51 protein-coding genes (1 of these 51 running past the window's edge) are annotated in these 57,671 nt (G+C 69.9%); 15 read left to right on the top strand and 36 right to left on the bottom strand.

The window, feature by feature from the left end; translation table 11 throughout:
* The 4 genes from Aut01nite_RS23795 to Aut01nite_RS23780 form a co-directional block, all read right to left on the bottom strand.
* Positions 1-101 carry the 5' portion of a UCP033725 family protein gene (locus tag Aut01nite_RS23795; RefSeq protein ID WP_043522758.1) on the bottom strand. It extends 265 nt beyond the left edge of the window, so only the first 101 of its 366 coding nucleotides appear in the window; its start codon is at positions 99-101; its stop codon lies beyond the left edge, outside the window.
* Complete coding sequence (locus tag Aut01nite_RS45140) at positions 101-4,186, bottom strand: SseB family protein (RefSeq protein ID WP_507762683.1); 4,086 nt, start codon at positions 4,184-4,186, stop codon at positions 101-103. The genes Aut01nite_RS23795 and Aut01nite_RS45140 overlap by 1 nt, the downstream gene beginning before the upstream one ends.
* Positions 4,187-4,461: 275 nt before the next feature.
* On the bottom strand, positions 4,462-4,755 hold the full coding sequence (locus tag Aut01nite_RS23785; protein ID WP_043522760.1) for a WXG100 family type VII secretion target: 294 nt from the start codon (positions 4,753-4,755) through the stop codon (positions 4,462-4,464).
* 17 nt (positions 4,756-4,772) lie between these two features.
* Positions 4,773-5,093 carry a WXG100 family type VII secretion target gene (locus tag Aut01nite_RS23780; protein ID WP_043522889.1) on the bottom strand — a complete coding sequence of 107 codons (321 nt, stop codon included), beginning with the start codon at positions 5,091-5,093 and terminating at the stop codon, positions 4,773-4,775.
* Positions 5,094-5,374: 281 nt separating this feature from the next.
* Between Aut01nite_RS23780 and Aut01nite_RS23775 the strand changes: the two genes are divergently transcribed.
* The 3 genes from Aut01nite_RS23775 to rarD all read left to right on the top strand — a co-directional run bounded on the left by Aut01nite_RS23775 (position 5,375) and on the right by rarD (position 8,641).
* Positions 5,375-7,144: a type VII secretion protein EccE gene (locus Aut01nite_RS23775; RefSeq protein WP_152628493.1), complete on the top strand. Its 1,770-nt coding sequence runs from the start codon at positions 5,375-5,377 to the stop codon at positions 7,142-7,144.
* 90 nt (positions 7,145-7,234) lie between these two features.
* Positions 7,235-7,612 (top strand): phage holin family protein, encoded by a 378-nt coding sequence (locus Aut01nite_RS23770; protein WP_043522762.1) that lies wholly within the window; start codon positions 7,235-7,237, stop codon positions 7,610-7,612.
* A 96-nt stretch (positions 7,613-7,708) separates the two neighbouring features.
* On the top strand, positions 7,709-8,641 hold the full coding sequence (rarD, locus tag Aut01nite_RS23765) for an EamA family transporter RarD (protein WP_043522764.1): 933 nt from the start codon (positions 7,709-7,711) through the stop codon (positions 8,639-8,641).
* 5 nt (positions 8,642-8,646) lie between these two features.
* Here rarD and Aut01nite_RS23760 read toward each other — a convergent pair whose 3' ends face one another.
* The 21 genes from Aut01nite_RS23760 to mqnC all read right to left on the bottom strand — a co-directional run bounded on the left by Aut01nite_RS23760 (position 8,647) and on the right by mqnC (position 32,128).
* Positions 8,647-9,300, bottom strand: coding sequence for an anti-sigma factor family protein (locus Aut01nite_RS23760; protein WP_043522766.1), 654 nt, complete (start codon positions 9,298-9,300; stop codon positions 8,647-8,649).
* A 127-nt stretch (positions 9,301-9,427) separates the two neighbouring features.
* Positions 9,428-10,222: an IclR family transcriptional regulator gene (locus Aut01nite_RS23755; protein WP_043522768.1), complete on the bottom strand. Its 795-nt coding sequence runs from the start codon at positions 10,220-10,222 to the stop codon at positions 9,428-9,430.
* A gap of 348 nt (positions 10,223-10,570) precedes the next feature.
* Entirely contained in the window at positions 10,571-11,599 is a 1,029-nt protein-coding gene (locus tag Aut01nite_RS23750) for a polyprenyl synthetase family protein (RefSeq protein WP_052163248.1), read from the bottom strand.
* Between the two features lie 263 nt (positions 11,600-11,862).
* Complete coding sequence (nuoN, locus tag Aut01nite_RS23745; protein WP_043522770.1) at positions 11,863-13,395, bottom strand: NADH-quinone oxidoreductase subunit NuoN; 1,533 nt, start codon at positions 13,393-13,395, stop codon at positions 11,863-11,865.
* A 2-nt stretch (positions 13,396-13,397) separates the two neighbouring features.
* Positions 13,398-14,939 (bottom strand): NADH-quinone oxidoreductase subunit M, encoded by a 1,542-nt coding sequence (locus Aut01nite_RS23740; protein WP_043522773.1) that lies wholly within the window; start codon positions 14,937-14,939, stop codon positions 13,398-13,400.
* Positions 14,936-16,861 carry an NADH-quinone oxidoreductase subunit L gene (gene nuoL / locus Aut01nite_RS23735; protein ID WP_052163233.1) on the bottom strand — a complete coding sequence of 642 codons (1,926 nt, stop codon included), beginning with the start codon at positions 16,859-16,861 and terminating at the stop codon, positions 14,936-14,938. The genes Aut01nite_RS23740 and nuoL overlap by 4 nt, the downstream gene beginning before the upstream one ends.
* An 11-nt stretch (positions 16,862-16,872) precedes the next feature.
* A complete protein-coding gene (gene nuoK, locus Aut01nite_RS23730; RefSeq protein ID WP_043522775.1) occupies positions 16,873-17,172 on the bottom strand; it encodes an NADH-quinone oxidoreductase subunit NuoK in 300 nt (99 codons plus the stop codon).
* Positions 17,169-17,912, bottom strand: a complete 744-nt coding sequence (locus tag Aut01nite_RS23725; protein WP_043522776.1) for an NADH-quinone oxidoreductase subunit J — start codon at positions 17,910-17,912, stop codon at positions 17,169-17,171. The genes nuoK and Aut01nite_RS23725 overlap by 4 nt, the downstream gene beginning before the upstream one ends.
* On the bottom strand, positions 17,909-18,541 hold the full coding sequence (gene nuoI, locus Aut01nite_RS23720) for an NADH-quinone oxidoreductase subunit NuoI (RefSeq protein ID WP_043522778.1): 633 nt from the start codon (positions 18,539-18,541) through the stop codon (positions 17,909-17,911). The genes Aut01nite_RS23725 and nuoI overlap by 4 nt, the downstream gene beginning before the upstream one ends.
* Before the next feature lies 1 nt (position 18,542).
* Positions 18,543-19,904 (bottom strand): NADH-quinone oxidoreductase subunit NuoH, encoded by a 1,362-nt coding sequence (gene nuoH, locus Aut01nite_RS23715; protein ID WP_152628503.1) that lies wholly within the window; start codon positions 19,902-19,904, stop codon positions 18,543-18,545.
* Positions 19,905-19,915: 11 nt separating this feature from the next.
* The gene (locus tag Aut01nite_RS23710) at positions 19,916-22,411 is read right to left on the bottom strand and encodes an NADH-quinone oxidoreductase subunit G (protein WP_043522782.1); all 2,496 of its coding nucleotides are present in this window, start codon (positions 22,409-22,411) and stop codon (positions 19,916-19,918) included.
* A 58-nt stretch (positions 22,412-22,469) separates the two neighbouring features.
* On the bottom strand, positions 22,470-23,786 hold the full coding sequence (gene nuoF, locus Aut01nite_RS23705) for an NADH-quinone oxidoreductase subunit NuoF (RefSeq protein WP_043522783.1): 1,317 nt from the start codon (positions 23,784-23,786) through the stop codon (positions 22,470-22,472).
* Complete coding sequence (gene nuoE, locus Aut01nite_RS23700; RefSeq protein WP_043522785.1) at positions 23,783-24,997, bottom strand: NADH-quinone oxidoreductase subunit NuoE; 1,215 nt, start codon at positions 24,995-24,997, stop codon at positions 23,783-23,785. Before nuoE ends, nuoF begins: the two co-directional genes overlap by 4 nt.
* Entirely contained in the window at positions 24,994-26,319 is a 1,326-nt protein-coding gene (locus tag Aut01nite_RS23695) for an NADH-quinone oxidoreductase subunit D (RefSeq protein WP_043522787.1), read from the bottom strand. Before Aut01nite_RS23695 ends, nuoE begins: the two co-directional genes overlap by 4 nt.
* Entirely contained in the window at positions 26,316-27,023 is a 708-nt protein-coding gene (locus tag Aut01nite_RS23690; RefSeq protein WP_043522789.1) for an NADH-quinone oxidoreductase subunit C, read from the bottom strand. The genes Aut01nite_RS23695 and Aut01nite_RS23690 overlap by 4 nt, the downstream gene beginning before the upstream one ends.
* Positions 27,020-27,691, bottom strand: coding sequence for a NuoB/complex I 20 kDa subunit family protein (locus Aut01nite_RS23685; protein ID WP_043522791.1), 672 nt, complete (start codon positions 27,689-27,691; stop codon positions 27,020-27,022). Before Aut01nite_RS23685 ends, Aut01nite_RS23690 begins: the two co-directional genes overlap by 4 nt.
* A gap of 6 nt (positions 27,692-27,697) precedes the next feature.
* A complete protein-coding gene (locus Aut01nite_RS23680; RefSeq protein ID WP_425551447.1) occupies positions 27,698-28,063 on the bottom strand; it encodes an NADH-quinone oxidoreductase subunit A in 366 nt (121 codons plus the stop codon).
* 93 nt (positions 28,064-28,156) lie between these two features.
* Positions 28,157-29,449 carry a geranylgeranyl reductase family protein gene (locus Aut01nite_RS23675; RefSeq protein WP_043522793.1) on the bottom strand — a complete coding sequence of 431 codons (1,293 nt, stop codon included), beginning with the start codon at positions 29,447-29,449 and terminating at the stop codon, positions 28,157-28,159.
* Between the two features lie 119 nt (positions 29,450-29,568).
* Positions 29,569-29,838 carry a hypothetical protein gene (locus Aut01nite_RS23670; RefSeq protein ID WP_043522795.1) on the bottom strand — a complete coding sequence of 90 codons (270 nt, stop codon included), beginning with the start codon at positions 29,836-29,838 and terminating at the stop codon, positions 29,569-29,571.
* A gap of 49 nt (positions 29,839-29,887) precedes the next feature.
* Positions 29,888-30,583, bottom strand: coding sequence for a demethylmenaquinone methyltransferase (locus tag Aut01nite_RS23665; protein WP_043522796.1), 696 nt, complete (start codon positions 30,581-30,583; stop codon positions 29,888-29,890).
* Between the two features lie 306 nt (positions 30,584-30,889).
* On the bottom strand, positions 30,890-32,128 hold the full coding sequence (gene mqnC, locus Aut01nite_RS23660) for a cyclic dehypoxanthinyl futalosine synthase (protein ID WP_043522798.1): 1,239 nt from the start codon (positions 32,126-32,128) through the stop codon (positions 30,890-30,892).
* A gap of 102 nt (positions 32,129-32,230) precedes the next feature.
* On the opposite strand from mqnC, the gene Aut01nite_RS23655 reads away from it, so the two are divergent.
* The 3 genes from Aut01nite_RS23655 (at position 32,231) to Aut01nite_RS23645 (ending at position 37,138) form a co-directional block, all read left to right on the top strand.
* Positions 32,231-35,203 (top strand): DEAD/DEAH box helicase, encoded by a 2,973-nt coding sequence (locus Aut01nite_RS23655; protein WP_043522800.1) that lies wholly within the window; start codon positions 32,231-32,233, stop codon positions 35,201-35,203.
* 1 nt (position 35,204) lies between these two features.
* Positions 35,205-36,020: an SWIM zinc finger family protein gene (locus Aut01nite_RS23650; RefSeq protein WP_043522801.1), complete on the top strand. Its 816-nt coding sequence runs from the start codon at positions 35,205-35,207 to the stop codon at positions 36,018-36,020.
* Between the two features lie 146 nt (positions 36,021-36,166).
* The gene (locus Aut01nite_RS23645; protein WP_043522803.1) at positions 36,167-37,138 is read left to right on the top strand and encodes an aldo/keto reductase; all 972 of its coding nucleotides are present in this window, start codon (positions 36,167-36,169) and stop codon (positions 37,136-37,138) included.
* Here the strand turns inward: Aut01nite_RS23645 and Aut01nite_RS23640 are convergent.
* Complete coding sequence (locus tag Aut01nite_RS23640) at positions 37,122-38,645, bottom strand: COG1361 family protein (RefSeq protein WP_043522804.1); 1,524 nt, start codon at positions 38,643-38,645, stop codon at positions 37,122-37,124. The genes Aut01nite_RS23645 and Aut01nite_RS23640 overlap by 17 nt on opposite strands.
* 62 nt (positions 38,646-38,707) lie before the next feature.
* Entirely contained in the window at positions 38,708-39,559 is an 852-nt protein-coding gene (locus Aut01nite_RS23635; RefSeq protein ID WP_043522805.1) for a menaquinone biosynthetic enzyme MqnA/MqnD family protein, read from the bottom strand.
* 197 nt (positions 39,560-39,756) lie between these two features.
* Between Aut01nite_RS23635 and Aut01nite_RS23630 the strand changes: the two genes are divergently transcribed.
* Both Aut01nite_RS23630 and Aut01nite_RS23625 read left to right on the top strand, forming a co-directional pair.
* Positions 39,757-41,763, top strand: a complete 2,007-nt coding sequence (locus Aut01nite_RS23630) for a HelD family protein (protein WP_043522806.1) — start codon at positions 39,757-39,759, stop codon at positions 41,761-41,763.
* Positions 41,763-42,638, top strand: coding sequence for an LLM class flavin-dependent oxidoreductase (locus Aut01nite_RS23625; RefSeq protein WP_043522807.1), 876 nt, complete (start codon positions 41,763-41,765; stop codon positions 42,636-42,638). The genes Aut01nite_RS23630 and Aut01nite_RS23625 overlap by 1 nt, the downstream gene beginning before the upstream one ends.
* Here the strand turns inward: Aut01nite_RS23625 and Aut01nite_RS23620 are convergent.
* Positions 42,619-44,163: a hypothetical protein gene (locus Aut01nite_RS23620; protein ID WP_043522809.1), complete on the bottom strand. Its 1,545-nt coding sequence runs from the start codon at positions 44,161-44,163 to the stop codon at positions 42,619-42,621. The genes Aut01nite_RS23625 and Aut01nite_RS23620 overlap by 20 nt on opposite strands.
* 296 nt (positions 44,164-44,459) lie before the next feature.
* On the bottom strand, positions 44,460-45,158 hold the full coding sequence (locus Aut01nite_RS23615; protein ID WP_236642531.1) for an SDR family NAD(P)-dependent oxidoreductase: 699 nt from the start codon (positions 45,156-45,158) through the stop codon (positions 44,460-44,462).
* Positions 45,159-45,390: 232 nt separating this feature from the next.
* On the opposite strand from Aut01nite_RS23615, the gene Aut01nite_RS23610 reads away from it, so the two are divergent.
* The 6 genes from Aut01nite_RS23610 (at position 45,391) to Aut01nite_RS23585 (ending at position 49,819) form a co-directional block, all read left to right on the top strand.
* A complete protein-coding gene (locus Aut01nite_RS23610) occupies positions 45,391-46,209 on the top strand; it encodes a PASTA domain-containing protein (RefSeq protein ID WP_152628494.1) in 819 nt (272 codons plus the stop codon).
* A gap of 93 nt (positions 46,210-46,302) precedes the next feature.
* The gene (locus Aut01nite_RS23605) at positions 46,303-46,935 is read left to right on the top strand and encodes a hypothetical protein (protein WP_052163235.1); all 633 of its coding nucleotides are present in this window, start codon (positions 46,303-46,305) and stop codon (positions 46,933-46,935) included.
* Entirely contained in the window at positions 46,920-47,297 is a 378-nt protein-coding gene (locus Aut01nite_RS23600; protein WP_236642532.1) for a winged helix-turn-helix domain-containing protein, read from the top strand. The genes Aut01nite_RS23605 and Aut01nite_RS23600 overlap by 16 nt, the downstream gene beginning before the upstream one ends.
* 47 nt (positions 47,298-47,344) lie before the next feature.
* Complete coding sequence (locus Aut01nite_RS23595; protein ID WP_043522811.1) at positions 47,345-48,268, top strand: ABC transporter ATP-binding protein; 924 nt, start codon at positions 47,345-47,347, stop codon at positions 48,266-48,268.
* The gene (locus tag Aut01nite_RS23590; RefSeq protein ID WP_043522812.1) at positions 48,265-49,005 is read left to right on the top strand and encodes an ABC transporter permease; all 741 of its coding nucleotides are present in this window, start codon (positions 48,265-48,267) and stop codon (positions 49,003-49,005) included. The genes Aut01nite_RS23595 and Aut01nite_RS23590 overlap by 4 nt, the downstream gene beginning before the upstream one ends.
* Positions 49,006-49,057: 52 nt before the next feature.
* Positions 49,058-49,819, top strand: a complete 762-nt coding sequence (locus tag Aut01nite_RS23585) for a VOC family protein (RefSeq protein WP_043522813.1) — start codon at positions 49,058-49,060, stop codon at positions 49,817-49,819.
* Between the two features lie 29 nt (positions 49,820-49,848).
* On the opposite strand, the gene fliQ is transcribed toward Aut01nite_RS23585, so the two are convergent.
* From fliQ to mqnE, 7 genes are all read right to left on the bottom strand, one after another.
* Positions 49,849-50,118, bottom strand: a complete 270-nt coding sequence (gene fliQ / locus Aut01nite_RS23580; protein WP_043522814.1) for a flagellar biosynthesis protein FliQ — start codon at positions 50,116-50,118, stop codon at positions 49,849-49,851.
* A 77-nt stretch (positions 50,119-50,195) separates the two neighbouring features.
* The gene (locus Aut01nite_RS23575; RefSeq protein WP_043522815.1) at positions 50,196-50,966 is read right to left on the bottom strand and encodes an ABC transporter ATP-binding protein; all 771 of its coding nucleotides are present in this window, start codon (positions 50,964-50,966) and stop codon (positions 50,196-50,198) included.
* The gene (locus Aut01nite_RS23570; protein ID WP_043522816.1) at positions 50,963-52,018 is read right to left on the bottom strand and encodes a FecCD family ABC transporter permease; all 1,056 of its coding nucleotides are present in this window, start codon (positions 52,016-52,018) and stop codon (positions 50,963-50,965) included. Before Aut01nite_RS23570 ends, Aut01nite_RS23575 begins: the two co-directional genes overlap by 4 nt.
* The gene (locus tag Aut01nite_RS23565) at positions 52,015-52,941 is read right to left on the bottom strand and encodes an ABC transporter substrate-binding protein (RefSeq protein ID WP_043522817.1); all 927 of its coding nucleotides are present in this window, start codon (positions 52,939-52,941) and stop codon (positions 52,015-52,017) included. Before Aut01nite_RS23565 ends, Aut01nite_RS23570 begins: the two co-directional genes overlap by 4 nt.
* Positions 52,942-53,197: 256 nt before the next feature.
* The gene (locus Aut01nite_RS23560) at positions 53,198-53,515 is read right to left on the bottom strand and encodes a DUF4229 domain-containing protein (RefSeq protein ID WP_043522818.1); all 318 of its coding nucleotides are present in this window, start codon (positions 53,513-53,515) and stop codon (positions 53,198-53,200) included.
* Positions 53,516-53,527: 12 nt separating this feature from the next.
* Entirely contained in the window at positions 53,528-53,938 is a 411-nt protein-coding gene (locus Aut01nite_RS23555; RefSeq protein ID WP_043522819.1) for a hypothetical protein, read from the bottom strand.
* A 20-nt stretch (positions 53,939-53,958) separates the two neighbouring features.
* Positions 53,959-55,128: an aminofutalosine synthase MqnE gene (gene mqnE / locus Aut01nite_RS23550; protein ID WP_043522820.1), complete on the bottom strand. Its 1,170-nt coding sequence runs from the start codon at positions 55,126-55,128 to the stop codon at positions 53,959-53,961.
* A 326-nt stretch (positions 55,129-55,454) separates the two neighbouring features.
* Between mqnE and Aut01nite_RS23545 the strand changes: the two genes are divergently transcribed.
* The gene (locus tag Aut01nite_RS23545) at positions 55,455-57,035 is read left to right on the top strand and encodes a C40 family peptidase (RefSeq protein WP_236642533.1); all 1,581 of its coding nucleotides are present in this window, start codon (positions 55,455-55,457) and stop codon (positions 57,033-57,035) included.
* The last annotated feature ends 636 nt before the right edge of the window (positions 57,036-57,671 follow it).

The raw sequence follows: 57,671 nt of genomic DNA, 5'->3' as shown, positions 1-57,671 counted from the left end.
CCGTCCTCCGGCGAACCGGAATAGATCCGCACCCGGTCACCGTCCGGAGCCGCGTCGTACTCCCGGCCCTGCCAGGTGACCACGTAGCCGTCACGCATCACTACTCACCTACCCGACGCCACAGCGGGCCGTCCGCGTCGAAGATCGCCATCATCCGCTCGTTGCCGTCCGAGTCGATGCTCCAGAGCTGCGCGCCGTGCGGCAGCCGGACACTGTCCACCTTGAACTCGGCGATCACGTCCCGGCCCTCACCCGGCGCGAAACCGTTGCCCCGGAACGGCGGGCGCTCGATCACCCAGCCGTCCATCGCACGGAGAGCCTGCTCGTTCTGCCCGCCGTAGGGAATCCGGTACAGACTCGGCCGGTACGCCGGCCAGCGCAGCACGAACGCCTCCTTGGCGTCCGACTGGAACGGCGACGACTCGTAGTACAGCCCGAGAGCGCCGAACAACTCGGCCGGGGTACGCAGGTGCTCCACCTCGGAAGCCCGGTGCACGAAGCCGGCGACCCGGTCGTACCCCCGTTCCAAGTAGTAGTCGACCTGTTCCGCGGAGACCGTCTTCTGCATGACGGTGGCCTGCTGCGCCTCGTCACTGGCCGGCTCCGGAGCGGGCACCGGGGCCGCCTCCAACTCGGCCACCGGACCGTCGGCGGGCTCCGCGCCCAGACCGGCCTCGGTCGCCCAGTTCGCCAGAGCGATTATCTGCGCACCCGGGTACTTCGCGCCGACCGGCGTGCCCGGGTTCACCGCGAACGACCAGGCCGGGTCGGGCCAGTTCCGGATCAACTCGTAGAACCGGACCGCGACCGTACGCGTCGGCTCACCGAAGTGCTCGGAAAGCCGGTCCTTGCTGGTGAAGACGATCAGGAAACGCTCGCCGCCCACCTCCTCCGGCAAGAACGCGAAACCGGACTCGCCCGGCGCGCTCCCCGGCCGGGAGTGACTGGCGACCGGCACCAAAACCTGCGCCAGCAGCAACGTCGACAGGAACACGTCGGTGTCGCCGGCGTCCGCGGCATCCTGCAGTTCCCGCTCGACATCGTTGGCCGGCACGAAATCCACCGCTGACGAGCCACGTGAACCGGTCGCCGAACCGGTCGCCGACCCCGAAACGCCCAGGTTGGTCGCGACCGCCGACGGGGTGTACCCGCTGGGAGCGACAGGCAACGCCTGCGTCGCGAAAGCCGGACCGGAATACGACTGGGCGGCATAGGCGGAAGCCGGACTGCCCTGTGGGGGAAGCCCGTACGCCGCGCCGCCGACAGGCGGCGCCGGCGGGCTGTAGGCCTGCGGAGCCGCGCCGGCAGCCTCCACATGACCCGGCGCGGCGGAACCGTAGCCCGGCCCCGACGAGCCCGACCCCGACGAGTAGGCGGAACCCGTGCGGCCGGCGCCGGGCGCACCCGGGATCACCGGCGGAAGCAGGTTGGTCTTCGTGGTGGCGGCGGGGTGTTCCTCGGGATCGGTACGCGGTGTGATCGACGGCGCCGGCCCGGAAGGCCCGAACCGGTCAGCGGCCGACGACTGGCCCGAAGACCCGATCCGGTCGCCTGCGGGCGGCTGCCCCGAAGACCCGAAGCGGTCGCCCGCGGGCGGCTGGCCCGGACGGTCGGCGGCCGGTGGGGCCGCTCGCTCCCATGCGGGAGCGGCAGGGTCGGCCGTCGGGGGCCGGTTGGCACCGAGCGCCTGCGCGGCGGCGGCCATCGAAGCCGGGCGCTCGGAAGGCGGGGTGACCTGACGACGCGGCAGAGCTCCACCGGGCCCACCCGACGGACCCGAAGCCGCCGGAGAGGTCGGCTGCTGCCCACTGGAACCGGCGCCGAAGCCCGCTCCGGACCGCGGATCCACCCCTGAACCCGCACCAGCGGGCGAACCGAACGCTGACCCGGAACCCGCACCAGCAGGCGAACCGAACGCTGACCCGGAACCCGCACCAGCAGGCGAACCGAACGCCTGATCAGACCCGGCGCCGGCCGGGGAACCAGCAGCAGGGCCGGAAACGGCGCTCGTGGGCGATCCGAAGGCCGGGCCGGGAGGCCCGTCCGGGCGGGGACCGGACGGCGAGCCGAAGCCGGTCGGGGAACCCGGGCCCTGACCGAACTGAGAACCGGCTCCGGGCGGCGAGCCGGGCTCCTGCCCGGAAGGCGAAGGACCGGAAGGCGAAGGACCGGCAGGCGAGCCGAATGCGGCCGCCGCGCCCGATCCAGCCGGTGCGGGCGATCCCGGACCGGCAGGAGGCGCGCCCGGGCCTGTCGACGGCGAGCCGGGCGTGGGGGAAGCAGGCCGGATGGCCGGGCCGGGCGGCGGAGGGGTGGCACCCGCCTTAGCGCCAACCGGGACGAATCCGGCCATACTGGTCATCGGCCCGCCGCCGGTCGACTGACCGGGCTGCCGCCGCGGCAGTGCACCTCCCCGAGCGGAACCCACGGGCGGGGCGCCGGCAGACAACGGGTTCGCGGGCGGGGCGCCGGCAGACAACGGGTTCGCGGGCGGGGCGCCGGCGGGCAGCGGGTTGGCCCGCGGGTTGACGCCCAGAGGAGCGGCGGGTCCGGCGCCGGCGGGAAGCGCGCTGGTCGGCGCAACCCCCGAGGCACCCAGCGGTGGCATGCCGGGCGGCGGAGCGCTCGCTGAAGCGGTCCGGGCCTGCTCGGCTCGTTGATTCACGACCCAGTTCGGGTCGACCGCGGCCTCGGCCGGATCGTACGGCGCGACGTGCTCGGGCACCGGGGGCGTGTTCGCCATCGGGGTCCGGACAGGCAGGGGCGCTTTCAGGTCCTGTAGTGGCCCGCGCGGGTCCTCCTCCGGCCGGAACGGCATCCCGGGCTTGTCCCACCCGGGAGTGGCCATCCCTGAACCGGTGGCACCCCGGCCGGGCGCCGGAGCACCGGACGCCGGAATGCCGGACGCCGGAATCCCCGACGCGGGGATCGCGGAGGCAGGCGCCGACCCCGGAACGCCCGACACCGGCACGGATCTCGCAGCCCCGGGTGCGGGGAAGCCGGAAGCACCCGTCCCAGCACCGGAAGCGGGGTAACCAGAAGCGACCCCAGCACCAGGCGCGGGGAAACCGGAAGCGGCCCCAGCCCCGGACGTGGGGAAGCCAGCCGGAGCCCCAGCACGGGACGCCGGGAAACCAGACGGGGCCCCAGCACCGGACGCCGGGAAAGCCGAAGAACCGGTCCCGGCTCCAGGCGAGGGAAAGCCCGAAGCAGGCAATCCAGAAGCGGGGATCCCGGACGCCGGAGCACCCGATGCCGGGATGCCGGAAAGCGGTGCGAGGCCCGGCGGGCTCTGCGGTGCGGTCGGCGGGACGGCCGGTGGCTGATACGGAGCCGGCGCCGTCGACGAACCGGGGCTCCGCACCGGAAGGCCACTCGGCGTGGTCCCGCTCGGCGTCCGGATCGGCAGCCCGCCCGGTCCGATCGGAGGCTGGCCTCCGGGCCGGGGCCCGGCGAAGCCCTCCGGCTCGGCCACGGAACCCATCGACGAAGCCGTCGCGCCCACCGGCGGAATCGGAGCCACCGCGGGAGCCACCGGCGGAACAGCACCGGCAGGCGGCGCAGCAGCGGCGGATAGCGGCGGAACAGCACCGGAGACAGGTGAGGGAACGGCACCGGAAGAATGGGACGGAACAGCACCGGGAGAAGCCGGTGGCGCTGCCGCGGCGGCCGCGGGTGACGGGACCGCCGCAGGCCGGCTCGAACCGGCCGGGGCCGGGTCGTAGGTCGGCCCGCCTACCGCGCCCTCACTGCCGGACCGGCTCGCCGCCAGCGCGGCCGCACCGAGCTCCTGGATCTTCGAGGTGCCGTGCGCCTCGCGTCCGGGACCGCGGGTGGGCAGCCGCAGATCGCCGCGGGCGAGCTGGGCGACGAACCAGGCCGGCAGGTAGCCCTCGATCGGCAGGCCCGGATTGACCGCGAGCCACCATTCGAGGTTGGGCCAGGTGTTGGCGAGCTCGGAATACGGCACGCGCCGCGCCGAGCCCGTGTAGTCAGCGAGACAGGCTCGCAGTGCGGCGTTCGACGTGAACGCCAGCACGTGGGTGCGACCACCGGTGCTCCAGGTGCCCCAGCCCATCGGCGCGAGGCCGGCGAGCACGTCCGCGGAGACCGGTAACAGAAGGTCGACACCGGCGAGAATGCGGAAGTAGGACTCCTGGTCGTCGGTGCGCAACGCGTCGCGCATCGCAACCTCGGCGTCCGTAGCCGGTTCCCACTCGGACACGTCCACCTCTCCCCACGCGTGTCAACGAGCCAACTCAACGCGTATAACCTACAAGGTCAGGCCACAATCACAATGGGCGGCGGCGTGCTGACAGCCGGGAAGCGCTGCCGACACGCTCAACGCAAGATCACCGAGGCCCCGCGGGCATGCACCGATCGCTTGGAGCGATCATCCAATAACCGATGGTAGCCGCGGGAACCGGTGTGGCCATTACGCGAATGGGCGACCCGTGGGGATCACTGGAACCGGTTGGTCGCCGCCCGCTCGGTGTTGGCGTAGTCCTCTTGGGAGTCCAGGACCGCGCCCTGGATCTTCCGCAGGATGATCTCCAGGTCCTTGGACGCCTTCGTCCACCGGTCCTGCCGCTCCGCGTAGGCCTGCTTGGCCGCACCGGACCAGGTCTCGCTCAGCTGAGCGCCCTTGCTCTCGAGCTCGTCGAGGTCGGCGCGCATCTTCGAGAGCGCCCTCTCGATGTCGGCGCCGGCCTGACCGAGAGCGGCGAAATTGACGAGCAGAACACCGTCGTTCATTGAGGTCCTCCGTTAACTCAGAGCGGAAGGGTGAAGGTGCCGCCGGTCTGGGCGACCCGCGCCGCGGCGTCGCTGTCGGTGGCGTCGTAGCTGGCGCCGGACGTGCGAATCCCCTCGGCGGTCTCGGAGAGCGCGTCGTTCAGGCTCTTGAGGTCGGCCGCGTACTGCTGCTTGACCTCGTCGAAAGCCCTGGCGCCCATGCCCTTCCACGCGCCGCTGAGCATCGACAGCTCGGACATCAGCGTGCTCAGCATGCTCTGCAGGCTGCCGTTGACCTCATCGAACCTCGCGGCCGTGCTCGCCATCATGGCGGATTGAGCTTCAGTGGGCTGCGACATGAACATCACCCCTCTCGTTAAGGATCGACATGGACCCGTGTCTCATCGACATGGGCCACTAGGCTAGCCGCTCACGATCAGGCGCACTGCCCGTCCTCGATCGGCATAGGCCACGACGTTAGCCGCCTGACGCGAACCGCGTCTGCCCCCGCCCCCAAACCTGTGGATAACCCCGCAGTCCGGCGTCCGCCCTGTGGACAGCCCCCAGGGCGGACGCTCGCTGTCCTACGATGGGCCGCGCATCACCGTGAATTGATCCCGGGCAACCGAAGGGCAGGGTCGTGAGCACCGAAGTCGCGGTCCCCATGGCCGACTCGCTGATCCGCCCACGCCGGGCCGGCCGCCTGCTCGGCATCCGGGCGGAGCAGATCGTCGCCACCCAGGTCGCGGCGGTCCTGGTGCTGGCCGGCCTGGCTCTCGGCGGGATCGCCCTGATCCCGGCGGTCGCCGGCGCGGTCGCCCTGCTGACCCTGACCTGGCTGCGCCTGCGGGGCCGGTGGGCGTTCCAGTGGCTGGGCGTCCTGGCCCGGTTCTCCGGCCGGCGGCGGGCGGCGTCCATCGACGATCCCGCCGCGCTGCTCACCTATGCGGCGCCACGGGTCCGCGCGACGACGCTGGATCTGCCCGGCGGTCCGGCCGTGGCACTCGCCGACGACGCGGGCCTCACCGTGCTGGTCGAGCTGGGCGATCCGGCCGACGAGTCCTCGACGATCCCGTCGTTCGCGGCGCTGCTGCAGGCCACCGGGCGCGACCACACACCCGGCGGCGATCAGCCCCGATTCCGCACCCAGCTCGTGCTGAGCGCCGTCTCCGCCCCGTCCTCCCAGGCCGGCGCCAGCCGGGCCCAAGGCTCCTATCGCACCCTCGTCGAGGGCAACTCCCTCGGTCATCTCCGTGCCGTGCTCGCGCTGCGGGTCTTCCGCACCGGCGGCTGGTCGGAGGAGGAGCTGCGCCGCAGCCTCGCCGGGATGACCCGCCGGCTGACCCGCCGGCTCGGCGCGGCCCAGGTTCGACCGCTGGGCGAGGTCGCGGCGCTGCGGGCGATCGCCGACCTGGCCAACTCGGACGAGTCGGGCACCGCCGCCGCGTGCCGGGAGAGCTGGTCCGGGGTGCGCCTCGGCGGTCTGGTCCAGGCGACGTTCCGGTGCCAGCCGGCAGCCGGAGCCGAGCTGCCGGCCCACCTGGTGACCCGCATCCTGCATCTGCCGACGGCGGCGACCACGTTGTCGATGTCCTCGACCGCTCTCTTCATCCGTCTCGCCGCCGAGGAGGCCACCGAGCTCGAGTCGGCGGCCCGCGCGCTGCGCGGTCTGCTCTCCGCCGAACGGATCCGGGTGCGCCGCTGGGACGGCGCGCATCTGCCGGGTCTGGCCGCGACGCTGCCGCTGGGCGGCGCCGGCGAGGACGGCGGGGCGGAGTTCAGCGTCCCGGCACTGCCGATCAGCCCGTCCGGCCTGATGATCGGCCGCAATCAGAGCGGTGGGGCGGTGTTGCTCCGGTTGTTCCGGCCGGAGCCGACCCGGGCATTGCTCGTCGGCGGCCTGCAGGGGGCGCAGATGGTGGCGTTCCGGTCGATGGCGGTCGGAGCACGGGTGCAGGTCCGCACGACCCGGCCACAGGCGTGGGAGCCGTTCGTCCGCGGCGCGGCCGTTCCCGGAGAGTCGATCACGGTGCTGCCACCCGGCCGTCCGTTCGACGCACCCGCCGGCTCGGTGCGGCACCCGATCCTGACGATCCTGGACACCGGCACCACGCCGGCCGGCCCGGAGGACCGGGAAACGGGCTGGCGGACCACTCTCGTGGTGCGTGACGATTTCGGCCCAGCCGACGTCCCGCACGCCACCGAGGCCGACGTGGTGGTGCTGCAGCGGCTGCGCCCCGAGGAGGCCACCCTGCTCGGCAACACGCTGAGCCTCGGTGAGACGGCGACATACTTTCCTCGGATGCGCACCGACATGGTCGCGGTGATCAACCGGCGGGCGGTCCGCTGGGCGGTGTGGTCGCAGACCCCGATCGAGCAGAGCCTGATCGGCGAGCCACAGCGCGGGTGACGCGCGGGATTCTTAAGCTCGGCATAGATCTCGGAAAGATCGCGGGGTGTCGTCCCCGCTGGTGGACAGGCCGTGGCACGATCGCGTGCCATGGGAATCCTCATCCGGCTGGTGATCACCGCCGTTTCGCTGTGGATCGCGACGCTGGTGATCGACGGCATCGAACTGAACGCCGCTTCCACCGGTGGCGAGATCGGCACGCTCCTCGCCGTCGCGGTGATCTTCGGATTGGTCAACGCGGTTCTGCGGCCGATCATCAAGACCATCGGTTGTGGCCTCTACGTGCTGACCCTCGGTCTGGTGGCGATCCTGGTCAACGGTCTGCTGCTGCTCCTCACCAGCTGGATCGCCGAGAAGCTCGACCTCGGCTTCCACGTCGACGGCGTCCTGGCCGCGGTTCTCGGCGCACTGCTCGTGGGCGTGGTGAGCTGGCTGCTGAACGCGCTGGTGCCGGACGGCGACGACTGATCCCAGCGGGGAGACGGGGCCGCGACCAGCGGATTGGCCTCGTGACCTGGTTCATATGCAAGGACCGCTCATCCCCCCTGGCCTTACCGTGGGGGGATGAGCGACGAGCGGCGTGGGTATCTGTACGGCCTTGCTGCGTACACGATGTGGGGTTTCTTCCCGATCTACTTCAAGCTGCTCCAGCCGTCCCCGCCTCTGGAGATCCTGGCGCACCGGGTGGTCTGGTCGGTCGTCTTCGTCGCCCTGCTGCTGACCGCGATGCGCAACTGGCGGTTCCTGGGCCCGCTACTGCGTGACCGCCGGCGGCTCGGCGGGATCACTGTGGCCGCCGTGCTGATCGCGGTCAACTGGGGCACGTACATCTATGCGGTGAATTCGTCCCGCGTGGTGGAGACCGCCCTCGGCTATTTCATCACCCCGCTGGTCGTGGTCCTGCTGGGTGTGACCGTGCTGCGGGAGCGTCTGCGCGGCCTGCAGTGGGCGGCTGTCGGGATCGGCACGCTGGCGGTGGCGATCCTGGCTGTCGATTACGGGCATCTGCCGTACGTCGCTCTCGTTCTGGCCGCCTCGTTCGGCTGCTACAGCCTGATCAAGAAGCGGATGTCGCTGCCGCCGGCGGAAGGCTTGTTCGTCGAGTCGGCCGTGCTCACTCTGCCCGCGCTGGCGTTCCTGGCGTGGTTGACGCTGTCCGGTGGCGCGGAGTTCGGGCAGGTCTCGGTGACGCACACGATTCTGATGGTGTTCGCCGGTGTGCTGACCGCGACTCCGCTGTTGTTGTTCGCGGGCGCGGCGAACCGGGTGCCGCTGGTCGGTTTGGGCGTGTTGCAGTACGTCGCGCCGATCCTGCAGCTCGCCTGCGGTGTGTTGCTCTATCACGAGCCGATGCCGCCGGCCCGGATCGCCGGTTTCGGTCTGGTCTGGCTGGCGCTGGTGGTCTTCACCGTGGATGGGATCCGTAGTGCCCGCGCGACAGCCCGGAGCCGGGCGTCGGCCGCCGAGATGTCAGCGACCGCCCTGACGACCCGCTGAGCGGGTCAGTGGGGCGGGTCGTAGGCGAGCATGACCTTGCCGTCGTACCGGACCAGCTCGAGCCGGGTCAGGTTTCCCTGGGCGAGGTGGGTGGCGGCCGGCATCGAGAATTCCGCGCCGGGCTGCGCCAGCCAGGAGCCGAGTTGTTCGGTCTTCTCGTCCGGCCCGTACGCGATGAGCCGGAACGTGTACGGCTTGGCGGTACTGCTGTATTCGCAGTGCATTTCGACCCGGCTGCCGGCTTCGGTGCTGGTGATCCGCACCGTGGCCGCGATCGGTGACCCGTCCTCGACCGCTGTCATGGCGACCGCCGGCCCGGGCGGCGGTGTGGTGGGATTCTCCTGTCCGAGCCCCCAGACGACGATGCCACCGCCGATCGCGAGCACCAGAACGGCCGCGAGCGCGGTGCTGAGCACCCGGACTGGCAGGGCTCGTACCGGTTTGTGGACAGCAGGCGGGGGCATGTAGGCCGGGTCGAGCAGTCTCTCGAACTCACCGGTGTCGAGCCGGTCCAGCATGTGCGGTATCTGGGCCAGGTCGGCCACTGCCTCCCGGCAGAACGAGCAGGTCGCCAGGTGGCGTTCGTACGCGGCCCGCTCGTTCGGCGACAGCGCGCCGAGGACGTAGGCGGCGTCGTCGTGCCCGTCCTCGCATCGCATCCCTACCGCCTCCCACCGGGTCGACCTTCCCGGTTGGAGGTACGCGGCATCGGGCGGGAAGGTTCAACGGACCCTTAAACCCCCACCTCAGGCCGTGGCGGCCCGATTCCGGAGAGCTATCGCCCGGTCAGGCGGTTGCGGACTCGCCTCCGGACAGGGCTTCGGCCACGTTCCGCGCGGCGGCGGTGAGCTTCGCCCGGACCACCCGTGCCGAGGTCAGCATCTCCGCGGCGGGCATCGAGCAGGCGAGGACGAGCCGGCGTTCCATGTCGCGGTCGGCGACCACGACGACCGCGGCGGATGCCAGGCCCTGCCGGAACTGTCCCATCTCGATCTGCATGCCGCGCCGCTCACCGGCGGCCAGGTCGGCTTCCAGGGCTTCGGGTGTGGTGAGGGTCGCCGGGGTGAACGCCCGCATCCCGTAGTCGCGCAGGTACCGCGACCGCTGGTCGGGCGTGAGGGTAGCCAGCAGCGCCTTGCCGAGCGCGGTGGCGTGCCCGCCCTCGTCGAAGCCGGGTGCCACGTCGTCCATGAACGGCGAGCGGGCGCCTTCCGCGGATGCGGTGACCGCTATCCGGCCGCCGACGAAACGGCCCAGGTAGTGGCTGTATCCACTGTCGACGGCGGCTCGGCGCAGAGCTTCACCGACGGCGGGCGGCCCGCGGAAAGCGGAGACGAGTTCGCGATATCGATCGGCGATCTCGAGCCCGACGATGTAGGTGCCGTCCTCGCGGCGGATCACATAGCCTTCGTACGCCAGCGTGCGCACCAGGTGATACGTCGTGGCGACGGTCAATTCGCACCGTCGCGCGATCTGTTTGACGGTGAGTCCACGCGGGGCCCGCCCTACCGACTCCAGTACGCGCAGGGCACGCGACACGCTCCGGATGAGATCTGACGGCTCCGCTAGGGGGTCACGCACAGCTACCTCCGAGGCCCAGGGACTTACACCATATGAAGAAACGTGCGTCGACGGAATGCCAAACACGTGTGGATCACGGTCGATTTACACAGCGCGTGTGATCGATAGAACTGTGCGCATCAGGGAAGGTCACGAATGGCGGAATACGCCGACCTTTGAACAATTCGACGGCAAGCCGCTGACCAGGGACGACGGTGAACAGGAAGGTAAGTTCCCGTTAACACGCCGGTCACTGTTTCGATATTCGTCTTCCTGACGGTTTCTCCGACCGGAGAGCCGTATCGACACAGAAAACCGCCACCGGCGTCCACAGTGGGTGTCCGGTGGCGGTCCGAGTAAGAAGAGGGGTCAGCCAGTCCGGTCGGCGATGAAGTCGCAGAGTGACTCCATCGCCCGCTTCGCTGGCCCGTCCGGCAGCGGCGCCAGCCGGGCCCGCGCCTCCTCGGCATAACCGCGGACCGTCTCCCGGGCACGTTTCATCGCCGCCGACTCGCGCAGCAGCGTCAGCGCCTCGGCGTGCAGTGCGTCGTCGGTGAGCGGACCGGCCGACAGCAGCTCCCGCAACCGGACCGCGGACGCGTCGATGTCGTCATCGGCCAGCGCGTAGAGCATCGGCAGGGTGGGGATGCCCTCCCGCAGGTCGGTGCCGGGCGTCTTGCCCGACTGCACCGACTCGCTGGCGATGTCGAGCAGGTCGTCGGAGAGCTGGAAGACGATGCCGATGGTCTCGCCATAACCGGCGAGCGCCTCCACGATCTCCGGCCGCGCGCCGGAGAAGAGGCCGCCGAAACGAGCCGAGGTGGCGAACAGGGAAGCCGTCTTCTCCGTGATGACGCGCAGATGATGCTCGATCGGGTCGGTGCCGCGCGGCCCGACCGTCTCGGCGATCTGCCCGTGCACCAGGCGCGCGAACGTCTGCGCCTGGAGATGCACCGCCTCGGTCCCGAGCGTGGCGGCCAGATCGGCGGCCTGGGCGAAGAGGTAGTCACCGACCAGGATGGCCACCGAGTTGCCCCACCGCGCGTTCGCGCTGGACGCGCCCCGGCGCACGGCTGCCTCGTCCATGACGTCGTCGTGGTAGAGCGTCGCCAGGTGGGTCAGCTCGACCACGTTGGCCGCATCGACGATCTTGGGTGAGGACGGGTCACCGAACTGCGCCCCCAGCGCGACGAGCAATGGCCGGGTCCGCTTGCCGCCGGCGTCGGCGAGATGGCGCGCGGCCTCCGCCACCAGCGGGTCGGCGCTGGAGACATGGTCGCGCAGGGCAGTCTCCACAGCGGCCAGCGTCGCCGACACCGACTCGTCCAACGCGGGATCGACGTCGAGGCCCAGCGATGACAGCGCCAGCTCGCGCCTGGCGGAATCACCCGCAGTCATGTCACCGGTGCTCACCACACATTCACCTTGCCATACGGGTGTGACGGTTTCTGTCCCAGGGTGGCACGCGACAAGATCAGAAACCCGACAGCGGTGGTACGACCCACGACGGCCCCCGTGGCCACCGCCGGAGGCAGCAGCGACACCGGGTATCCGGCCCCGCTACGGGCCGAATCCGTTGGTCGCGGCTACCCCGGGGCCTTCGGCTCAACGGCAGGAGCCCCGGCGCGCGGCCGGGGCTCCTGGGTGATCATCTCGGATGATCAGCGGACGAACTGGGCCGCGTCCCGGGTGAGTTCGAGCAGCGGGTCCGGGGCGACGCCGAGCGCCAGGGTGACGAGCACGCCGAGTCCCAGCACCGCCGAGGTGAGGTAACCGGGGATGGAGACCGCGGGGGTCGTCTCGCCCGGCTCGGACAGCCACATCAGCACCACGACCCGCAGGTACGGGAAGGCCAGCAGCATGCTGGTGATCACCCCGAAGATGACGAGCCAGGTCTGCCCGCCCTCGATCGCCGCTCCGAAGACCGCGAACTTGCTCATGAAGCCGCTGGTCACCGGGATGCCGGCGAAGGCGAGCAGGATGAAGGTGAAGACCCCGGCCAGCAGCGGGCTCTTCCGGCCGATGCCGGCCCACCGGGACAGGTGGGTGGCCTCGCCGTCGGCGTCGCGCACCAGGCTGATCACGGCGAACGCGGCGAGCACCGAGAACCCGTACGCCACCAGATAGAACATCGTGCTGCTCAGGCCCTCCTCGTTGAGCGCGAGCACACCCACCAGGAGGTAGCCCGCGTTCGCGATGGACGAGTAGGCCAGCAGCCGCTTCAGGTCGGTCTGGGTGACCGCCAGGACCGCGCCGACGAACATGGTGAGCACCGCGATGACCCCGAGGATCGGCTGGAAGTCCCAGCGCACCCCCTCGAACGCGACGTACAGCACCCGCAGCAGGGCCCCGAACGCGGCGACCTTGGTGCAGGCCGCCATGAACGCGGTGACGGGCGTGGGAGCGCCCTGGTAGACGTCCGGCGTCCAGACGTGGAACGGCGCCAGCGCGGCCTTGAAGAGCAGGCCGATGGTGAGCAGCCCGAGGCCGGCGTAGAGCAGCACCGAGCTGCGCTGCGGGTTGGCGACCGCCTCGTGCACCACGTCGAGCTGGATCCCACCGGAGAAGCCGTAGATGAAGGCCACTCCGAACAGGAAGAACGCCGAGGCGTACGAGCCGAGCAGGAAGTACTTGAGCGCGGCCTCCTGGCTGAGCAGCCGCCGCCTGCGGGCGAGCGCGCACAGCAGGTACAGCGGCAGCGAGAAGACCTCCAGGGCCACGAACATGGTGAGCAGGTCGTTGGCCGAGACGAACAGCAGCATGCCACCGAGCGCGAAGCTGGTCAGCGGGTACACCTCGGTGGCGCCCGGCTGGCCGCCGGCCTGCTGGACGTCCTTCTGGGAGCCGACCGTGACCGCGGCCTGCGAGACGAACGCGCCGCCCCGCTCGATCGTGCGCTCCCCGATCAACAGCAGCGACACCCCGCCGAGCACCAGGATCGCGCCCTGCAGGAACAGCGTCGGGCCGTCCACGGCGACCGCGCCGCCGATGGTGACCGTCCGGGTGCCGCGCTCCAGGATCACCGCGACCAGCGCCGCGACCACGGCGAGCAGCGCCAGCCCGAGCTGGGCCGCGTTGCGGGCCCGGCGCGGCAGGATCACCTCGAGGAGGATGCCGAGGCAGGCCGCGCCGAACAGGATCAGCATCGGCAGGAGCGCGCCGTAGTCGATCGGGGGCAGTTTCAACGGTTCCATGGTCAGCCGCCCACCTTTCCGCCGGCCTCCACCGTGGGGACCGGGTCCTTCGCGCCGACGTCCTGCAGCGTGAACTGCACCGCGGGGTTGATCACGTCGGTGATCGGTTTCGGGTAGAAGCCGAACACCAGCAGCAACGCGATCAGCGGGGCGACGACCACCTTCTCCCGCAGCGTGATGTCCTTCGACATGGCCGGCACCTCGGTGAGGGCCGGGTTGAGCGTGCCCTGGACGGTCCGCTGGATCATCCACAGCACGTACGCGGCGGCCAGCACGATGCCGAGCGTGGCCACCACGGCGAAGCCCTTGTTCGTGCTGAACGTGCCGATCAGGACCAGGAACTCACTGACGAACGGCGCCGTGCCGGGTAGCGCCAGCGAGGCCAAGCCGGCGAAGAACAGCACACCGGCCAGCACCGGAACCAGTTTCCCGGCCCCGCCGAAGTCGCTGACCAGGGCCGAGCCGCGCCGGGCCACGAACATGCCGACCACGATGAACAGCAGGCCGGTGGCCAGCCCGTGGTTGACCATGTAGAGCACCGCGCCGGTGCCCGCCTGGGTGGTGAACGCGAAGATGCCGATGCCGATGAATCCGAAGTGGGCGATCGACGTGTACGACACCAGGCGCTTCAGGTCGTTCTGACCGACCGCGAGCAGCGCCGCGTAGAGGATGCCGATCACCGCGAGGACCATGGCCGTCGGGGCGAACCAGCGCGACGCCTCCGGGAACAGCGAGAGGCAGTAACGCAGGATCCCGAACGTGCCGACCTTGTCCATCACGCCGACCAGCAGCGCGGCGGCCCCGGCCGGGGCGGCCCCACCGGAGTCCGGCAGCCAGGTGTGGAACGGGAAGAACGGCGCCTTGATCGCGAATGCCACGAAGAAGCCGAGGAACAGCCACCGCGCGGTGTTCTGGTCGATCTGCGCGGTGCCCTTCACCAGTTCGGTGAAGTCGAAGGTGTGCCCGCCGAGGACCCACAGTCCGATCACCGAGGCCAGCATGAAGAGGCCGCCGACCAGGCTGTAGAGGAAGAACTTGACGGCCGCGTACTGCTTCTGGCCGCTGCCGAACGACCCGATGATGAAGTACATCGGGATCAGCATGATCTCGAAGAACACGTAGAACAGGAAGATGTCCGCCGCGGCGAACACCCCGATCATGGTGAACTCGAAGGCCAGCAGCAGCGCGAAGTAGGCGGGCGCCGACCGGGTGCTCTGGTCGACGTCGTGCCAGGACGCCAGGATCACGACCGGGAACAGCACCGCGATCAGCATCAGCATGACGAGCGCGATGCCGTCCGCGGCGAAGGTGAAGTTGGCGTTCCAGGACGGGATCCAGGTGTACGACTCGTGGAACTGGAACCGGTCCGTGCTGCCGGTCTCGTAGGCGATCCACATGAACACGCTCAGGCCGAGCACCAGCAGCGACCAGACCAGCGCCACCACTTTGGCGACCTGTGCCCGGGTCCGCGGGATGCAGGCGACCACCCCGGCACCCACCAGCGGCAGGAGCGTCAGAACGGACAGGAACGGGAAGTTCGTCACGCCAACCACCCCAGCTGGATCGCGAGGAAGGCGCCGACCACGAGCATGGCGCCGGTGAGCATCGACAGGGCGTACGACCGGACGAAACCGGTCTGCAGGCGCCGCAGCCGGCCGGACCCACCGCCGATCGCGGCCGCGATTCCGTTGACCACGCCGTCGATCCCCTTGTTGTCGAGGAAGACGAGAGCCCGGGTGAGGTAGATGCCGGGCCGCTCGAACACCGCCTCGTTGAACGCGTCGGTGTAGAGGTTGCGCCGGGCGGCCGTCACCAGCACTCCGGCCGGCTGCGGCTCGAGAGCCGTACCCCGGCGGAAGAGGGCCCAGGCGAGACCCGCGCCGAGCACCGTGACCAGCAGCGACAGAATGGTGATCACGAGGTGCGACAGCACGCCGTGCGCGGCCTCGCCGGACTCCTGTCCGAAGACCGGGTTCAGCCAGTCCGGCACGCTGGTGCTCATCAGGTAACCGGCGCCGACCGAGCCGACCGCCAGCAGGATCAGCGGGATCGTCATGATCGCCGGTGATTCGTGCGGGTGCTGGTTGTCCTCGGTCCAGCGGGCCGGGCCGTGGAAGGTGAGCACGAAGAGCCGGGTCATGTAGAACGCGGTCAGGCCGGCGCCGATCAGCGCCGCCATCCCGAAGACCCAGGCCTCCCAGACGACCTCCCGCTCGAAGGCCGCCGCGATGATCGGCTCCTTGGAGAAGAAGCCGGACAGCGGCGGGATGCCGATGATCGCCAGCCAGCCGGTCGCGAAGGTGAAATAGGTGATCCTCATGTGCTTCCACAGGCCGCCGAACCGCCGGATGTCGACCTGGTCGTGCATCCCGTGCATGACCGAGCCGGCCCCGAGGAACATGTTCGCCTTGAAGAAGCCGTGCGCGAGCAGGTGGATGATGGCCAGCGCGTACGCGCCGCCGCCGAGTCCGACGCCGAGGAACATGTAGCCGATCTGGGAGACCGTCGACCAGGCCAGGACCCGCTTGATGTCGTCCTTGGCCGCACCGATGAGACAGCCCATCAGCAGGGTCAGCGCACCGATGCTCACCACGACCAACTGCAGCGTGGTGTTCGCCGAGAAGATCGGGTTGGACCGGGCGATCAGGTAGACGCCGGCGGTGACCATGGTCGCCGCGTGGATGAGCGCGGAGACCGGGGTCGGGCCCTCCATCGCGTCCGGGAGCCAGGCCTGCAGCGGGAACTGGCCGGACTTGCCGCACGCGCCGAGCAGCAGCAGGATCCCCATGATCAGGATGGTTCCGGCGGCCAGCGAGTCGACGCCGTTGAAGACGTCGTCGTACTGGGTGCTGCCCAGCTCGGTGAACATCAGGAAGATGCCGATCGCCAGGCCGGCGTCGCCGACCCGGTTCATCAGGAACGCCTTCTTGCCGGCGGTCGCCGCCGACGGCTTGGTGTACCAGAACGAGATCAGCAGGTACGACGCCAGACCGACGCCCTCCCAGCCGAAGTACAGCATCACGTAGTTGTTGCCCAGGACCAGCAGCAGCATCGCCGAGACGAACAGGTTGAAGTAGGCGAAGAACCGCCGGCGGCCGGGGTCGTGTTCCATGTACCCGACCGCGTACAGGTGGATCAGCGATCCGACGCCGGTGATCAGCAGCACGAAGACGCCGGCCAGCGGGTCGAAGAGCAGGCCGAAGTCGACGGTCAGATCGCCGACCGCGATGAAGTCCCAGAGGCTGAGCTCAGCCGACCTCCGGGAGGCGTCCAGCCCGGCCAGGGAGAAGAAGAAGATCAGCCCGAGGACGAACGAGGCGGCCACCGACGCGACGCCGAGCCAGTGGCCCCATTTGTCGGCCCGTTTGCCGAGCAGCAGCAGGATCGCCGCGCTGGCCAGCGGGATCGCCACGAGCAACCAGATGTTGCTCAGCACTCCCGTCGCCGGGGCGAAGGTGTTTTCCACGTCAGGCCCCTTCAGTACTTCAGGAGGTTGGCGTCGTCGACGCTCGCCGAGCGCCTCGTACGGAAGATCGACATGATGATGGCGAGGCCCACCACGACCTCGGCCGCCGCGACGACCATCACGAAGAACGAGATGATCTGGCCGTCCAGGCCGCCGTTGATCCGGCTGAAGGTGACCAGCGCCAGGTTCGCCGCGTTCAGCATCAGCTCGATGCACATGAACAGGACGATCGCGTTCCGCCTGATCAGCACCCCGGAGGCGCCGATCGTGAACAGGATGGCGGCCAATACGAGGTAGTAGTCGGGGGTCACTTCTCGGTTCCCTTCGGCGCGACCTCGTTCGGCGTCAGCTCACGAACCGGCAGGATCGGCGAGATGCTCCGCTCGGCGCCGTTGCCGTCCGGCAGCCGGGCCGGGGCGGCCACCGACATGGTGTTCGCGTAGATGCCGGGTCCGGGCTTCGGACCGGGGTAGTTGCCCGGCCGGAAGCGCTCCTTCATCCGGGTCAGCTGGTCCCGCGTGTCCTCCTTGGCCTTCTCGACGTGCGCCAGGATCATCGCGCCGACCGCGGCGGTGATCAGCAGCGCCGACGTCACCTCGAAGGCGAAGACGTACCGGGTGAAGAGCAGCGTGGCCAGGCCCTCGACGTTGCCGTTCGCGTTGGCCTGCGCCAGGCCGACCGCGTCGCCGGCGCCGAGCGAGCGGCCCAGGCCGGCGCCGATCAGCGCGGCGAAGCCGATACCCAGCACGATCGCGGCGATCCGCTGGCCGCGCAGGGTCTCGATCAGCGAGTCCGACGCGTCCCGGCCGACCAGCATCAGCACGAACAGGAACAGCATCATGATCGCGCCGGTGTAGACGATGATCTGCACGAAGCCGAGGAACGGCGCCGAGTTGATCACGTAGAAGAAGCCCAGGTTCAGCATGGTGAGGACCAGCCAGAGCGCGGAGTGCACCGCGTTGCGGGCCAGCACCATGCCGAGCGCCCCGATCACCGCGAGGGAACCGAGGATCCAGAAGGCGACCTGTTCGCCGGTCGACACCGCAGTCATGCCGCACCCTCCCGGCGGACCGTGCCCGCGGTCTCCGGCCGGGCCGCGTGGGCGGCCGGATCGGAGGGATCGTGGGTGCCCGCATCGGCCCACGGGGCCCGCTCCGCGCCCGCCGAGGTGCCCGGGTTCTCCAAGGCGCCGACGTAGTAGTCCTTGTCGGTCTCGCCGAGGCGCATCGGATGCGGCGGCTGTTCCATACCGGACAGCAGCGGAGCCAGGAGCTGCTCCTTCGTGAAGATCAGGTCCTGGCGGCTGTCGCGGGCCAGCTCGTACTCGTTGCTCATGGTCAGCGAGCGGGTCGGGCAGGCCTCGATGCAGAGCCCGCAGAAGATGCACCGGGCGTAGTTGATCTGGTAGATCTTCGCGTACCGCTCGCCCGGCGAGAACCGCTGCTCGTCGGTGTTGTCACCACCCTCGACGTAGATCGCGTCAGCCGGGCAGGCCCAGGCGCACAGCTCGCAGCCGATGCACTTCTCCAGGCCGTCCGGGTGCCGGTTGAGGATGTGCCGGCCGTGATAGCGCGGCGCCGGCTTCGGCGGCGAGAACGGGTAGTCGGTGGTGATCACCTTGCGGAACATGTGCGCGAAGGTCACGCCGAAACCTTTGAAGGAGCCGGTGAACGTACCCACGTCACACCTCCTTCGTGTCTGGCTCGCCGCCGGCGGTGGCGGGTGCCGGCTCGCGTTCGGCAACGGCTCGGCGGGCTCGGGGACTCGGCGGGACCTGGAGATCCATCGGGGGCACCGGGAAGCTGCCCGGCGGTCGCCGGTGCAACTCCTCCTCGATCGACAGCTGCTTCGGTTTCTTCGTGGACGGCCAGCCCCAGGCGACGGCCAGGATCAGCACCGCGATCACTCCGGTGATGACCCACCTGGTGGTGTCGGAGATCTGGCCGCTGCGGGTGACCTTGAAGAACGCCAGGAAGAGGATCCAGACCAGGTTGACCGGGATCAGGACCTTCCAGCCGAACCGCATGAACTGGTCGTAGCGCATCCGGGGCAGCGTGGCCCGCAGCCAGATGAAGCCGAAGAGCAGGATCAGCACCTTGCCGAAGAACCAGAGCAGCGGCCAGTAGCCGGAGTTGGCGCCCTCCCAGAACGTGGTGATCGGGGCCGGGGCCCGCCAGCCGCCCAGGAACAGCGTGGTCGCGAACGCCGAGACGGTGATCATGTTGATGTACTCGGCGAGGAAGAAGAGCGCGAACTTGAACGACGAGTACTCCGTGTGGAAGCCGCCGACCAGCTCGGACTCCGCCTCGGGCAGGTCGAACGGGGCCCGGTTGGTCTCACCGACCGCCGCGATCAGATAGATGACGAAGCTGGGCAGGAGTTGCACGGCGTACCAGCCGGGCGCGGTCACCTCCCAGCCGAGGAGCTCGACCGGGTTGCCGGACGCCTGCGCCGCGACGATCTGCGAGGTGCTCATCGAGCCGGCGGTCATGAAGACCGCCACGATGGACAGACCCATCGCGACCTCGTACGAGATCATCTGCGCGCTCGACCGCAGACCACCCAGCAGCGGATAGGTGGATCCGGAGGCCCAACCGGCCAGCACCACCCCGTAGACCGCCATCGACGAGCAGGCGAGCAGCACGAGCACCGAGACCGGCACGTCGGTGAGCTGCAAGGCGGTCTGCTGACCGAACATGTTCACCACGCCGCCGAACGGAATCACCGAGAAGGCGGTGAATGCCACCGTCGCGGAGATCACCGGGGCGATGAAGTAGACGACCTTGTCGGCGGTCTTCGGGATGATCTCCTCTTTGAACGGCAGTTTCAGGCCGTCGGTGAGGCTCTGCAGCCAGCCCTTGGGTCCGACCTGGTTGGGGCCCGGCCGGACCGCCATCCGGGCCACGACCTTGCGCTCGTAGTTGATCGTGAACAGGGTCAGCAGCAGGAGCAGCGCGAAGACGCCGACCAGCTTGATCAGGACGATCCACCAGACGTCGTTCTCGAACGTCTCGAGGGTCGGGTCGACGGCGGTCGCCGCCAGCACCAGATCGGTCATCGGGCCGCTCCTTCGGCGAGGATCGGGCCGGGCACGCCGGCCGTCAGCTTGACGACCGCGCCGGCGGTGACGCCGAGACTGCGCCGCACCGTCGAGCCGGGCGAGTTGGTCGGCAGCCACACCACCTTCGGCGGCAGGTCGGTGATCGCGGCCGGCAGCGTGACCGAGCCACGGACCGTGCTGACCGTGACCAGGTCACCGTCGACGACGCCGAGCGACTCGGCGAGGTCCTTGCCGATCCGGGCGACCGGCGGCCGGGCCGTGCCGGCCAGCACTTGGTCACCGTCGAGCAGCGAGCCCAGGTCGATCAGCTGGTGCCAGGTGGCCAGCAACGCCTCACCCGCGGCGGGCTCGGCGGGCCGGACCACCTCGGCGGACGGCCGGGACCGCGGAACCGCGCTGCCGGGCAGCCCGCCCAGTTCGCGCCGGATCGCCGTCACGTCACCGGTGTTCAGGGTGACGTCGAGAAGCGCGGCGATCGCTTCGAGGACCCGCCCGTCGGTCATCGCGGTGCTCTTCAGCACCGCGCCGAACGACCGCAGCCGGCCCTCCCAGTTCATGTAGGTGCCGGCCTTCTCCACGGCCGGGGCGATCGGCAGCACCACGTCGGCGCGCCGGGTCACCGCACTCTGCCGCATCTCCAGGCTGACCAGGAACGGCACGGCGTCGAGCGCTTCCTCGGCCAGCCGCGGGTCGGCCAGGTCGGCCGGGTCCACCCCGCCGACCAGCAGGGCGCCCAGGGTGCCGTCCGCGGCCGCGGCCACGATCCGGTCGGTGTCCCGGCCGGGCGTTGCGGGCAGCACGCCCGGCTCGGTCTTCCAGGCCAGCGAGAGTTCGGCACGGGCCGCCGTGTCGGTGACCGGGCGGCCGCCGGGCAGCAGGTTCGGCAGGCAGCCGGCGTCGACCGCACCCCGGTCACCGGCCCGGCGGGGCACCCAGGCGAGGGTGGCGCCGGTGCGGGCGGCCAGCTCGGCGGCCGCGGTGAGCGCGCCCGGCACGGTGGCCAGCCGCTCCCCCACGATCAGCAGGGCGCCGGGTGCGCCGAGCGCCCCCGCGACAGCGGGATCGGTGTTGAGGACGTGCGCCTCATCCCCCGGCAGGGCGGTGACGAGCGCGGCGCCGATCTTCTCCAGACCCCTGCTGAGGTACGGCGAGACCGCCGTCACCGTGAGCTTCTTCTTGACGTGGCCCTTACGTAGGCGCAGGAAGAGGATCGGTGACTCCTCCTCCGGCTCGATACCCGCGAGCACCACCGACGGCGCGTTCTCGACCTGCTCGTACGTCGCCTCGGTGACCCCGGCGACCGCGGCGGCCAGGAAGTCGGCCTCCTCGGTGCTGGCGAGCGCCGACCCGGTCCCCCGGATCGGCCGGGCCCGGAAGTCGATGTCGTTGGTGCCGAGGACGATCCGGGCGAACTTCGCGTAGGCGTACGCGTCCTCGACCGTCAGCCGGCCACCCGGAAGCACCCCGACGCCGCGTTCCCGCGCCGCTTTGAGTCCCTCCGCCGCGACCACCAGCGCCTCGCTCCACGCCGCCTCACGCAGTTCGCCGGTCTTCGCGTCCCGGACGAGCGGCGTCATGATCCGGTCGGTGGCCGTGGCGTACCGGAAGCCCCAGCGGCCCTTGTCGCAGTTCCACTCCTCGTTGACCGCCGGGTCGTCGCCGGCCAGCCGGCGCAGCACCTTCCCGCGCCGGTGGTCGGTGCGCTGCGCGCAGCCGGAGGCACAGTGCTCGCAGGCGCTCGGCGAGGAGACCAGGTCGAACGGGCGGGCCCGGAACCGGTACTGCTCGCCGGTCAGCGCGCCGACCGGGCAGATCTGGATGGTGTTGCCGGAGAAGTACGAGTTGAACGGGACGTCCCCCTCGCCTTCGCCGGCCTGTCCGTCGCCGGTGCCGGTGCCGCCGAAGAAGTCGTCCCGGTAGACGTTGATCTGCTCGCCGGAGGAACGGTCCATCAGGTCGATGAACTTGTCGCCGGCGATCTCCTCGGAGAACCGGGTGCAGCGCTGGCACAGCACGCAGCGCTCCCGGTCCAGCAGCACCTGGCTGGAGATGTGGATCGGCTTCTCGTACTCCCGCTTGTGCTCCTTGAACCGGGAGTCCGAGCGGCCACTGCTCATCGCCTGGTTCTGCAACGGGCATTCGCCGCCCTTGTCGCAGGTGGGGCAGTCGAGCGGGTGGTTGATCAGCAGCAGCTCCATCACGCCGGCCTGTGCCTTGGCGGCGACCGGCGAGCTGAGCTGGGTCTTCACCACCATGCCCTCGGCCACCGTCTGGGTGCAGGAGGCGACCGGCTTGCGCTGGCCCTCCACCTCCACCAGGCACTGCCGGCAGGCGCCGGCCGGGGCGAGCAGCGGGTGGTCGCAGAACCGCGGGATGGCGATGCCCATCCGCTCGGCGACCCGGATGACCAGCTCGCCCTTCGCAGCGACGACCTCGACCCCGTCGACGGTCAGCGTGACGGTGTCGGCCTTCTTCTCAACGTCGGTCATGTCAGTGCTCCCCTGGATGCAAATTGCGGGGCTTGCTTCGCTGCACTCCTCATTTGCATCAATGCGCTCCTACGAGGGACTTCTCGGAGAGCCGCGGCGCGGTGCGGCCCTCGATGTAGCCGAGGTAGTCGTCCCGGAACCACTTGAGCGTCGACACGACCGGGGTGGCCGCGCCGTCGCCGAGGCCGCAGAACGACCGGCCGAAGATGTTGTCGGCGGTGTCCTGCAGGGTGTCCAGGTCGGCGTGGGTGCCCTGACCGGCCAGGATGCGCCGGTAGGTGCGGACCATCCAGTAGTTGCCCTCGCGGCACGGGGTGCACTTGCCGCACGACTCGTGGTGGTAGAACTCCAGCCACCGCCACGTGTTGTAGACCGGGCAGTCCTGGTCCGAGAAGATCTGCATGGCCGTGGTGCCGAGGATCGATCCGGCCGCCGCCACCCCTTCGAAGTCCATCGGGGTGTCGATGTGCTCGGCGGTCAGGATCGGCGTCGACGAGCCGCCCGGCGTCCAGAACTTCAGGTTGTGGCCCGGCTTCATGCCCCCGGCCAGCTCGATCAGCTCGCGCAGGGTGATGCCGAGGCCGCACTCGTACTGGCCGGGGTTCACGACCCGGCCGGACAGCGAGTAGATCATCGGGCCGGCCGACTTCTCCGTGCCCATGCTCTTCCACCAGTCGGCGCCGCCCAGCACGATGTAGGGCACGCTGGCGATGGTCCCGACGTTGTTGACCACGGTCGGGCTGGCGTAGAGGCCGGCGATCGCCGGGAACGGCGGGCGCAGCCGGGGCTGTCCGCGGAAACCTTCCAGCGAGTCCAGCAGCGCGGTCTCCTCACCGCAGATGTACGCGCCCGCGCCGCTGTGCACGACCAGGTCCAGGTCGAATCCCGACTTCAGGATGTTCTTCCCGAGGTACCCCTTGGCGTACGCCTCCTGGACGGCGTTGCGCAGCCGCCGGGCGGCGTGCACCGCCTCACCACGGATGTAGATGAACGCCCGGTTGGCCCGGATCGCGTACGAGGCGATGATCGCGCCCTCGATCAGCGAGTGCGGGTCGTAGGTCATCAGCGGCAGGTCCTTGCAGGTGCCCGGCTCGCCCTCGTCCGCGTTGATCACCAGGTAGTGCGGCTTGCCGTCGCCCTGCGGGATGAAGCCCCACTTCAGGCCGGTCGGGAAGCCGGCGCCGCCGCGGCCGCGCAGCCCGGAGTCCTTGATCAGCTGGATCAGGTCGTCCGGGTGCACGTCGAGCGCCTTGCGCAGCGCCGCGTACCCGTCGAGCCGCTCGTAGACCCCGATCTGCCAGGCGTCCGGCGAGAGCCAGCGCTTGGTCAGCACCGGGGTGAGCTTCTGGAGGACCTCTGGTCGAGGCTGGGTCACTTCTCCTCCTCGGTGACACGCGGAACGTTCTGCCATCCGGGGTTCGGGTCGGTGGCTTCCGGCTTCTGCTCGGCCGTGCGCTGGCTGACGATGTGTTCGCCGCGGGAACTGTCACCGGCGGGTTTGCCGTCACCCGCGGGCGTGTTGGCAGCCACGCCGGCCGCCTCCGCCTGGTTCTCCGGGACCGGTGTGGTGGCCTCGGCGTCACCGGTCCGGTCGGGCGTGTCCATCGTGGGATTGCGCCGCTCGGCGGTCCGAACCTCGGGATCCTTGAGGTCGCCGGTGTCGGTGGTGCGGCCGGCGTTGTCGCCTGCCTGCTCCGCCGCCTTTCCGCTGTGCCGCCGCTCGTCCACCTTCTCGGCGACCGCTCCGGCGGCGGCCTTCACCGCGCCCGCCGCCTTCTTGGCGACGGTGGCGATCCGGCCCTCCGGCTTGCCCTCGATCGGCTTGTCGGCCGCGTCGGTCCGGGGCGGGAGCGCGCTCTCGTTCCGGGCCGGTTTGGTCTTGGTGATCGGGGTGTCCGGGTCGAATCCGGCCACCGCGACACCGTGCTCCTGGGCCAGCCGCACGCCGCGCAGGGTCGGCGCGCCGGCCACCCCGTCGGCGACCGCGCCGTCCCGCGGGTCGGCGAACCCGGCGAGCTGGTACTGCATCTCCCGCAGCGAGCAGATCCGCGCGCCGCGCTCCGGGGTCGGCCGGTCGCCCTGGCGCAGGTTCTCCACCAGCTCGACCGCGCTCTCCGGGGTCGCCTGGTCGATGGTGAAGTCGTAGTTGACCGTCACCACCGGCGCGTAGTCGCAGGCCGCGAGGCACTCGGCGTGCTCCAGGGTGATCCGGCCGTCGGCGGTGGTCTCGTCGTGGCCGACGCCGAGGTGCTCGACGAGCTGGTCGTACACCTCCTGGCCGCCCAGCACGTTGCACAGGGTGTTGGTGCAGACGCTGACCAGGTACTCGCCGGTGGGCCGGCGCTTGTACATGGTGTAGAAGGTCGCGACCGCGCCGACCTGGGCCTTGTTGATGCCCAGGATGTCCGCGCAGAACGCCACCCCGGCCGGGCTGACGTGGCCCTCCTCGGTCTGCACCAGGTGCAGCAGCGGCAGCAGCGCCGAGCGCTCGCGCCCGGCGGGGTAGCGGGCGAGGATCTCCCGCGCCGGCTCCAGCAGCTTCGCCGCCAGTGGCTCGGCGGCCGGCGAGAATTCCACCGTTGTCATCGGTCACACCCACCCATCACGGGATCCAGCGAGGCGCCGCCGGCGATCACGTCGGCCAGCAGGGCGCCCTCGGCCATCGCCGGGATGGCCTGGAGGTTCACGAAGCTCGGGTCGCGGTAGTGCACCCGGTACGGGTGGGTTCCACCGTCGGAGACCGCGTGGACGCCGAGTTCGCCACGCGGGTGCTCGATGCCGACATAGACTTGGCCGGGCGGCACCCGGAAGCCCTCGGTCACCAGCTTGAAGTGGTGGATCAGCGACTCCATCGACTGACCCATGATCTTGGCGACGTGTTCCAGGGAGTTCCCCAGCCCGTCGACGCCGAGCGCGAGCTGCGCCGGCCAGGCGATCTTCTTGTCCGAGATCCAGATCGGCCCGGGCTTGAGGCGGTCCAGAGCCTGCTCGACGATCTTGAGCGACTCCCGGATCTCCGCGATCCGGACCAGGTAACGGCCCCAGACGTCGGCGGTGGTCGCGGTCGGCACGTCGAACTCGTAGTTCTCGTAACCGCAGTACGGCATGGTCTTGCGCAGGTCCCAGGGCAGGCCGGCCGAGCGCAGCACCGGGCCGGTGATGCCGAGCGAGAGGCACCCGGTCACGTCCAGCACGGCGACGCCCTGCGTGCGCTGCTGCCAGATGATCTGGCCGGACAGCATCGCCTCGTACTCCTTGAGCTTCTTCGGCAGGTACTTCAGGAAGTCGCGGATCTTGCGGACCGCGGACTCCGGAATGTCCTGGGAGAGGCCGCCGGGACGGACGTAGCCGTTGTTCATCCGCAGGCCGGAGGTCTCCTCGAAGATGTCGAGGATGTACTCCCGCTCGCGGAAGCCGTACAGCATCATCGAGATCGCGCCCAGCTCCATGCCGGTGGTGGCCAGCCAGACCAGGTGCGAGGCGATCCGCTGCAGCTCCATGAACATGACCCGGATCGTGGTCGCCCGCTCGGTGATCTGATCGGAGATACCGAGCAGCTTCTCCACCGCAAGGCAGTAACCCACCTCGTTGAACATGTTGGAGAGGTAGTCCATCCGGGTCACGAACGTGACGCCCTGGGTCCAGTTGCGGTACTCCAGGTTCTTCTCGATCCCGGTGTGCAGGTAACCGACGACCGGGCGGCACTCGGTGACGGTCTCGCCCTCGAGTTCGAGCACCAGCCGCAGCACGCCGTGGGTGGACGGGTGCTGCGGGCCCATGTTGACGACGATCTTCTCGTTGCTGAGCGGGTCGACGGTGGCGGTGAGGTCGTCCCAGTCGCCGCCGGTGACCGTGAAGACCCGGCCCTCGGTGGTCTCGCGCTCGGTCGCGTACTCAGATGTGGTCACTGGTAGACCCTCCGCTGGTCGGGAGGCGGAATCTCGGCGCCCTTGTACTCGACGGGCACGCCGCCGAGCGGGTAGTCCTTGCGCTGGGGGTGGCCCTCCCAGTCGTCCGGCATGAGGATGCGGGTGAGGTTCGGGTGGCCGGCGAAGACGACGCCGAACATGTCGTAGATCTCCCGCTCCTGCCAGTCGGCGGTCGGGTAGACCCGGGTGACGCTCGGGACGGGGACGCCGTCGGCCACCGCGACCTCCAGCCGCACCCGGCGGCGATAGGTCATCGAAGTCAATTGATAAGCGATGTGGAATCGGCGCTCGTCGGAACCCAGATAGTCGACCGCGTCGACCGAGGAACAGAGCTCGAACCGCAACGAGGCGTCGTCACGCATTACCTGACACACCTCGACGATGCGTTCAGGGCGGATGTGAAGTGTGAGTTCCGCCCTATCCACGACCACCTTCTCGATCGCTTCGGAGAAGGCCGGATATGCTTCCTCCAACGCGTCATAGACGTCGTCGAAATACCCGCCGTACGGCCGTGGGCTGTCAAAAACAGCAGGCCGAGGGCGGACCAGACGACCGAAGCCGGAGACGTCGCCGGTGCCTTTGACGCCGAACATCCCTTTGTCGGGGCTGGGTGGTGTCTGCGCCGGGGCACCCAATTCGGCACCGACCGGAGCGTTACCCTCAGTTCCGGGGTGAATACTCATTTGTGTTCCTCCCGCAAATGCGGCTGGAGCTTCATCCAGTTCTCGATCCGCAATTGCTCTTCGCGTCCCTCTTTCACGGCCTGGGTCCATTCCGCGCGGCGGACCTTGTCCACGCGGTAGGACGACGGCATGGCTCCCGGCGCGACGGTCGGAACTCGGCCCTCGGCCTGCCGAGCTTCGAGCATCTTGCGGCCGTTGGGGCCCAGTGGCTGCGCCATGACCTTCTCGCGCATCTTGAGGATCGCGTCGATGAGCATCTCGGGTCGCGGCGGACAGCCCGGCAGATAGATGTCGACCGGGATGATGTGATCGACGCCCTGGACGATCGCGTAGTTGTTGAACATCCCGCCGGACGAGGCGCAGACCCCCATCGAGATCACCGAGCGGGGCTCAGGCATCTGGTCGTAGATCTGCCGCACCACCGGGGCCATCTTCTGACTGACCCGGCCGGCCACGATCATCAGGTCGGCCTGTCTGGGCGAGGCGCGGAAGACCTCCATCCCCCAACGGCCCAGGTCGTAATGCGGACCGCCGGAGGCCATCATCTCGATGGCACAACAGGCGAGGCCGAAGGTGGCGCCCCAGAACGATGACTTCCGGGCGTAGTTGGACAGTTTCTCCACACTCGTCAGCAGAATGCCTGCCGGGAGCTTCTCTTCGATTCCCATGCCGCATCAGTCCCAGTTGAGGCCGCCCCGTCGCCACACGTACGCGTAGGCGATGAAGACGGTGAGGATGAACAGGACCATCTCCACGAACCCGAACAGTCCGAGAGCATCGAACTGAATGGCCCACGGGTACAGGAAGATGGTTTCGATGTCGAAGATGATGAAGAGCATCGCGGTCAGGTAGAACTTCACCGGGAACCGCCCGCCACCGATCGGTTGTGGCGCAGGCTCGATACCGCACTCGTAGGCGTCGAGTTTCGCGCGGTTGTAGCGCTTGGGCCCGACGATGGGCGCGACGGACACCGAGAACAACGCGAAGAGGGCGCCGAGGATCAGCAACCCGACGATCGGGACATAAGGGTTGATCGTCATGTCTACTCCCGTACGACTGTTAGCCGCTTAACACTAGTTACTGTGGTTGTGCTGTCCTTTGGTCGGGGTGCCCTATTTGCCTGATTCCAGGACTCAGGCGGAGGGTGCCACCTTGGTGAGGCCGTTGATGATGCGGTCCATGGCGTCGCCACCCCGGGGGTCGGTGAGGTTGGCCAGGAGCTTGAGGACGAACTTCATGAGCAGCGGCTGCGGCATGCCGTACTTCGTGGCGAGCCGCATGATCTGCGGATTGCCGATCAGCTTCACGAAGATCCCACCGATCCGGTAGTAACCACCGAACCGGAGACTCAACTCGGCGGGGTACGCCCGCAGCGCGCGCTCGCGCTCGGGGCCGGCCGGGCGGGCCAGGGCCTGGACGGCCACCTCGGCCGCCATCTCGCCGGACTCCATCGCGTACGCGATGCCCTCGCCGTTCATCGGATTGACCATGCCACCGGAATCGCCGACCAGCATCACTCCACGGGTGTAATGCGGCACCCGGTTGAAGCCCATCGGCAGCGCGGCGCCCAGGGTCGGGCCGTCCGCGTTCGCCTCGTCACGCAGCCCCCACTCCTCGGGGGTGCTGCCCAGCCAGTCGGTGAGCAGGTGGCGATAGTTCGTCTTGCCGAACGCGTCGGAGGAGTTCAGGATGCCGAGGCCCACGTTCACCCGGCCGTCACCCAGGCCGAAGATCCAGCCGTACCCCGGCAGGAGCCGGCCCGGGTCCTGCGCGCTACGCAGCTCCAGCCAGGACTCCAGGTAGTCGTCGTCGGCCTTGACCGCCGAACGGTAGTAGCGCCGGACCGCGACGCCGAGCGGCCGGTCGTCGCGCTTGGCCAGCCCCAGGGAGAGCGGGAACTTGCCGGAGACGCCGTCCGCGGCGATCACCAACGGCGCCCGGAACTCCACCGGCTCCTTGCCGGGCCCGGACTTGGCCTCGACGCCGATCACGTACCCGTCGTCGTTGCGCACCGCCCCGGTGACGTTCACCCCGGTACGCAGCAGCGCGCCCGCCTCGACCGCCTGCCGGGCCAGCATGTCGTCGAAGTCCATGCGGGTCCGGACCAGGCCGTAGTTCGGGAAGGTGGCGAGATCGGGCCAGTCCAGTTCGAGCCGAACGCCACCGCCGATCACCCGCAGGCCCCTATTCTGGAGCCAGCCGGCCTTCTCCGAGGTGTCGATGCCCATCCGGATCAGCTGGCGCACCGCGCGCGGAGTGAGGCCGTCGCCGCACACCTTCTCGCGGGGGAACTCGGTCTTCTCCAGGAGCAGCACGCGCACGCCGTGCCGGGCCAGGTGGTAGGCCGCCGCGGAGCCACCCGGGCCGGCTCCGACCACGATCACGTCCGCCTCGTCGACGACGGGTCCACCTACGTGGTCGCTCACGGTCCAACCTCCGTCTCGCCCGCGTGCTCGTGAATTAGTTCACAAGCATGCCTCGATCGGAGTGTAGGCCGACAATCGAAGATCTTTGCGCTCAGGTCAGCCTAATGTTTGGGAGAGACCTAACGTCCCTGCTCAGGAACCTGTAGGACCCGGTCCGCCACGCCGAGCGCCGGGCCGTCCAGGTGGTCGCGGATGGTGCCGCCCATCGCCTTGTCGAGCGCGACGATCAAGCTCTCGACGAGGTCCTGCGCAAGATCGGGGTCCTGAGCCGCGACCATCCGCAGACGGGTGGCCAGCTCGGTTGCACGGCGCTCGCCGGCCTCCCCCTCGTCGATCGCGAGGTCGATGTCGGCGTCATCAAGGTCATCGAGATGTCCGATATCAGTCATGACCCGAGCTAAACAGCGCTTTCGCCGCCAAGGAGGCGGAATGACGGATTTACACCCGGGTGGCGCGGTGCAGCGCGACGATGCCCCCGGTCAGGTTCCGCCAGCCCACCCGGTCCCACACTCCGGAGCCGGCGATCACGTCGGCCAGGCCCTGCTGGTCGGGCCAGGCGCGGATCGACTCGATGAGATACACGTACGCCTCCGGGTTGCTGGAGACGGCCCGGGCCACCGCCGGCAGGGAGCGCATCAGGTACTGCAGGTAGACGGTGCGGAACGCCTTGTTGGTCGGGTGGCTGAACTCGCACACCACCAGACGGCCGCCCGGCCGGGTGACCCTGGCGAACTCACGCAGCGCAGCGGCCGTGTCCACGACATTACGCAGGGCAAGGGAAATCGTCACCGCGTCGAAGACGCCGTCGGCGAACGGCAGTCGCAGAGCGTCACCGGCAAGCAGCGGCACCTCGGCCCGCACCCGGCGCCCGGCCCGCAGCATGCCCACCGAGATGTCGGCGCCGACCGCGAACGCGCCGGACCGCTCCAGCTCCTCGGTGGAGACTCCGGTGCCCGCGCCCACATCGAGGACCCGCTCACCCGGCCGCAGACCCAGAGCGGCCCGGGTGGCCTGCCGCCACCCGCGGTCCTGCCCGAAGGAGATCACGGTGTTGGTCAGGTCGTACCGATGGGCCACGCCGTCGAACATCTCGGCGACCTCATGGGGCTGCTTGTCCAGATCTGCGCGCGTCACAGCGCCAAGCTTTCCACGGCGGGATAACAGAACGGGCGGGATGGTCACCCATCCCGCCCGCGCCTTGTGCGTTATATATACGACCGTCGTCGGTCGGGTCCGAGTGCTCGTCACCGACGCTGACCGCGACTGGCGACGTATCCGAGTTACCAAGGCCGCACCGGCCTTACCCAGGCAACGTAACCAGCGCGAACGAGCCGGTACAGCCAACCGCCGGGCTCGTTACGAAGGAGCAACCCGGCATCACCGGTCTGACCCCCCGAACCTGGCCGAACGGACGATCGCCACCCCCCGAAGGGATGGGTTTCAGCTCGCTTCGACCAGCGGGAGCTGTTTGCGGACCCCACCGCCGGGCAGGGCGATGGATGAGAAGTGAGAGACGACACGGTCATCGGTCGGGTCGTCGGCGGGGGTGTGGTGCACGGCGAGGTGCCTGTACCAGGTGTCGCGCCACGCCGGGATCCGGTCGGCGGTGCGGATCATCGTGATCAGCTCCTGGAGGTTCGACCGGTGCTTCGCGCCGGCCGAGGAGATCACGTTCTCCTCCAGCATGATCGAGCCCAGGTCGTCGACACCCATGTGGAGCGAGAGCTGGCCGACGTCCTTGCCGGTGGTGAGCCAGGACGCCTGCAGGTGCGAGACGTTGTCGAAGAACAACCGGGAGACCGCGATGAAACGCAGGTACTCCATCGTGGTGGCCTGGGTGCGGCCCTTGAGATGGTTGTTCTCCGGCTGGTACGTCCACGGGATGAAGGCACGGAAGCCGCCGACCTGGTGCGACTGCTCGACCGGGACGTCGGAGTAGCCGTTGGCCACGGCGAGGTCCTGCACGTCACGGATCATCCGGATGTGCTCGATGCGCTCGGCGTTGGTCTCACCCGTACCCATCATCATGGTCGCGGTGGAGGACAGACCGTGCCGGTGCGCGATGGCCATCACCTCGAGCCAGCGGGCGCCGCTCTCCTTGAGCGGGGCGATCGCCTTGCGCGGGCGATCCGGCAGCATCTCGGCGCCGGCCCCGGCGATCGAGTCCAGCCCGGCGGCCTTGATCCTGATCACCGCCTCCTCGATGGAGACACCGTCGACCTTGGCCATGTGCAGGATCTCGCTCGGGCCGATCGAATGGATGGCGAGCTGCGGGAACGCCTGCTTGACCGAGGAGAAGAGGTTCTCGTAATAGGCAACGCCGAAGTCGGGGTGGTGGCCGCCCTGCAGCATCACCTGGGTGGCGCCGAGGTCGACGGCCTCACCGGCCCGGTGCAGGATCTCCTCGATCGGGTGCGCCCAGCCCTCCTGGTGCTTGGGGGCCCGGAAGAAGGCGCAGAACTTGCACGCCGTCACGCAGACGTTCGTGTAGTTGATGTTCCGGTCGATCAGGTAGGTGACGATGCCGTCGGGATGCCGCCGGCGCCGGACCGCGTCGGCCGCCTCGCCCAGCGCGTGGAACGGGGCCTCCGTGTAGAGCAGCAGCGCCTCCTCGGGCGTGATCCGCCCACCGTCGGCCCCACGCTGCAGGATGCTGTCGATCTCCGGATTCGCGGTCACGATCTGAAGCGTACGTCCACCGGGCGTCAACCGTCAGCGGCGAGGGTCACCGGCGACCGCCCTGACGGACACTAGGCTCGACGCGATTCGCAGGGGGTGGATGTGCTCGTCGTGCACAGCGGCTGGGTGCCCGGACGTGGGCTGATCATCTGGGCCGAGGATCCGGCTCTGCCGCTGACCTCGACGTCACGGGCGAGATCCCGACCGCATCCGTTCGCCACACCCGACCTGCCCGCCGTTCCCGGAGCGGTCGCCGAGACGGTGCAGCTCACCCTTCCCGGCACCGGGCGCGGCCCGCTGCCCTCGCCGGAGACCGGTGCCGACGCGGCCACCCGCGGCCTCAAGCTGGGCGCCTGGACGGTGCCGGCGCTGTCGGTGCCCGGCCAGGATGCGCTGGCCGCCCTCGCCGAGCTCACCGACCCCGGCCCGGACCAGGAGTGGATCGCCGGCTCGTCGGTGCGTTACCTCGGCCTGCTCGCCGGATACGCCTGTGACCTGGCCCGGCGCGGCCGGATGCTGCCGCAGTTGGTGATCGAGGGCGGGGTTCCGGCGGCCCGGTGGCGGCCGGTGCTCACCGGCGGCGACGCGGTGACCTTGAGGGACTTCGCCGCCGCGATGCCCCCGGTGGTCCGGGCGTGCGGCGAGGGCCAGCCCCTCGGTCGTACGCTGCGCGACGCCCTCGACGCGTTGCTGGACAGCGCGGCCCGCAACGTCCTGCCCGACCGGATCATGGTGGGCCAGCGGCCCGGCCTGAAAGCGGCACTGCCCGACCGCTGGCTGTCCGCGCTCACCGGCGACCCGGCACTGCCCGGCGCGGCCGACGCCGACGTCCGCGACCTGCGCCGGGCCCTCGACGACTGGATGCGCGCCGCGAACGAGGCGAACGGCCCGATTCGGGTCAGTTTCCGGCTGATCGAGCCGGAGGAGGGCATCGACGAGTGGGCGCTGGAGTTCGCCCTGCAGTCCGCCGAGGACCCCGGTCTCTATCTGAGCGCCGAAGCCCTCTGGGCCGGCGACCGCTTCCCCGGCCTGCCCCGGCGTCCGGACGAGACGCTGCTGGCCGGGCTGGGCCGGGCGGTCCGGCTCTTCCCGACGCTGCACGTGGCACTGCTCGAACAACGTCCGGCCGTGATGTCGCTGAGCACCGGGGAGGCGTACGACTTCCTGCGGCAGATCGCGCCGCTGCTCCAAGCGGCCGGGTTCGGGGTGCAGTTGCCGGCGTGGGCGGGCCGCAAGGCGGTGGGTCTCAAGCTGACCACCCGGTCGAAGCCGAAGTCGAAGGCCGGGGCCTCCCGGGCGGTGGCGGACTCCGGGTTCGGTCTGGAGCAGCTGGTCGAGTTCCGGCTCGACCTGGTGATCGGCGACGGGGCGGTGAGCGCCGAGGAGCTGGCCGAGCTGGCCCGGGCGAAGATTCCGCTGGTCCGGGTGCGCGGGCAGTGGGTGGAGCTGGACGACCGGCAGCTGAAGGCGGCGCTCAAGGCGGTCAGCCGGCGGCGCGAGGGCGAGATCACCGCGGGCGAGATCCTGCAGCAGGTGGTCGACGGCGGCGAGGAGGACCTGCCGCTGGTCGAGGTCGACGCCGACGGAGACCTCGGCGATCTGCTGTCCGGGCAGGCCGCCGAGCGGCTCACGCCGTTGCCCACGCCCGAGGGATTCCAGGGAGCGCTCCGCCCGTACCAGGAAAGGGGTCTGTCGTGGTTGAACTTCCTGGGCCGGCTCGGGCTGGGCGGGATCCTCGCTGACGACATGGGGCTCGGGAAGACCGCGCAGACCCTGTCGCTGCTGCTCACCGACCAGCCGTCGAAGACCCTGCTGGTCTGCCCGATGTCGCTGGTCAGCAACTGGTTCAAGGAGGCCGGGCGGTTCGCCCCCTCGTTGCGCGTCTACGTGCATCACGGCGGCACCCGGCGGCGCGGGGACGAGTTCGACGAGGCGGTGGCCGGCGCCGACCTGGTGGTGACCACCTACGGCACGGCGCTGCGTGATCTCGAGACGTTACGCGGTGTGACGTGGAGCCGGGTGGTCTGCGACGAGGCCCAGGCGATCAAGAACAGCGGGACCCGGCAGGCCCAGGCGGTCCGGGCGATCCCGGCCCGCACCCGGCTCGCGCTGACCGGCACGCCCGTCGAGAACCACCTGGCCGAACTGTGGTCGATCATGGACTTCTGCAATCCAGGGCTGCTCGGGCCGGCGAAACGGTTCCGCCGCCGCTTCCAGGAGCCGATCGAGACCCGGCAGGACGAGGTCGCGACCGCCGCCCTGAAACGGGCCACCGGGCCGTTCGTGTTGCGCCGCCTCAAGACCGACAAGACGATCATCTCGGATCTGCCGGAGAAGAACGAGATGAAGATGTGGTGCTCGCTCACCCCCGAGCAGGCCACCCTCTATCAGGCCGTGGTCGAGGACATGATGGCCGAGATCGAGAGCAGCGAGGGGATCCAGCGGCGCGGCAACGTGCTGGCCGCGATGATGAAGCTCAAGCAGGTCTGTAACCACCCGGCCCACCTGCTCAAGGACGGCTCCCGGCTGCCCGGGCGGTCCGGCAAGCTGGCCCGGCTGGAGGAGCTGGCCGACGAGATCATCTCCGACGGTGACAAGGCGCTGATCTTCACGCAGTACGCGGAGTGGGGCTCGCTGCTGCAGCCCTACCTGGCCGCGCACACCGACCGCCCGGTGCTGTGGCTGCACGGCGGGCTGAGCAAGGCCCGCCGCGACGAGCTGGTCGAACGCTTCCAGACCGACGACGAGCCGATGCTGTTCCTGCTGTCGCTCAAGGCGGCCGGCACCGGGCTCAACCTGACCGCCGCCAACCACGTCGTCCACTTCGACCGGTGGTGGAACCCGGCGGTCGAGGATCAGGCCACCGACCGGGCGTTCCGGATCGGGCAGTCGCGCAACGTGCAGGTCCGTAAGTTCATCTGCACCGGCACCCTGGAAGAGAAGATCGACGCGATGATCGAGCGGAAGAAAGCCCTGGCCTCGTCGGTCGTCGGCACCGGCGAGGAGTGGATCACCGACCTGAGCACCGACCAGCTGCGGGAGCTGTTCTCGCTCGACCCGGCGGCGGTGCGCTGAGATGGCCTTCTTCGAGAGCGGCCGGCCGATCGAGGTGGACGGCGGGCTGGCGGTCCGGTCGAAACGCGGCAAGATCGGCGAGCAGTGGTGGTCGCGCCGTTTCGTCGACGTGCTGGAGGAGTTCTGCGACCCGGGCCGGCTCGCCCGGGGCCGGACCTACGCCCGGAAAGGGCAGGTCATCGACTTCGCGCTGACCCCGGGACAGGTCAAGGCGCGGGTGCAGGGGTCACGGTCGACGCCGTACGCGGTCACCATCAGGATCAGCCACTTCGACACCGCGCAGTGGGACGGGATCACCGAGCAGCTCGGCGCCCGGGCGATCTACCGGGCCGCGCTGCTGGCCGGCGAGATGCCGCACGAGATCGTCGAGCTCTTCACCGAGCTGGGCCTGCCGCTCTTCCCGGACCGGCTGTCCATCGACTGCTCCTGCCCCGACTGGGGCGACCCGTGCAAACACGGCTCGGCGGTGCTCTACGTGCTGGCCGAGGCGTTCGACGACGACCCGTTCCTGGTGCTGGCATGGCGTGGGCGGGACCGGGAGGAGCTGCTCGGCGCGCTGCGCGGCACGCCGGAACCCGACGACACCCCCGACCCGCTGGCGGTGCCGGACGAGCCGCTGGACAGCCGGCTCACCGATTACTTCTCCCCCGGGATCAGCCTGGGCCGGCTGCGGGAGCGGCCACCGCGCGGCGCCACCCCGCCGGAGCTACTGCTGCGGGCGCTGGACGCGCCGCCGGTGCGGGTGCGGCACGTGCCGCTGGTGGATGTGCTCCGCCCGCATTACCGCGATCTGGCCGCTGCGGAGACGGAAGAATGAGGTGGGGACCGCGCCCATCGTGAACCGATCGTGGGCGAGTCCACGATGGACGCGGCGGCTTGTCACGTTACCCCCGGACGGTGACCTCAAGCTAGATGAACGTCACAGCAAGTCGCAATAGACATCCACCGATACAGGAGTCAGGCATGAGCGAGATGACCTACCGCAGACTCGGCGACTCGGGTCTGGTCGTGTCCGCGGTCGGGATCGGCTGCAACAACTTCGGCCGCAAACTCGACGCCGACGGCACCCGCGAGGTGGTGGAAGCGGCCCTGGACGCCGGTATCACCCTGTTCGACACCGCCGACACCTACGGCACCCCGCGCGGATCGTCCGAGTCGCTGCTCGGCGCCGCTCTCAAGGGCCGCCGTGACCAGGTGGTGCTGGCCACCAAGTTCGGCATGGACATGGAGGGCCTGAACGGGCGCGACTTCGGCGCCCGCGGTTCCCGCCGGTACATCGTCCGCGCGGTCGAGGCCTCGCTGCGGCGGCTGGAGACCGACCACATCGACCTCTACCAGCTGCACCAGCCCGACCCGGCGACCCCGATCGAGGAGACCCTGACCGCCCTCGACGACCTGGTCCGCTCCGGGAAGGTCCGCTACCTGGGCAACTCGCAGTTCTCCGGCTGGCAGATCGCCGACGCCGACTGGACCGCCCGGGCCGGCAACCTGACCCGCTTCATCAGCGCGCAGAACCAGTACAGCCTGCTCAGCCGGGCGGCCGAGAACGAGGTGATCCCGGCCTGCGAACGGTTCGGACTCGGCCTGCTGCCGTTCTTCCCGCTCGACTCCGGCCTGCTCAGTGGCAAGTACCGGCGCGGCGAGCGCCCGCCGGCCGGCACCCGGATGGCGGACGCGCGCTGGGCGCCCTGGTTCGACCGCGCCGACTGGGACACCATCGAGGCGCTGACCGCCTTCGGCGCCGAGCGGGGCCGCAGCCTGCTGGAGGTGGCCATCGCGGGACTGGCCGCCCGCCCCGCGGTGACCAGCGTGATCGCCGGGGCCACCACGGCCGAGCAGGTGCAGGCCAACGCGGCCGCCGGCGGCTGGGAACTCACCGCCGCCGACGTGGCCGCGCTGGACGACCTGCTGTCTTCGGCTACTCGACGACCGTGACGATCCGGCGGCGGCGAGCCGTCCGGAGAGCGATCACACCGGCGGCCAGCAGCACCGCGCCACCGGCGGCGATCAGGCCCGCCGGGGCGCCGGTGATCGGCAGGCTGCCGCCCTCACCACCGGTGGACGTCACGGCGACCGTGAGAGCGGCCTTGTCGTTGCCGCTCTTCGCGTCCTGCACACCACCGTCGACGGTGACCGCGCCGGCCTTGTGCTCGGCCACGTCGAGGATCTCGCCGGACAGCTCGAACAGGTATCGGTCGCCGGCCGGCACCGACTCCATGATCACGCAGACCAGGTCGGTGACCTCGGAGAGATCGGTGACCGTCTCGTCGACGTCGTCGATGGAGGTGCCCGGGGCGCACCGCTCGTCGACCCTGGTCAGCTGGATGCCGGTGGGCAGCCTGATGTGCGCCGCCTGGATCCACGCGGGAGACGCCGGGATGACCGCCGACGGGCCGAGGTTGCGCAGGCCGACCTGGACGGTGTCGTCCTCGCCGACAGCGCCGGTGAAGGCGTCGCCGACGGCCGAGCTGTCCGCGCTCGTCTTCGGCACCCGCACCGCGAAGTCGGTGTAGTTGTCGTCCTCGTTCAGGTCCTCGACCGCATCCGGTTCCGCCGCCGAGACCGACGCGACGGCCTCCAGCTCGAGCACCTTGCCGGTGGCGCCGGTGGTCCGCTTCGCGAAGTCGTAGACGAACTTGTCGGTGAGTCCGACCGCGCCCACGTAGACCTGGTAGTCGAACGGGCCGGCCACCCCGGCCGGCGCCTTGACCCGCAGCGGAGTGGCCGCGGGCAGCGTGAACGTGCCGCCGGCCGGCAGGGTATCGTTGAAGACGCAGACGACCGCGCCGACACCCTCCTCGTCGATCCGCTCACAGTTGGTGTAATCCAGCAGCGGCGTGATGGCGTTGGCCAGCACCACCAGGCCGAGGGCCTTGACGTCCTGGTCGCCGCTGTTGCGCACCACGACCGGCACGTCCGCCGACGCACCGCCGCTGAGCCTCAGGTCGGCGATGTCCGCCATCTCGAGGTCCACGCCGCCCTTGTCGGTACGCACCACGCCGATCACGGTCTCGTCGCTGAGCTTCCCGCCGGCCGTGACGGACAGCGCGATGGTCTCCGCCGGAGCCGCGGACGTGGCCGCCGCCGGCTTCACCGTGAACGTGAGAGTCCGCCGTTCGCCCGCTTTCAGATCGCCGATCCGGCAGACGTCGTCGGTGCAGCCGCTGGGCGCGATGAAACCGAGCTCCGGGCTGATCGGCGCGGTCTTGCTGCCGAAATCGAGGACCACGTCCTTCGCGGCCACCGAACTGAGGTTGTAAAGCTCGAATTTGACCGTCTTCGACTGACCGTTGATGACGGTCACCGCCTCCGGACCGAAAATGCCGACGTACGGCACATCGACCTTCGGGTCGGCCTGCGCGGGCAGGGCGAGGCCGGTCACGGCCAGGCCGGATGCCGCGGTCGTCAGGGCGAGACGGCTGAACAGGGCGCGCAGACGCATGGTCACCGAATTTCGGGCGGAGTGAGAAGTCCGCGGATCTTAAAGCGCCCGAGCCTCGAAGATCAAACGTCCGCGAAAAGGGGTCCATCCGCCGGCAACGGAGGCACTTCGCCCCGATTCGCCGCGCGGCGGGCGAATTCCCGGGCACCGGCGATCTGCCGTTCCCCGAGTGAAAAGTCGAGGGCCCGGAAATAGTTGGCCAGAGTTTTCGCGTCGAACGGCTCCCACCGGGCCGCCGCTTCGGCCACCTCGTCCAGCTCGCCCAGGCACAGATCGCGAGACCGCTGGAACGCCTCGTGCACGTCCTTGACCAGACCCGGGTGCGCGGCCGCGAAGTCCCGCCGCACCGCCCAGACCGCGAAGACCATCGGCAGGCCGGTCCACTCCTTCCACGCCTCGGCCAGGTCGATCACCTGAAGGCCGTTGCGGGGAGCCTCATACATCGCGCGCAGCGCCGGGTCGCCGATCAGCACACCGGCGTCCGCCTCCTGCAACATCCGGGACAGGTCGGGTGGGCAGCGGAAATAGTGCGGCTCGGCGCCGTACCTCTCGCTCAGCAACATCTGGGCCAGCAGCACGCCGGTGCGTGAGGTGGAACCGAGAGCCACCGGCCGCCCGTCGAGCTCGGCCGGAGGCCGGGTCGACACCAGATTGACCGAGAGCACCGGACCGTCGCTGCCGACCGCCAGGTCGGGCAGCAGGAGCAGCTCGTCGGCGTGCCGCAGGAACTCGACCAGGGTGATCGGCCCGATGTCCAGATCACCGGCGACGAGGCTGGCACTGAGCCGCTCCGGGGTGTCCTTGTGCAGGTCCACGTCGAGCAGAGCGCCCGAGCGCATCAGCCCCCAATAGATGGGCAGACAGTTGAGGAACTGGATGTGCCCGACCCGGGGCCGACGGACGCTGTCGCTCATGCTGCGACGTTATCCCCCATCCCAGTATCTGGCGGCCGCTGATTCGGTGGCGTTCACCACCGAAGTCACCTAGCGTGGAGGGCCGCTTGACGGCCGTGGTGAGCATGCACCGCAGCGGGCGTCCCCGCGCCGACGGCGGCCGACCCGCCTGCTCGGATACGCGAGCGCAGCCCTGATCAGCCTGCCGAGGACGACCTGTGCCTGCCACTGAACTGGACACCGAACTCGCCGCCGAACGTACGCATCTGGAAAGCTCCCGGGCCGCTCTGCGACGGATGCGGGACCGTGCGGAGTCCCTCTTCGCCACCGGTGACAAGGTCGCCGGCGACTCTTACACGGCCGAACAACTCGGCCGGCACATGGCCCGCCGGGTCAAGGAGCTCGCCGACGATCCGGACACACCGCTCTTCTTCGGGCGGCTGGACATCGAGGAGAGCGCCTATCACGTCGGGCGGCGGCACGTCACCGACGACGCCGGGGAGCCGATGGTGCTCGACTGGCGGGCGCCACTTTCCCGGTCGTTCTACCGGGCCAGCGTCCGGGACCCGCAGGGGGTCTCGACCCGGCGCCGGTTCGGGTTCGTCAAGGGCGAGCTGACCAGCTTCGAGGACGAGCACCTGGATCGCGGTGAGGAGCTGGGCACCAGCTCCCGCATCCTGACCGCGGAGATCGAGCGACCGCGTGTCGGGCCGATGCGGGACATCGTCGCGACCATCCAGCCGGAGCAGGACGAGCTGGTCCGGGCCGATCTCGCCGACTCGATCTGCGTGCAGGGCGCGCCCGGCACCGGCAAGACGGCCGTCGGCCTGCACCGGGCCGCCTATCTGCTCTACCTGCACCGGGAGCGGCTGCGGAAGTCGAAGGTGCTGATCGTCGGCCCGAACACGGCGTTCCTCTCCTACATCTCGACGGTTCTGCCGACTCTCGGTGAAGTCGAAGTGCAGCAGTCCACCCTGGATGATCTGGTCGATCGGGCGCCGGTGCGGGGAGGCGATTCGGTGGCGGCCACGGCGATCAAACATGACGTACGGATGGCGGAGGTCCTCAGTAGATCCCTGTGGGCCCGGATCGCCGAGCCCACCGAACCGATCATGGTCTCCGACGGCTCCTACCGCTGGCGGATCGACATCGAGCCGCTGCGCCGGATCGTCGACGAGGCCCGCCGCGAGGGTCTGCCGTACGCGGTCGGGCGGGACCGGGTCCGTGCCCGGGTCGTCGGCCTGCTGCAACGCCAGTCGGAGTACCGGACCGGCAACTCGCCGAGCGACTCCTGGCTGCGCCGGATGAGCCGGATCGCCCCGGTCACCGAGTTCCTGGAGAGGTGCTGGCCGGCCGTCACCCCCGAATCGCTGGTGGTCGCCCTGCTGACCGACCCGTCGACCGCCGGCGACCTGCTCACCGGTGCGGAGCAGGAGGCGATCCGCTGGGTGAGACCGCCCAGGACGGTCAAGTCCGCCAAGTTCAGCCCGGCCGACCTGCTGCTGCTCGACGAAGCCGCCGGGCTGCTGGAGCGGGAGACCAGTTTCGGTCACGTTGTCGTCGACGAGGCACAGGATCTGTCGCCGATGCAGGCCCGCGCGATCGCCCGGCGCAGCGAGCACGGGTCGATCACGCTCCTCGGCGACCTGGCTCAGGGCACCGCGCCGTGGGCCACCACCGACTGGCGGGACATTCTCGTCCACCTGGGGAAGCCGGACGCCGCGGTGGTTCCACTGACCGTCGGGTTCCGCGTACCGGAAGTCGTCGTCGCCCTGGCCAACCGCCTCCTGCCGGCGCTCGGTGTGAACGTGCCGGAAGCCGTCTCGCTGCGCCGCGACGGTGATCTCGCCGTCATCGGCGTGGCGGAGCCCGCCGACCTGGACCAGCGGACCGTGACCGAGGTGACCGACGCGCTGGCGCACGAGGGCTCGGTCGCGGTGATCGCGGCGGACCCGGCGGTGCAACGGCTCCGCGACCGGCTCGACGCCGCGGGGATCGAGCACGCGACACCCGGCGACGTCGACTCCGGCGCGCGCGTCACGGTGGTCCCGGCGACGGTGGTCAAAGGCTTGGAGTACGACCACGTCGTGGTGCACGAGCCGGCCGACATCGTGGCCGCCGAACCGAAGGGCCTGAACCGGCTGTACGTGGTCCTGACCAGGGCGGTCACCCGGCTTTCGGTATTGCACTCGAAGCCGTTGCCGGAGCCGCTTACGCTCTCGTGATGTCTCGTGATCCGCGTATCGGCGTGATGTTCGACTGCAACCGTGCCCCCGAGGAGCTACCCGGGTTCGCGGCCGCCCTGGAGGCGGCCGGCGCGGACGATCTGTGGGTGGTCGAGGACCTCGGATGGAACGGTGGGGTCAGCGCCGCCGCCCTCGCCCTGGCCGCCACCAGCCGGATCCGGGTCGGCCTCGGCATCGCGCCCACGCCGTTCCGCAGCCCCGCGGTGTACGCCATGGAGATCGCCACCCTGGCCCGGATCCACCCCGGCCGGTTCGTGGCCGGAATCGGTCACGGCGTCGGCGACTGGATGCGCCGGATCGGCAATGCGCCGAAGTCCCCGCTGTCGCTGCTCGAGGAGAGCATCGTCGCGATCCGCGGTCTGCTGAGCGGGGAGACGGTCGACCTGGACGGCCGGGAGGTTCACCTGGAGGGCGTCAAGCTGGTGCACCCGCCCGCGGTCGTCCCTCCGATCGTCACCGGGGTGGTGAAGCAGCGCTCGCTGGAGCTGTCCGGCCGGGTCGCGGACGGCACCATCCTGGTCGAAGGGCTGCAGCCGGACCGGATCGCCGCCGCCATCGGCCACATCCGCCGAGGTGGCGGCGGCGACAACCACGAGATCATCAACTTCACGTTCCTGCACATCGAGGACGATCCGGCGAAGGCCGCGGAGGTCAGGGCCACGGCCCTGGCCGGGCAGGCCGGCTTCCTGGGCGTGCCGGTCGACGAGGTGTTCGGGCTGATCGGCCCGGCCGCGGACGTTCCCGCCGGGGTTCGTGTCCTCACCGACAGCGGCTCGGACACGGTCATCCTGCGCCCGTTCGGCGACGATCACCTGGGGCAGGCGCTCGCCGCCCTCAAGGCTCTCGGCCGCTGACCTGCCCGCCCGCTTCGATCAGATCGCTGACCAGCTCGGCGATCCGCTCGGCGGGCAGTGCGGGGTGACCGGCCGCGATCGGGCGGGCCCGCGCATCGGTCAGGCAGATCTCCAGCGCGGCGGCCGGGGCGTTCGGGTGGCCGGCGATCTCGCGCAGCGCCTTCCGCGCCGGGGGTACGTGCCGGGCCAGCTCGAGCAGAAGATCAGCCGGAGCGTCCGGGTTGGTGGCGACCTTCGCGACCACCCGGACGCCGTGCCGGGCCACCATCTGCCGCATCAGCTCCGCCGGGAGGCCGGGATGCGGCGCAATCGCCTTGACCACACTGGCGTCCGGGTCGGCGGCGAGCCGGTCCCGGATCTCCGGTGGCAGGTCGCGACGTTCCGCCACCAGCATCCGGAGCGCCGGGTTCCGGCTCCCCGCCATCTCCCGCACCTCCTCCGGACCGGCAGCGGCGATCCGTGGCAGCGGACCGTCACCCGCCGACCGGGTGAGCAGGTCGAGTGGAACCCGTGGATTACGGGCGGCCAGCCGCCGAACCTGCCCGTAGTCGTCCCCGGCCAGCCGCCTGATCGCCGCCTCGGACAGGGCCGGACTGCCCGCGACGGCCATCCGCACTGCCGGCATCGGATCCGCGGCCAGCCGTTCCGCCACGTCGGCGGGAAGATCCGCCCGCTCCGCAAGCGTCCAGCGCACGATCGCCGACGGATGATCGGCCAGCCTGATCGCCGCCTCGACCGGCGTCACCGGGTTATCCACAGCTCGGCGGAGCAGGCTGTGGACAACCGATTCGTGAGTGCCGTCGCAGGCCGCCCCAGCAGGCAGATCGCAATCCAGAAGCGGACAGTCCGGCTCATGCGCGAACGGGATCGGATGCCGCACACAGACCGCACAACTCTCCGGCAGCCCTCCGCCGCTGTCATTCCCCTGCCCCGTCGAATCCGCCCGGCCACCACCGGCAGCGCTCCGATCGGGCATGTCGCCGGGCCAATGGGTCGTGACGAGGGCGGCGAGCACCTCCGGCGGGGTGGCCGGGTTGCCCGCCACCCCGGCACGGACATCGGCGTGCGGATGCGCGGCCAGGCGCGTCAACAGGTCCCGGTCGGCCGCGAAACTGGCCGACTCGGCGACCACTGCGAGATCAGAATCGGACACGAGCAGGGCGATCACCTCCGGCGGCAGCCCCGGACAGGACGCCAGATCGAATCGCCGCTTCGCGTCGGGATCGCGCGCGAACAGCTTCGCCCGTTCCGCACGGCCGATCCCGTCATCAAGCAGGGTCATCGCGGCGTACGGGTGAACGCCCGGATCCACCTCCGCCGCCTCCATCAGCCCGCCCCGCACCAGAGCGACCATCGCCTTCCCGGACCGTCCGGCCAGTTCCCGCACCTGGGCCGGACCCAGATCGGATCGCTCCGCCAGGCAGCCCGCGAGATCCTCGTCCGCGGTCGCGATGAGCCGTGTCAGCAGCTCGGGCGGCAACGACGGATTCCCGGCCAGAGCGTGCAACAGCTGCCAGTCCCCCATGACACAGCATCGTCCGCCACCACTTCCGTCCGGTAAACCGCATTCCTTGACCAAGGATGCTCAGGGGGGTGGCTTCACCCAGCGGGACCAGTCGTCCTGCGGGCGATATCCGTTGGCGCTCCAGATCCCGTGCGCCACGGCGTTGCCGGCGAGGACCATGGCGTCCGCCCGCGTACCCCCGAAGCCCTTGAAACGCTCCTCGGCAGCGGCGATGAGCCGGCCGCCGATGCCCTCGCGGCGCCCGCCTGCTGGAAGACGCTCTTCTCGCCTGTTGAAAGGCGTCCGCGAGGGCGAGATCAGCGGAGGTTGAGGCCACCGTCGAGGAGGATCACCTCGCCGGTCAGGTAGGTGTTGGTGATCAGGGTGGCGATCAGGTCGGCCACATCGGACGGCTGGGCGGCTCGGCGCATCGGGCTCGCGGTACGCCAGAGCTCCTGCGCGTCGGTCCACGAAGCGGTCAGGGGCGTGTCGACCAGGCCGGGCGCGACGGCGTTGACCCGGACGTCCGGGCCGAGAGCGGCGGCCAGCAGTCTCGTCACGTGATTGAGGGCCGCCTTGCTCGCGGAGTAGGCGATCGAGCTGCCCTTCGGCCGCACGCCGGCATGGCTCGTCACGTTGACGATGCAGCCACCGGCCTCCCGCAGGGCCGGAAGCGCGGCGGTGCAGAGCAGCCACGGCGCGATCAGGTTGACGTCGAGCAGTCGCCGCCAGTCGGCGGCGGTCAGCCCGTCGAGCTGAGCGTGCGGGACGGGCCAGCTGATCCCGGCGTTGTTGACCAGTACGTCCAGCCGCCCGTGCCGATCCAGCACCTCCGGCACCAGCCCGGCGGCAGCGTCGTCGTCGCCGAGGTCCGCCTGATGGTAGGTGCCGCCGATCTCCCCGGCCAGTGCGATCCCGGCTTCCCGGCTGGTCCGCGAATGCACCGCCACGACCATCCCGTCCGCCGCGAGCCGTCTCGCCGTGGCCTCCCCGATGCCCGAAACCGACCCCGTCACCAACGCCACTCTCCGCACCGGCCAACCCTAGGTCCTGGCCGGCGGATGTCGCGGCCCGGAAGCCCGATGACCATGTCAGACGCACCTGCCATGATGATCAACATTTGTTGGGGGATGGTGGGAGGACTCCGGTGGATACGCCTGGTGGGAAGGTTCCGTACAGCGTGCCGATCGTGGACGGCCCGCTGCCGATGCTGTGCGACGGCACGCCGGGTCGCATGTCCGCACCGCGGTGACGGCTCGTACCTGGGGCGGCGTGCTGGCGGCGGTGCTGGTGATCGGGTGTTGTGCCAAAAGCTTCTCCGCGGCGGAGCCCGGCGAGAAGCCCGCGGCCGCGGTGCCGTCCTTCACGCCGTGGACCTGGCCGCCGGTGAGCCCGTCGCCCACGATCTCGCCGACGCCGGCGATGAGGGCGATGCCGAACCTCGTCGGGCAGCCGTACCTGACCGCGTCGCAGACGCTGTCCGATCTCGATATCGACGAGAGGTATCAGGACGCTTCTCCGCTGGGCCGGCGCATGTTCGATCGGAAGAACTGGACGGTCGTCGCGACGGAACCGGCGGCGGGCGCGATCATGACCGGTCCCGCGAAATTGTTGCTGCTGAAGAACAGTGAAGCTGCCTGGTTCACGAAGCATCCGGTCATGCCGAGACTGCCGGTCGGGAAGTCCGCGTCGGATGTCCGGCACGCCAAGGGCGCCGTCCTGGATCCGGTCAGTGAGCTGGTCATCTTCCGCTACGCGAAGGGCCACACACCGAAGGACGCGTCCGATCCGACGGAGAGGTACGAGAACGAGCCCGCGACCGAGGCGAAGAGCCGGGCCGGGCTGAAGGACACGTACGGGTACGGCGATCTGATCGTCGGGTCGATTCCGGCTGCCGGTCAGCAGGTGCGCCCGGGACGGCTGATCGTGGTGCTGGTGAGGCCGGAGCCCGAGAAGCCGTCGAAGGGCGGGGGCGAGGACATCGACCTGCCGTCGGTTCCCAACCACTCCGACGACGATGACGACGTGAACATTCCGGGCTGGTTGTGCCCGACCCGGTTCTGCTGAGCCCGATCGGTTGGCCGGACCTCTCGACGTCCACGATGTGCCCCTCGACTTTACGGCACAAAGTTCTTTGGCTTTGTGCCGTAAAGTCGAGGCATGGCATCGAAGGACGACGAATCGATCTTCGAGGATCCGCGGGAAGCACTGCGGCTCATCGAGCGGGAGCAGGTCAACACCATCCGCGAGGTCACCCCGGACCCGCGGTTGATGTATTGGCCGTGGGGGCTGACCTGGCTGATCAGTTTCGGGCTGTCGTTCCTGCGCTATGGGCCCGAGGGCCGGGTGCTCGTCGATTTCCCGGAGTGGGTTCCGCTGTCCGCGATGACCGGTCTGCTCATCGTGGCGGGCATCTTCACCGGCATCGTCGGGGCGCGGTCGGGGCGGCACATCTCCGGGCCGTCGAGTCGTCAGGGCGCGATGTACGGCGTCTCCTGGTCCGTTGGCTTCACCGGTCTGGCGGTCGTCTTCGGGCAGGTCGGCGAGTCCCTGCCGGAGCACCTGGCCGGGCTGCTCTGGGGTGGCGGCATGGTGGCGCTGGTCGGTGTCCTCTACATGGCCGGTGCCGCGATCTGGCAGTTGCGGGACATGTTCGTGCTCGGCGCCTGGATCAGTGGAGTCAACGTCATCGGGGTCCTGCTGGGTCCGGGCTGGCACGCGCTGCTGATCGCGGTCGCGGGCGGCGGCGGCATGCTCGTCGCCGGCTTCGTCGGCTGGTGGCGGCTCCGATGACCGAGGGCGGCAGCGGGATCGCCGGGGGAAGCGGGGATCCGGAGGGCCAGGCCGCGCTACCGGAGCTGGACCCGGTGATTCACGCGCAGGCGCGATTGCGGGTGGTGGCGGCGTTGTCGCAGCTCGGCAGCGGTGATCGGATCACGTTCCCGCGGTTGCAGGAGATCCTGCGGATGACCGCGGGCAACCTCTCGGTGCACCTGCGCAAGTTGGAGGACGCCGGCTACGTCGAGGTCACCAAGACGCACCGGGGCCGCACCCCGGCGACTCTGGTCAATCTCACTGCGCGTGGTCGCCTGGCGTTCGACGAGTACGTCCACTCTCTCCGGTCGTTGATCACGCCCGGTGATGGTGTGCGGTGACGGACAGCAACGGCTCATTCCGGAGGAACACGGAGGGAGAACGGGGAATGCTCGGAGGGCAGCAGGAGGCCCCGACACGTACGGCCGGCGCCGTTCACGCTCGGGCGGAACGGGTCACCAAACGGTTCGGGTCGGGTGTGGCGGTCGACGGGGTGGATCTGGAGGTGCGGGCCGGGGAGATCGTCGGTCTGCTCGGGCCGAACGGGGCCGGCAAGAGCACGCTGGTCGGCCTGCTGACCGGGAGCCGGCGGCCGACGTCGGGCCGGGTGGAGCTGTGCGGCGGCGATCCGCGGGATCCCCGTTTCCGGCGCACGTTGGGGGTCACCCCGCAGGAGACGGGTCTGCCTGCTTCGCTGCGGGTCGGTGAGGTGATCGATTTCGTCCGGTCGCATTTCCCGGATCCGCTGTCCCGTTCCGAGGTGCTGGACCGGTTCGGCCTCGGTGACCTGGCGCGACGGCAGACCGGCGGTCTCTCCGGCGGGCAGAAGCGGCGTCTCGCGGTGGCTCTGGCGTTCGCCGGCCGGCCGGAGATCGTGTTTCTGGACGAGCCGACGACAGGGCTGGACGTGGAGGCGCGGCGGGACCTGTGGGAGGCGGTCCGGGAGTTCCACGCCGGGGGCGGCACGGTGGTGCTGACCAGCCACTACCTGGAGGAGATCGAGGCGCTGGCCGAGCGTGTGGTGGTGCTCGGGGAGGGCCGGGTGCTCGCCGACGCCAGCCTGGAGGCGGTGCGCGGGCTGGTGAAGGTGAGCCGGATCAGCATCAGTTCACCCGTACCCCCGAGCGGTTTCGATTTCGAAGGCAACGGCGACCGGCTGCATCTCCTGACCGCCGACGCCGACCGCGTGGTCCGGGAGCTCGTCACGCGGAACGTACCGTTCCGGGACCTGGAGGTACGGCCCGCCTCGCTCGAAGAGGCATTCCTGACCCTGACCAACAAGAAGGCAGTGGCCGGAAAGGATCAGCGATGACGAGCCTGACCCTCACCCACGCGCGGTTCCAGACCCTTGAGCTGTTCCGGATCCCGATCGCGGTGGTGGGCAGCGCGTTCTGGCCGGCCGCGTCGATGCTGGCGTTCGTGGTGCCGTTCGCCGGTGGTGATCCGGTCACGGCCACCTACGCGACCGCCTCGATGATCACGTTCGCGGTGATGAACACCAATCTCTTCCAGTACGGGATCGGCGTCTCCGAGGACCGAGCCCAACCGTGGGATCCCTATGTGCGGACGCTGCCCGCCGGCGCACGGCCCCGATTCCTCGGCCGTCTGCTGACCGGCCTGCTGATGATGGTGGTCGCGCTGGCGCCGGTGGTGCTGATCGCCGCGCTGTTCACCGACGCGACGATGAGCCCTGTCGCGTTCGCCGGCGCGGCGCTGCTCTGCGCCGCGATCTCGGTGCCGTTCATCCTGATGGGACTGTCGATCGGCTATTCACTGCCGTCGAAGGCGGCGCTGGTGGTGGCGCAGATCCTGTTCCTGCCGCTGGCCTTCGGCGGAGGGCTGCTGACCGCGCCGGGCGGGGCGCCCGGTTTCGTCGAGGATCTGGCGCCCTATCTGCCGACCGGCGGGGCGGTCCGGCTGATGTGGGCGACGGTCGGCGATTACCCGTTCGAGCCGCGAGCGGCGCTGTCCCTGGTGGGCTGGACGATACTTTTCGGTCTGCTGGCGACGTGGGCGTACCGGCGCGACGAGGGTCGACGATTCGGCTAGAAGGCCGACACTTCCGGTCGGCAGCGGGCATGGAACTGCCACTATGCGGTGCATGACCGTTCCGTCGCCCGGAGTGCCCAACTGGGTGGATCTGGCCACCGCCGATCCCGCTGACGCGATCCGTTTCTACACCGCCATGTTCGGCTGGACCGCGGAGGTCTCCGGCGACGACTTCGGCGGCTACACGACGTTCCTGCTCAACGGGCTGCCGGTAGCCGGCGCCGGTCCGCTGTTCGGCGAGGGTCAGCCGACGGCGTGGAGCACCTATTTCGCGACCGACGACGCGGACGCGGTGGCCGCCCGGGTGGAGGCGGCGCAGGGCAAGGTGCTGGTTCCGCCGTTCGACGTGGTGGATCAAGGGCGGATGGCGGCGTTCCTGGATCCGGCCGGGGCGCCGTTCAGCGTCTGGGAGGCCGGGGTGATGCGCGGCGCCGAGGTCTTCGACATTCCGGGCGCGCTCACCTGGAACGAGTTGAACACCCGGGACCTGGTGGGCGCGATGGCGTTCTACGGATCGGTGTTCGGCTGGCAGTTCCGGGACGGGATCGTCGGCGGGCTGCCGTACGCGGTGTGTGAGATCGGCCGGACGCCGGTGGCCGGTTTCCAGTTGATGATCGGCAGCGGCTGGCCGGACGATCTGCCGCCGTACTGGCAGATCTATTTCGCGGTCGGCGACTGTGACGTGGCCGCCGATCACGCGCTGCGCCTGGGCGGCCGGCTCGTCCACCCGCCGACGACGATCCCCGGGGCCAGGTACGCGGTTCTCACCGATCCGCAGGGCGGGACGTTCGCCATCCTCAACAAACACCGATGAGGCCGCCCCTCGGGCGGCCTCATCTCCGATCAGCCGAGCAGGCTGGGGATCTTCTCGAACAGCTGGGTCGTGTACGTCATCATCTCGCGGAGCATCCAGTTGCCGGCCAGCAGCAGGACCGCGCCGATCGCGATCGCCTTCGGGACGAAGGAGAGCGTCGCCTCCTGGATCTGGGTGACCGACTGGAACAGCGAGATGGCGAAACCGACCGCAAGGGCGGTGAGCAGCACCGGAGCTGACATCTTCGCGGCGATCGTCATGGCCTGCAGGGCGATCTCGACAACCATCGTGTCCGTCATGCCCTCCACTTCGTCAGACTTGAGGAATCCGAGGAGTGCGAAACGGGCGCGAGCCGGTTGCGTTCCGGTTGCTGAGATCATCCGCGTACGGCGACCACCAGCGGACCGTGATCCCCCGGAATGATCCGGACCTTCACCCGATAATGCGCGGCCAGGTTGTCCTCGGTCAGAACCTCTCCCGGGGTTCCGGCCGCGACCACTCGGCCACCGGCCAGCAGGACCATCCGGTCGGCGTACTCCCCGGCGGTCGTCAGGTCGTGCATGGTGGCGAGCACGGTCAGGCCCCGTTCGGCGCGCAGCCGGTCGACCAGCTCCAGCACCTCCTGCTGATGGCCGATGTCGAGGGCGCTGGTCGGCTCGTCCAGCAGCAGGATCCCGGCGCCCTGGGCGAGCGCGCGGGCCAGGAAGACGCGCTGCCGCTCGCCGCCGGAGATCTTGTCGAGGCGACGGCCGGCGAACGGCGTCAGGTCCAGCGCGGCGAGCACCTCCTCGGCGGCAGCCAGATCGGCGGCCGACTCCCGGCCCAGCGGAGGAACATAGGGGGTACGCCCCAGCAGCACATAGTCGAAGACCCGCATGGCCGGCGGCACCACCGGCGACTGCAGCACCATGGCCACCGCCTTGGCCCGTTCCCGCCGGTGCATCGTGTCCACCGCCTGCCCGTGCCACCGGACCGTCCCGCCGAACGGCAACAGCCCACCGATCGCCCGCAGCGCGGTCGACTTGCCGGCCCCGTTCGGCCCGATGACGGTGACCCACTCGCCGGAGGCCACGTCCAGGTCGACACGATCGACGATGACCTTGTCGTCGAGCCGCACGGTCAGGCCGGCCACCTCGATGGCGCTCATACCGGCGCCGCCCGGCTGGTACGCAGCACCAGGACGAAGAAGGGCGCCCCCAGGAACGCGGTGATCACGCCGATCGGGATCTCCGCCTCGCCGCCCATGGTCCGCGCCAGCAGGTCGGTCAGCGCCAGGAACGCCGCCCCGAACAGCATCGACAGCGGCAGCAGGCCCCGATAGCTCGGACCGGCCAGCAGCCGCAGCGTGTGCGGCACGATGATCCCGACGAAACCGATCAGCCCGGAGACGCTGACCGCGGCGGCCGACCCCAGCGACGCCGCGAGGATCAGCAGGTACCGGCTGCGTTCCGGATGCAGGCCCAGACTGGTCGCCTCGGCGTCGCCGACGGTCAGGACGTCCAGCTCACGGCGGTGGGCCAGGACGATCGCGGCGGTGATCACCGCGTACGGCAGCACCACCAGCACGTCGTGCCAGCCCGCCGTGGCGAGCCGCCCGAGCAGCCAGGAGTACACCTCGCGCAGCGACTCGACGTGCCGTTGCAGCAGATAGGTCTGGGCCGCGGACAGGAACGCCGACACGGCCACCCCGGCGAGGATCAACGTCGCCGGGGACCGGTCCCGGCCGCCGGCCGCGCCGAGCAGCCAGGTCAGTGCGACCGCACCGAGCGCACCGGCGAACCCGGCCATCGGCACGCCGATCGGCAGTTCGGTGGTGCCGCCCTTCGCCGTCGCCCCGAGAACGATCACCACGGTCACCGCGAGCCCGGCCCCGGCGGCCACGCCGAGCAGGTGCGGGTCGGCCAGCGGGTTGCGGAAGGCGCCCTGGTACGCGGCGCCGGCCATGGCCAGCATCGCGCCGACGATCAGGCCGAGGACCACGCGCGGGAGCCGGAGCTGGGTCAGGATGGCCACCTCACGTTCGGTGAGGCCGCTGTTCAGCCGTACCCCCGGAATGAGGTTGAGCATCTCCACCGCGACACCGCCGGGCGGCAGGGAGACCGAGCCGAAGGCGAGGCCCAGAACCACCGAGACCAGTACCGTCAGCACACCCGCCGCCAGCCACACCGGGCGCAGCCCGGCGGGCCGGCGCGAACTCATGCGGGGGGAATCTTGCCGACCGCGTCGGCTACCGCCTGGAACAGATCGACGGTACGGGGACCCCAGCGCGAGGCGATGTCGTCATCGAGCGGGTAGATCTGCCCCTTCGAGACCGCGGTGACCGTGGACCAGCCGGCCCGGGCCTTCACCGTCTCGGCCGACTGCTGGCAGCACTTGGTGTCGGCCAGGAAGATCGTGTCCGGATTCGACCTGACCAGCGACTCCTGGGAGAGCTGAGGGTAACCGGCGAACTTGCCGGCCGGGTCGGCGGCGTCGGCGACGTTGGTCATGCCGAAGCGGGTGAAGACCGAGCCGATGAAGGTCTTCGAGGTCGCCGAGAACAGGTCCGGGCCCAGCTCGTAGTAGTACGTCAGCGGCTTGGTGCGGGCCGGAACCGACTTCACGATCCGGTCGATGTCCGCGGCCATCCGCTCGTTGAGCGCCTTGGCCTCACCGGCGTGGCCGGTGAGCGTGCCGAACTCGGTGATCTCCCGGTAGGTGTCGTCGAGGGAGGCGGCGGCCGGCGACACGAAGACCGGAATCGACAACTTACCGAGCTGGGCGACGATGTTGTCGGCGTCACCGGAGAGCACCACCAGGTCCGGGTCCTTCGCGGCGATCGCCTCGGCGTTCGGCTTGAAGCCGGACAGGTCGGTCTTCGGCGCCTCGGCGGGGTACGTCGACTGGTCGTCGACCGCGACGACCTGCGGACCGGCGCCGATGGCGAAAAGCATCTCGGTGGCCGTCGGGCTCAGCGAGACGATCTTCTCCGGCCGGGCGTTCAGGGTCACGGCGCCGACCGTGACCGGGTACGCCGCCGCGGCCGGAGCCGACGCGGTGGCGGTGGGCGCCGGATCGTTGCCGCCACATCCGGCGAGGAACAGAGCGGTGGCCGCTGTCGCGGTCGTGAGCAGGCGTTTCATGGGTCCTCCTGTCGGCCGGGCATGTGGTGCTTCGCCGACAGGGCCTGACACACCGGCCGCCGCCCGCGAGGCGCCCCTCCCCGGGAGCGCTGAATCGCGACCGCGCCCAGGCGACCTGGCTAGACCGGCCGGCCGGATGAGGGCCGACAGGGATCACAGTTGCGGGACAGCTCCGGTTTCACACCGGCTTCGCTGCGGCACGGTCCCTGAAACGCTAACCCACGGCCACCCGGTGTTCGGGACGGCAACCGGCTTTTCAGGCTCCGGTGCGCCGCGGGTGCTCCACGATGTCGGCGGCGGTGACCCGGTCACCGGCGGCCGCCGCGTCCTCGTCACCGGCCAGCGCCGACCGCAGCCGGTCCTTCTCCGCCGTGCGGCGGGCCGCGATCTCACCGAGCTGCTCGGCCATCTCGTCACGCCAGCCGCGCAGCAGGATGAACGACAGGCCGGCCGAGCCGACGAAGGCGACCATCGCGCAGACCAGGATGTTCAACGGCGTCAGGAGGAACAGCACGACGAAGACCGCCAGAAACAGTCCGAGGCGGCCGAGCGTGTACTTGACGGCGGGCTTCATGCGTTATCTCCCTCAGCCGGACCGGTGGCTGAGCCACCGGAGGCCGTAGAACCAGACCAGGCAGTACACGACCGTACCGGTCAGGGCGCCGCTGCCGCCGCTGACCAAGGCCGGAGCGACCCCGGCCACCAGACCGGCCACCGTCATCCCGGCCGCGACACCGAAACCGATGGCCAGTGCACCCACCATGATCCGGTGCGCACCGAAGCCCTCGGCCCGGAACTCCTCGACGAACAGCCAGACCGGCAGGATCAGCACCAGCCATCCGTTCGACTCGCCGAACGCGCCCAGGCCGGTCAGCGCCAGCACGGTCTCGAAGACCAGCAGGACAGCGGCGCCGACGGCCAGTCCCGCGAAGGCGGAACCCAGCAGATCACCGATCGTCGCCAGACGACCGGTCGCATCCTTCTTCAGCTGGGGCATCGACTCACCGTCCGCGGATCTCAGGCCCAGATCTTCTGGGGCTCGCTGCGCCGCTCGGCGAGCGACGGCGCCTTCTCGTACTCCCGTACCACCTGATAACGAGTGTCCCGCTCCACGGGCTGGAATCCGGCGTCCCAGATCAGGTGAAGAAGGTCGTCGCGGTGCATGGTGTGCGGCGTCCCGTACGAATCGGCGTCATGGGTGATCTTGTATTCCACCACCGAGCCGTCCAAGTCGTCGGCGCCGAAGTTGAGTGAGAGTTGCGCCACCGACAGCCCGTGCATGACCCAGAAGCACTTGACGTGCGGCACGTTGTCGAACATCAGACGGGACACCGCGAAGGTCTTCAGCGACTCGGCCGGCGCGGCCATCGTGGTGCGGTCCTGGATCCGGTTGCGGATCTTGCCGTCCGCCGAATCGTGGAAGTCGTGCTGGTAGCGCAGCGGGATGAAGACCGCGAACCCGCCGGTCTCATCCTGGAGCTCCCGCAGGCGCATCACGTGGTCCACCCGGTGCCGCGGCTCCTCGATGTGCCCGTACAGCATGGTCGCGGGGGTCTTCATGCCCTTCTCGTGGGCCAGCCGGTGAATGCGCGACCAGTCCTCCCAGTGACACTCGTGATCCACGATGTGCTGCCGGACCTCCCAGTCGAAGATCTCCGCGCCGCCGCCGGTCAGCGACTCCAGCCCGGCGTCCATCAGCTCATCCAGGATCGCACTCGCCGGCAGGCCACTGATCTTCTCGAACCACTGCACCTCGGTCGCGGTGAAGCACTTGAGCTTCACGTTCGGCAGCGCGGCCTTCAGCTCGCGCAGCACCTTGGGGTAATAGCGCCAGGGCAGGCTCGGGTGCAGGCCGTTGACGATGTGCAACTCGGTGAGCTGCTCGTCCTCCATCTCCTTGGCCTTGGCAACGGCCTCGTCGATGCGCATCGTGTACGCGTCCTTCTCACCCGGCTTGCGTTGGAAGGAGCAGTACGCGCAACTGGCCGAGCAGACGTTGGTGAGGTTGAGGTGCCGGTTGACGTTGAACATCACCCGGTCGCCGTTCAGCTCGGTGCGCCGGTGGTGCGCGAGACGGCCGAGCCAGGCCAGATCGTCGCAGGCATAGAGCGCGACGCCGTCCTCGCGCGTCAGCCGCTCACCGGCGTAGACCTTGGCCTCGAGCTCACGCTTCAACCCCGCATCCATGCGGTCGAGAGTACGTCGCGCCACTCTGGCCACCCCTGGCACCACTGTTCTGAAAAAATCTCAGCGTGCTTTCACCTTCATTCGATCGACATCGGTACGGCCCTTGCGGTATGAACCATTAGGGACGACTAGCGACGGTCGACACCGGCGCGGACGGGGAGCTCATGGGCAAGGCATCGCGGTACGGACGCCCGCAACTCAGGCGCTTCGTGCACTCACGCCTCTGGCCTTTGGCCTGCTCAGCAGCGGTTGCAGCGGCCATAGCAGCGCTCTTCCAGCCGATTCCGGCACTCGCCGACCCGGCCTCCGCACCCGGCACCGCGAGCGTGCCCTCCTCCGGGTCGCGCCCCACCCTGAGCGGCGCTCTCGTCCTGCCCGGCACGCCCGTCACCACTGCCACGGCGTCCACCCCGTCGCTGCTGACCACCGGCGGCGTCGCCAGCCCGGTCCTCCAGAAAGTGGAGAAGGGCCGCGCCGAGATCACCGCCCTCGGTGAGCAGCTGGTCCGCGCCGGCCAGGACCGCGACCTCGCCCAGACACACGTCACCGCGGCGTCCCAGCGGGTCACCGACACCCAGCAGGCGCTGCAGCAGGCCCGCGAGGAGGCGGAGACCGCCGCCGACGCGACCATCCAGCAGGCCGCCGCCCTGCCCCCCGGCGCGCTCGACTCCGGGCTGCTCGAGCTGGATGCGCTGTCCCGGATGCAGCGAGGCGACTCCACGTCGTACGAGGCCGCCGCCCGGCGGGTGCTCGCCGCCGAGGAGGCGGCGAAAGCCGCGACCGCCGACCACCAGGCCGCCGAGACGCGCTATTCGACGCTGCTCACGCAGTGGACCACGCTGAACGCCACACTCACCAGCAAGCAGACCGCCCAGGCGACGCTCGAGGCGGCCAACCGGGACGTGATCAACGCGGCCGAGGCCGCCGCCAACCTCACCGACCAGCAGCTCGGCTCGCAGATCCTGGGTGGCACCGCGGACGGGCGCGGCGCGGACCCGCGGGCCGTCCAGGCGCTGCAGTTCGCCCTGGCCCAGCGCGGCGACCCCTACGTCTGGTCCGAGGAGGGCCCGGATCAGTACGACTGCTCCGGCCTGATGTTCGCGGCCTACCGCGGTGTCGGTTACCCGCTCGTCCGGGTCTCCCGCGACCAGTACTACCAGACCCGCGACCGGTCCGTCTCCCGCTACTCGCTACTCCCCGGCGACCTGCTGTTCTTCAGCAACTCCAGCAGTTGGACCGGCATTCACCACGTCGCGATGTACGCGGGTGAGGGCATGATGGTCGAGGCCCCCCGGACCGGCCTCAACGTCCGGCTCGCCCCCGTCCGGTGGTCCCGCCTCTTCGGCGCCACCCGGGTCTTCGGCTCGATCGAGGGCGACACGGCGCTGCCCGACCTCGGCGCGCCCGACCCGGACGAGCCCGTCACCCCGACCAGGTCCCCGTCGCCGACCTCCACCACCAAGGCGCCCGGCTCGAGCACGCCGCCGAAACCGGGCACCACGACGACCGGTCCCAAGCCCGGCACCACCACCACCGGACCCAAGCCCGGCACCACCACCACCGGGCCGAAGCCGGGCACCACCACCACCGGACCCAAGCCGGGCACCACCACGACAAACCCGAACCCCGGCACCACCACAACGAACCCGAACCCCGGCACCACCACGACCACCCCGGCCCCCGGCACCACGACCACCACGCCGGCGCCGGACACCACCACGACGACCCCCGCGCCGACGACCACGTCGGCCTCGGTCGAGCCGGAACCGACCACGACACCCGACAAGACCACCTCCCCTGGCAAGACCACGTCGTCCACGGCCCAGTCGTCGTCGGGGAGCGCGTCGTCCACGAAGCAGTCGGCTTCGGGTGGCGCGTCGTCGATCAGTGCTTCGAGTGGCGAATAGTCCGTTAACCGGGTCGTACTTGTCCGGAAAAATATGCCCGTAACGGCCGGTCACCCATCGGACTCTCGTAGCTTGGCGGCTGACGTTGATGCCGGGTGTGCTCACACCGGCTGATATGGCACGGTTAAGGTCTGCGCCCGACGTCCGAGCGTCGGCAGCGGTGGTCGGGAGGACCCATGGACGAGCAGCAGGCGACCAGGGACGGCGAGATCAACACGCCGTCCGCTGCGCGGCCGCCCGCGAAAGACACCGGGGGGTACGCTCCTCCGCCACCACCTGCACCGGGAGCCCTGTGGGCCGCACCGGCCGGCAAGCCCGCTGAAGAACCGGCCGCGAAGCAGGCCGGGAAGTCGGCCGAGAAGCAGACCGGCGAGTCGGCCGAGAAGCAGGCTGAGGACGTGCCGGCGGTTAAGGCGTCGGCGTCCGTGTCCAGCCCGCCCGCCGCTCGGGTGAGTGCCTCCGCGCCGGTCTCCGCCGCACCCGTCTCCGCCGCACCGGTCTCCGCCGGGGCGCCGGCTGGCCGAGTGAGCGCCTCCGCCCCGGTTTCGGCCGCACCCACTACCCCACCCGCTGATGATCGGATGGGCGCTTCCGCCGTAGTCTCAGCATCCGCCGGCACCGCTCCTGCTGACCGGG

This window comes from Actinoplanes utahensis (assembly GCF_016862455.1).
In the GTDB taxonomy this organism is placed as follows: domain Bacteria; phylum Actinomycetota; class Actinomycetes; order Mycobacteriales; family Micromonosporaceae; genus Actinoplanes; species Actinoplanes utahensis.
The sequence above is the reverse complement of the archived record's forward strand: the minus strand, read 5'-3'. Positions and strand labels throughout refer to the sequence as shown.

Bases quoted from the DNA above. Each gene is read 5' to 3' on its own strand.
- nuoN (WP_043522770.1), bottom strand. From the start codon at position 13,395: ATGGAACCGTTGAAACTGCCCCCGATCGACTACGGCGCGCTCCTGCCG.
- Aut01nite_RS23645 (WP_043522803.1), top strand. From the start codon at position 36,167: ATGAGCGAGATGACCTACCGCAGACTCGGCGACTCGGGTCTGGTCGTG.
- Aut01nite_RS23725 (WP_043522776.1), bottom strand. From the start codon at position 17,912: ATGACTGCGGTGTCGACCGGCGAACAGGTCGCCTTCTGGATCCTCGGT.
- Aut01nite_RS23595 (WP_043522811.1), top strand. From the start codon at position 47,345: ATGCTCGGAGGGCAGCAGGAGGCCCCGACACGTACGGCCGGCGCCGTT.
- Aut01nite_RS23780 (WP_043522889.1), bottom strand. From the start codon at position 5,093: ATGTCGCAGCCCACTGAAGCTCAATCCGCCATGATGGCGAGCACGGCC.
- Aut01nite_RS23770 (WP_043522762.1), top strand. From the start codon at position 7,235: ATGGGAATCCTCATCCGGCTGGTGATCACCGCCGTTTCGCTGTGGATC.
- rarD (WP_043522764.1), top strand. From the start codon at position 7,709: ATGAGCGACGAGCGGCGTGGGTATCTGTACGGCCTTGCTGCGTACACG.
- Aut01nite_RS23635 (WP_043522805.1), bottom strand. From the start codon at position 39,559: ATGAGCGACAGCGTCCGTCGGCCCCGGGTCGGGCACATCCAGTTCCTC.
- Aut01nite_RS23605 (WP_052163235.1), top strand. From the start codon at position 46,303: ATGGCATCGAAGGACGACGAATCGATCTTCGAGGATCCGCGGGAAGCA.
- Aut01nite_RS23650 (WP_043522801.1), top strand. From the start codon at position 35,205: ATGGCCTTCTTCGAGAGCGGCCGGCCGATCGAGGTGGACGGCGGGCTG.
- Aut01nite_RS23690 (WP_043522789.1), bottom strand. From the start codon at position 27,023: ATGAGTATTCACCCCGGAACTGAGGGTAACGCTCCGGTCGGTGCCGAA.
- Aut01nite_RS23560 (WP_043522818.1), bottom strand. From the start codon at position 53,515: ATGAAGCCCGCCGTCAAGTACACGCTCGGCCGCCTCGGACTGTTTCTG.
- Aut01nite_RS23680 (WP_425551447.1), bottom strand. From the start codon at position 28,063: ATGACGATCAACCCTTATGTCCCGATCGTCGGGTTGCTGATCCTCGGC.
- Aut01nite_RS23575 (WP_043522815.1), bottom strand. From the start codon at position 50,966: ATGAGCGCCATCGAGGTGGCCGGCCTGACCGTGCGGCTCGACGACAAG.
- Aut01nite_RS23685 (WP_043522791.1), bottom strand. From the start codon at position 27,691: ATGGGAATCGAAGAGAAGCTCCCGGCAGGCATTCTGCTGACGAGTGTG.
- fliQ (WP_043522814.1), bottom strand. From the start codon at position 50,118: ATGACGGACACGATGGTTGTCGAGATCGCCCTGCAGGCCATGACGATC.
- Aut01nite_RS23590 (WP_043522812.1), top strand. From the start codon at position 48,265: ATGACGAGCCTGACCCTCACCCACGCGCGGTTCCAGACCCTTGAGCTG.
- Aut01nite_RS23555 (WP_043522819.1), bottom strand. From the start codon at position 53,938: ATGCCCCAGCTGAAGAAGGATGCGACCGGTCGTCTGGCGACGATCGGT.
- Aut01nite_RS23670 (WP_043522795.1), bottom strand. From the start codon at position 29,838: ATGACTGATATCGGACATCTCGATGACCTTGATGACGCCGACATCGAC.
- nuoE (WP_043522785.1), bottom strand. From the start codon at position 24,997: ATGACAACGGTGGAATTCTCGCCGGCCGCCGAGCCACTGGCGGCGAAG.
- Aut01nite_RS23625 (WP_043522807.1), top strand. From the start codon at position 41,763: ATGTCTCGTGATCCGCGTATCGGCGTGATGTTCGACTGCAACCGTGCC.
- Aut01nite_RS23585 (WP_043522813.1), top strand. From the start codon at position 49,058: ATGACCGTTCCGTCGCCCGGAGTGCCCAACTGGGTGGATCTGGCCACC.
- Aut01nite_RS23570 (WP_043522816.1), bottom strand. From the start codon at position 52,018: ATGAGTTCGCGCCGGCCCGCCGGGCTGCGCCCGGTGTGGCTGGCGGCG.
- mqnE (WP_043522820.1), bottom strand. From the start codon at position 55,128: ATGGATGCGGGGTTGAAGCGTGAGCTCGAGGCCAAGGTCTACGCCGGT.
- Aut01nite_RS23750 (WP_052163248.1), bottom strand. From the start codon at position 11,599: ATGACTGCGGGTGATTCCGCCAGGCGCGAGCTGGCGCTGTCATCGCTG.
- Aut01nite_RS23710 (WP_043522782.1), bottom strand. From the start codon at position 22,411: ATGACCGACGTTGAGAAGAAGGCCGACACCGTCACGCTGACCGTCGAC.
- Aut01nite_RS45140 (WP_507762683.1), bottom strand. From the start codon at position 4,186: ATGCGCGACGCGTTGCGCACCGACGACCAGGAGTCCTACTTCCGCATT.
- Aut01nite_RS23565 (WP_043522817.1), bottom strand. From the start codon at position 52,941: ATGAAACGCCTGCTCACGACCGCGACAGCGGCCACCGCTCTGTTCCTC.
- Aut01nite_RS23620 (WP_043522809.1), bottom strand. From the start codon at position 44,163: ATGGGGGACTGGCAGCTGTTGCACGCTCTGGCCGGGAATCCGTCGTTG.
- Aut01nite_RS23760 (WP_043522766.1), bottom strand. From the start codon at position 9,300: ATGCGATGCGAGGACGGGCACGACGACGCCGCCTACGTCCTCGGCGCG.
- Aut01nite_RS23640 (WP_043522804.1), bottom strand. From the start codon at position 38,645: ATGCGTCTGCGCGCCCTGTTCAGCCGTCTCGCCCTGACGACCGCGGCA.
- Aut01nite_RS23785 (WP_043522760.1), bottom strand. From the start codon at position 4,755: ATGAACGACGGTGTTCTGCTCGTCAATTTCGCCGCTCTCGGTCAGGCC.